Source organism: Stenotrophomonas sp. SMYL86 (genome assembly GCF_036320025.1).
GTDB lineage: Bacteria > Pseudomonadota > Gammaproteobacteria > Xanthomonadales > Xanthomonadaceae > Stenotrophomonas > Stenotrophomonas maltophilia_A.
In genome coordinates this window covers 62,290-103,112 of record NZ_JAWIRU010000018.1, presented here as the reverse complement: position 1 = coordinate 103,112, position 40,823 = coordinate 62,290, and the positions used below count along the sequence as shown (strand labels likewise).

The 40,823-nt window shown below is 67.0% G+C and carries 42 protein-coding genes and 4 tRNA genes; 26 read left to right on the top strand and 20 right to left on the bottom strand.

What is annotated here, in order from left to right; all coding sequences use genetic code 11:
* Positions 1-242: 242 nt before the first annotated feature.
* From V3B64_RS17675 to V3B64_RS17630, 10 genes are all read right to left on the bottom strand, one after another.
* A tRNA-Arg gene (locus V3B64_RS17675) sits at positions 243-319 on the bottom strand.
* A gap of 32 nt (positions 320-351) precedes the next feature.
* A tRNA-Arg gene (locus V3B64_RS17670) sits at positions 352-428 on the bottom strand.
* 69 nt (positions 429-497) lie between these two features.
* A tRNA-Arg gene (locus V3B64_RS17665) sits at positions 498-574 on the bottom strand.
* Positions 565-1,491, bottom strand: coding sequence for an alpha/beta fold hydrolase (locus V3B64_RS17660; RefSeq protein ID WP_329914605.1), 927 nt, complete (start codon positions 1,489-1,491; stop codon positions 565-567). Before V3B64_RS17660 ends, V3B64_RS17665 begins: the two co-directional genes overlap by 10 nt.
* Positions 1,488-2,297, bottom strand: coding sequence for a bifunctional hydroxymethylpyrimidine kinase/phosphomethylpyrimidine kinase (gene thiD / locus V3B64_RS17655; protein ID WP_032128843.1), 810 nt, complete (start codon positions 2,295-2,297; stop codon positions 1,488-1,490). Before thiD ends, V3B64_RS17660 begins: the two co-directional genes overlap by 4 nt.
* 64 nt (positions 2,298-2,361) lie before the next feature.
* Entirely contained in the window at positions 2,362-3,030 is a 669-nt protein-coding gene (locus V3B64_RS17650) for a YoaK family protein (RefSeq protein ID WP_049463692.1), read from the bottom strand.
* A 12-nt stretch (positions 3,031-3,042) separates the two neighbouring features.
* Entirely contained in the window at positions 3,043-3,549 is a 507-nt protein-coding gene (locus tag V3B64_RS17645) for a hypothetical protein (protein ID WP_049400934.1), read from the bottom strand.
* Positions 3,546-4,946, bottom strand: coding sequence for a PhoH family protein (locus V3B64_RS17640; protein ID WP_010484287.1), 1,401 nt, complete (start codon positions 4,944-4,946; stop codon positions 3,546-3,548). Before V3B64_RS17640 ends, V3B64_RS17645 begins: the two co-directional genes overlap by 4 nt.
* A gap of 84 nt (positions 4,947-5,030) precedes the next feature.
* Positions 5,031-5,510: a peroxiredoxin gene (locus V3B64_RS17635; protein ID WP_329914604.1), complete on the bottom strand. Its 480-nt coding sequence runs from the start codon at positions 5,508-5,510 to the stop codon at positions 5,031-5,033.
* 79 nt (positions 5,511-5,589) lie between these two features.
* Positions 5,590-6,150 carry a glycine cleavage system protein R gene (locus V3B64_RS17630; RefSeq protein WP_005409051.1) on the bottom strand — a complete coding sequence of 187 codons (561 nt, stop codon included), beginning with the start codon at positions 6,148-6,150 and terminating at the stop codon, positions 5,590-5,592.
* A gap of 164 nt (positions 6,151-6,314) precedes the next feature.
* Between V3B64_RS17630 and dapA the strand changes: the two genes are divergently transcribed.
* On the top strand, positions 6,315-7,208 hold the full coding sequence (gene dapA, locus V3B64_RS17625) for a 4-hydroxy-tetrahydrodipicolinate synthase (protein ID WP_049423505.1): 894 nt from the start codon (positions 6,315-6,317) through the stop codon (positions 7,206-7,208).
* A gap of 32 nt (positions 7,209-7,240) precedes the next feature.
* Entirely contained in the window at positions 7,241-7,756 is a 516-nt protein-coding gene (locus V3B64_RS17620) for a hypothetical protein (protein ID WP_121503731.1), read from the top strand.
* 220 nt (positions 7,757-7,976) lie between these two features.
* Here the strand turns inward: V3B64_RS17620 and fdxA are convergent, their stop codons facing one another.
* Entirely contained in the window at positions 7,977-8,300 is a 324-nt protein-coding gene (gene fdxA / locus V3B64_RS17615; protein ID WP_004153066.1) for a ferredoxin FdxA, read from the bottom strand.
* A 192-nt stretch (positions 8,301-8,492) separates the two neighbouring features.
* Between fdxA and V3B64_RS17610 the strand changes: the two genes are divergently transcribed.
* Positions 8,493-9,917 carry a sugar porter family MFS transporter gene (locus tag V3B64_RS17610; protein ID WP_329914603.1) on the top strand — a complete coding sequence of 475 codons (1,425 nt, stop codon included), beginning with the start codon at positions 8,493-8,495 and terminating at the stop codon, positions 9,915-9,917.
* 457 nt (positions 9,918-10,374) lie between these two features.
* On the opposite strand, the gene V3B64_RS17605 is transcribed toward V3B64_RS17610, so the two are convergent.
* Positions 10,375-10,449 (bottom strand) — tRNA-Glu (locus tag V3B64_RS17605).
* A gap of 52 nt (positions 10,450-10,501) precedes the next feature.
* Here V3B64_RS17605 and pcnB point away from each other — a divergent pair.
* The 9 genes from pcnB (at position 10,502) to V3B64_RS17560 (ending at position 20,099) form a co-directional block, all read left to right on the top strand.
* Positions 10,502-11,881: a polynucleotide adenylyltransferase PcnB gene (gene pcnB, locus V3B64_RS17600; RefSeq protein ID WP_032128849.1), complete on the top strand. Its 1,380-nt coding sequence runs from the start codon at positions 10,502-10,504 to the stop codon at positions 11,879-11,881.
* A gap of 3 nt (positions 11,882-11,884) precedes the next feature.
* Positions 11,885-12,370, top strand: coding sequence for a 2-amino-4-hydroxy-6-hydroxymethyldihydropteridine diphosphokinase (folK, locus tag V3B64_RS17595; RefSeq protein ID WP_329914602.1), 486 nt, complete (start codon positions 11,885-11,887; stop codon positions 12,368-12,370).
* Positions 12,371-12,404: 34 nt separating this feature from the next.
* Positions 12,405-13,220 (top strand): 3-methyl-2-oxobutanoate hydroxymethyltransferase, encoded by an 816-nt coding sequence (panB, locus tag V3B64_RS17590; protein WP_005416119.1) that lies wholly within the window; start codon positions 12,405-12,407, stop codon positions 13,218-13,220.
* Positions 13,217-14,056 (top strand): pantoate--beta-alanine ligase, encoded by an 840-nt coding sequence (gene panC, locus V3B64_RS17585; protein ID WP_125895697.1) that lies wholly within the window; start codon positions 13,217-13,219, stop codon positions 14,054-14,056. The genes panB and panC overlap by 4 nt, the downstream gene beginning before the upstream one ends.
* Before the next feature lie 66 nt (positions 14,057-14,122).
* Complete coding sequence (locus V3B64_RS17580) at positions 14,123-14,620, top strand: hypothetical protein (RefSeq protein ID WP_049400941.1); 498 nt, start codon at positions 14,123-14,125, stop codon at positions 14,618-14,620.
* Between the two features lie 87 nt (positions 14,621-14,707).
* Positions 14,708-15,088 (top strand): aspartate 1-decarboxylase, encoded by a 381-nt coding sequence (panD, locus tag V3B64_RS17575; RefSeq protein WP_329914601.1) that lies wholly within the window; start codon positions 14,708-14,710, stop codon positions 15,086-15,088.
* Positions 15,085-16,599 (top strand): glucose-6-phosphate isomerase, encoded by a 1,515-nt coding sequence (pgi, locus tag V3B64_RS17570; protein WP_071229272.1) that lies wholly within the window; start codon positions 15,085-15,087, stop codon positions 16,597-16,599. The genes panD and pgi overlap by 4 nt, the downstream gene beginning before the upstream one ends.
* 315 nt (positions 16,600-16,914) lie before the next feature.
* Positions 16,915-17,121, top strand: coding sequence for a DUF6229 family protein (locus V3B64_RS17565; RefSeq protein ID WP_049400943.1), 207 nt, complete (start codon positions 16,915-16,917; stop codon positions 17,119-17,121).
* A gap of 80 nt (positions 17,122-17,201) precedes the next feature.
* A complete protein-coding gene (locus V3B64_RS17560) occupies positions 17,202-20,099 on the top strand; it encodes a type 2 lanthipeptide synthetase LanM family protein (protein WP_329914600.1) in 2,898 nt (965 codons plus the stop codon).
* An 18-nt stretch (positions 20,100-20,117) separates the two neighbouring features.
* On the opposite strand, the gene V3B64_RS17555 is transcribed toward V3B64_RS17560, so the two are convergent.
* The gene (locus tag V3B64_RS17555; RefSeq protein ID WP_012510702.1) at positions 20,118-20,687 is read right to left on the bottom strand and encodes a response regulator transcription factor; all 570 of its coding nucleotides are present in this window, start codon (positions 20,685-20,687) and stop codon (positions 20,118-20,120) included.
* Positions 20,684-21,910: an ATP-binding protein gene (locus V3B64_RS17550; RefSeq protein WP_329914599.1), complete on the bottom strand. Its 1,227-nt coding sequence runs from the start codon at positions 21,908-21,910 to the stop codon at positions 20,684-20,686. The genes V3B64_RS17555 and V3B64_RS17550 overlap by 4 nt, the downstream gene beginning before the upstream one ends.
* A 114-nt stretch (positions 21,911-22,024) precedes the next feature.
* On the opposite strand from V3B64_RS17550, the gene ispG reads away from it, so the two are divergent.
* The 3 genes from ispG (at position 22,025) to V3B64_RS17535 (ending at position 24,872) form a co-directional block, all read left to right on the top strand.
* A complete protein-coding gene (gene ispG, locus V3B64_RS17545) occupies positions 22,025-23,290 on the top strand; it encodes a flavodoxin-dependent (E)-4-hydroxy-3-methylbut-2-enyl-diphosphate synthase (protein ID WP_032128857.1) in 1,266 nt (421 codons plus the stop codon).
* Complete coding sequence (locus V3B64_RS17540) at positions 23,271-24,023, top strand: phosphatase PAP2 family protein (protein ID WP_329914598.1); 753 nt, start codon at positions 23,271-23,273, stop codon at positions 24,021-24,023. Before ispG ends, V3B64_RS17540 begins: the two co-directional genes overlap by 20 nt.
* 201 nt (positions 24,024-24,224) lie before the next feature.
* A complete protein-coding gene (locus V3B64_RS17535; protein ID WP_004153112.1) occupies positions 24,225-24,872 on the top strand; it encodes a response regulator in 648 nt (215 codons plus the stop codon).
* A gap of 330 nt (positions 24,873-25,202) precedes the next feature.
* Here V3B64_RS17535 and V3B64_RS17530 read toward each other — a convergent pair whose 3' ends face one another.
* From V3B64_RS17530 to zwf, 5 genes are all read right to left on the bottom strand, one after another.
* Positions 25,203-25,862: a bifunctional 4-hydroxy-2-oxoglutarate aldolase/2-dehydro-3-deoxy-phosphogluconate aldolase gene (locus V3B64_RS17530; RefSeq protein WP_004153124.1), complete on the bottom strand. Its 660-nt coding sequence runs from the start codon at positions 25,860-25,862 to the stop codon at positions 25,203-25,205.
* A gap of 205 nt (positions 25,863-26,067) precedes the next feature.
* Positions 26,068-27,984 carry a phosphogluconate dehydratase gene (edd, locus tag V3B64_RS17525; protein ID WP_329914597.1) on the bottom strand — a complete coding sequence of 639 codons (1,917 nt, stop codon included), beginning with the start codon at positions 27,982-27,984 and terminating at the stop codon, positions 26,068-26,070.
* A 58-nt stretch (positions 27,985-28,042) separates the two neighbouring features.
* Positions 28,043-28,768: a 6-phosphogluconolactonase gene (gene pgl, locus V3B64_RS17520; protein ID WP_049423528.1), complete on the bottom strand. Its 726-nt coding sequence runs from the start codon at positions 28,766-28,768 to the stop codon at positions 28,043-28,045.
* Positions 28,765-29,772, bottom strand: a complete 1,008-nt coding sequence (glk, locus tag V3B64_RS17515) for a glucokinase (RefSeq protein WP_049400948.1) — start codon at positions 29,770-29,772, stop codon at positions 28,765-28,767. The genes pgl and glk overlap by 4 nt, the downstream gene beginning before the upstream one ends.
* Positions 29,769-31,205, bottom strand: coding sequence for a glucose-6-phosphate dehydrogenase (zwf, locus tag V3B64_RS17510; RefSeq protein ID WP_049400949.1), 1,437 nt, complete (start codon positions 31,203-31,205; stop codon positions 29,769-29,771). The genes glk and zwf overlap by 4 nt, the downstream gene beginning before the upstream one ends.
* 352 nt (positions 31,206-31,557) lie before the next feature.
* Between zwf and ugpC the strand changes: the two genes are divergently transcribed.
* Positions 31,558-32,640, top strand: a complete 1,083-nt coding sequence (gene ugpC / locus V3B64_RS17505; RefSeq protein ID WP_071229277.1) for a sn-glycerol-3-phosphate ABC transporter ATP-binding protein UgpC — start codon at positions 31,558-31,560, stop codon at positions 32,638-32,640.
* Positions 32,641-32,783: 143 nt separating this feature from the next.
* Here the strand turns inward: ugpC and V3B64_RS17500 are convergent, their stop codons facing one another.
* On the bottom strand, positions 32,784-33,659 hold the full coding sequence (locus V3B64_RS17500) for a folate-binding protein (RefSeq protein WP_329914596.1): 876 nt from the start codon (positions 33,657-33,659) through the stop codon (positions 32,784-32,786).
* 39 nt (positions 33,660-33,698) lie between these two features.
* Here V3B64_RS17500 and V3B64_RS17495 point away from each other — a divergent pair, with 39 nt between their 5' ends.
* The 10 genes from V3B64_RS17495 to V3B64_RS17450 all read left to right on the top strand — a co-directional run bounded on the left by V3B64_RS17495 (position 33,699) and on the right by V3B64_RS17450 (position 40,747).
* Entirely contained in the window at positions 33,699-33,869 is a 171-nt protein-coding gene (locus tag V3B64_RS17495) for a DUF1674 domain-containing protein (RefSeq protein ID WP_005409075.1), read from the top strand.
* Positions 33,870-33,925: 56 nt separating this feature from the next.
* Positions 33,926-34,318 (top strand): succinate dehydrogenase, cytochrome b556 subunit, encoded by a 393-nt coding sequence (sdhC, locus tag V3B64_RS17490; protein ID WP_024958620.1) that lies wholly within the window; start codon positions 33,926-33,928, stop codon positions 34,316-34,318.
* A complete protein-coding gene (sdhD, locus tag V3B64_RS17485) occupies positions 34,315-34,701 on the top strand; it encodes a succinate dehydrogenase, hydrophobic membrane anchor protein (RefSeq protein ID WP_032128865.1) in 387 nt (128 codons plus the stop codon). The genes sdhC and sdhD overlap by 4 nt, the downstream gene beginning before the upstream one ends.
* Before the next feature lie 31 nt (positions 34,702-34,732).
* A complete protein-coding gene (gene sdhA / locus V3B64_RS17480; protein WP_134951043.1) occupies positions 34,733-36,523 on the top strand; it encodes a succinate dehydrogenase flavoprotein subunit in 1,791 nt (596 codons plus the stop codon).
* Positions 36,524-36,589: 66 nt separating this feature from the next.
* Positions 36,590-37,375 (top strand): succinate dehydrogenase iron-sulfur subunit, encoded by a 786-nt coding sequence (locus V3B64_RS17475; RefSeq protein WP_005409079.1) that lies wholly within the window; start codon positions 36,590-36,592, stop codon positions 37,373-37,375.
* 98 nt (positions 37,376-37,473) lie between these two features.
* On the top strand, positions 37,474-37,722 hold the full coding sequence (locus V3B64_RS17470) for a succinate dehydrogenase assembly factor 2 (RefSeq protein WP_005409080.1): 249 nt from the start codon (positions 37,474-37,476) through the stop codon (positions 37,720-37,722).
* Positions 37,673-38,122, top strand: a complete 450-nt coding sequence (locus tag V3B64_RS17465) for a hypothetical protein (protein WP_329914595.1) — start codon at positions 37,673-37,675, stop codon at positions 38,120-38,122. The genes V3B64_RS17470 and V3B64_RS17465 overlap by 50 nt, the downstream gene beginning before the upstream one ends.
* Before the next feature lie 23 nt (positions 38,123-38,145).
* On the top strand, positions 38,146-39,387 hold the full coding sequence (locus tag V3B64_RS17460) for a lipoprotein-releasing ABC transporter permease subunit (protein WP_049460629.1): 1,242 nt from the start codon (positions 38,146-38,148) through the stop codon (positions 39,385-39,387).
* A complete protein-coding gene (gene lolD, locus V3B64_RS17455; protein ID WP_005409083.1) occupies positions 39,380-40,093 on the top strand; it encodes a lipoprotein-releasing ABC transporter ATP-binding protein LolD in 714 nt (237 codons plus the stop codon). Before V3B64_RS17460 ends, lolD begins: the two co-directional genes overlap by 8 nt.
* A gap of 204 nt (positions 40,094-40,297) precedes the next feature.
* Positions 40,298-40,747: a DUF6491 family protein gene (locus tag V3B64_RS17450; RefSeq protein ID WP_049460626.1), complete on the top strand. Its 450-nt coding sequence runs from the start codon at positions 40,298-40,300 to the stop codon at positions 40,745-40,747.
* Positions 40,748-40,823: the final 76 nt, after the last annotated feature.

Sequence of the window (40,823 nt, the reverse complement as noted above, 5' to 3'; positions counted from 1 at the left end):
TGTCGGAGTGCGGGGTGTCAGCCGCATGGATGCGGCTGCCAAGCCTACAGGGACGTACTTGCGGCGTCCCCGCACTCCGACACCGCCCCGCCAACCCACGGAATGCCAGCTTTTGCTTTTGCTTTTGCTTTTGCTGTTGAGGTTGCCGGCCAGCGGCCGGCACTACCAGGGGTGCAGGGCGCAGCCCTGCCGAAAAACACACATAAAAAAACAGCAGGCCGAGGCCTGCTGTTTCGGTGTAATGGTGCGCCCGGAGAGATTCGAACTCCCGACCGCCTGGTTCGTAGCCAGGTACTCTATCCAACTGAGCTACGGGCGCCAATTACATAAACTTGTTGTGCTGACTGTGTATGGTGCGCCCGGAGAGATTCGAACTCCCGACCGCCTGGTTCGTAGCCAGGTACTCTATCCAACTGAGCTACGGGCGCGCGGTACACAATCAACTTACTGCTAAATTTTACTGCATTTCCAGCGGCGGATGCTGAAAACCTGTCGAGTGGTGCGCCCGGAGAGATTCGAACTCCCGACCGCCTGGTTCGTAGCCAGGTACTCTATCCAACTGAGCTACGGGCGCCCTGCGACAGGAGCGGAATTATGCGGATGTCGGCGCGTACCGTCAACAGTTTTGTGAAAATTTTCATCCAACTGAATGAAAAAGCTGTCAGCTACGGCCTCCGGCGCCTTCAGCCACGCGAAATGATCGGAGCGCGTGCCCAGTTCCTGCGCGGACAGCACGCGCAGCTGCGCGGCCACATTCGGCAGCTTCGCCAGCAGCGTCTGCATCGATCCGGTCGGTGCCAACCAGTCGTGCTCCATCAATACGGCCTGTGCGCTGCCATGCACGCGCGCCATCTGCGCATCGAGGTCTTCGTTCATGCCGGCCGCGGCGTAGTGGTTGTTCAGGCCAACGCGTGCCCAGTCGGCAATCAGCCCGCGCGCTTCGGTGCCACCAAAGCCGAGGCGCCGCCCATGCAGCACGCCCTGGCGTTGCGCGATCCACGGCAGGAAACGATAGACCAGCGGCAGCAGCCAGCCGCGCGGTGGTGGGAAGCCGCGCCAGAACGGTGAGCCGCTGGCGGCCAGCCACAGCCGGTTGAAGTGCTGCGGGTTGCGGCCGGCATGCACGCAGGCCAGCTGCCCGCCCAGACTGTGTCCACCGATGATCCAGGGCAGGGCGTCGGTGGCGTCATCGGCTGCGGCCAGGACGGCCTGGCTGGCCGGCAGATCCTGTTCGAGTACCTCGCGATAGCCCCAGTCCTGCGTGCGCGACGGGCGCAGTGAGCTGCTGCCGTTGCCGCGCCACTCATGCAGGTAGACCGCCACGCCCTTCGCCGCCAGCGCCAATGCCAGTGGCAGGTAGTGACGCGCGGCCACGCCCAGCGCTGGCAGCCACAGCAGGCGCGCGATGGGCTGTGCGGGCACGCAGGCGATCACTTCGTAGCGATGGCCATCAGTGCACTGCACGGCAACGACGTCCGGTGCGAGACTCATGCGTGCGGTGCCGCGCCGAAGTGATCGAGTACCAGCACCTCGCTGCGGCCAGGCGCGTAGCCCTGCTGCAGGCCGCGCGCAACGTAGTCGATGCCGGCTTCGCAGGCATTGGCCAGGCTCAGGCCGTTGCACAGCTGCGCGGCGATGGCCGAGGCGAGCGTGCAGCCTGTGCCATGTGCGTCCAGCGGCAGGCGGGCGTGGATGAATTCTTCGCTGCTGACGCCGTCGAAGTAGCGATCGATCACGCGGTTGCCTTCCTGCAGGTGGCCGCCTTTCAGCAGCACCGCACCGGCACCGAGCTCGAGCAGGGCAGAGGCAGCCTGTTCGGCGTCATCGCCGTTGCCGATCTTCCGGCCGATCAGGAGTTCTGCTTCCGGGGTATTGGGTGTAACCAGCGTCGCCAACGGCAGCAGGCGTTCGCGCATGGCCTTGAGCGCACTTTCCTCCAGCAGGCGCGCGCCGCTGGTGGCGACCATCACCGGGTCCAGCACCACGTGCGGCGGGCGATGCTTTTCCAGTGCGTCGGCGACGGCATGGATCACCTCGGCGTTGGCCAGCATGCCGAGTTTCACGGCATGGATGTCGAAGTCATCGAAGCAGGCTTCGATCTGCGCCTGCAGGAATGCGATCGGTGGCACATGCACGGCGGTGACGCCACGGGTGTTCTGTGCAGTCAGCGCGGCGAACACGGCCAGGCCATGCACGCGGTGCGCGGCGAAGGCCTTGAGATCGGCAGGGACACCGGCGCCACCGCCGGAGTCGGAGCCGGCGATGGTGAGGGCGGAAACGGGAGTGGTCGGGCTCATCAGTTGATTGTGCCGTGGTCCCGCAGGGGAAGGTAGATCCACGCCATGCGTGGATGTCCTTGATTCAATGCCGCCAACGCGCCCACTGCTGGTACACCACATAACCCAGCCCGGTCAGGCCGGTCAGCAGGGCGGGGGCGAGGAGGGCGTCGTATTGCCAGCGCATGAACAACCAGGCGCCGAGGATGCCGCCGGCGAGGAAGCCGCTGATGATCAGGCCGCTGAGGGTCAGCCGCCGTACCTGCAGCGGCAGTCCGCGCAGCAGGTGGCCCAGGCCGATGCCGAGGTCGGTGAACATGCCGCTGAGGTGGGTGGTGCGCACCACCGCGCCACTGAAGGTGGTCGCCATCGCATTCTGCAGGCCGCAGGCCATGGCGGCGGCCAGTGCACCCCAGATCTGATGCTGTTCGAACAGCGGAATGGCCACCAGCAGCAGTGCCGATTCCAGCGCCAGCGCGACACCGTAGCGGCGGCCCAGCTGCAATGCGCTGTCCTGGATCAGCAGGCCGCTGAGCATCGCGCCCAGCGAAAACGCGATCAGCAATCCCCACAGGTGGCCGACCGCGCGCCAGTCACCCTGGGCCAGCGCCATGCCCAGCTGGCTGGTGCTGCCGGTCATGTGGCTGACCGCCTGGTGCTCGAAACCGAGGAAGCCGACCACGTTGACCATGCCGGCCACGCACGAGAGCGCGACCGCGCCGATCCAGACCCAGGTGGGCAGGCGTATTCCCATCGGCGGGGCGCCTCAGGGCCCGCCGAAGCCGCCGTTGAACTGCAGCTCGCTGAAGGTGTTGCTGGCCGGGTCGAATACCGCGCCCCAGAACTGCGTGCCGCCGTCACAGACGCGGATCGCTTCCCGTGCCGGGTTGATGCCGCTGTCGTCGGGCAGATGGAAGGCGTTGATGTAGATCAGCCGCTTGCCGGTGCTTTCGATGCCGACGTACTGGCGGTCGAAGTCCAGCACCTTCGGTACCTGTGACTCCAGCGACGACAGCTGCGCTTCCAGCTGGTCGATCTGCTGCCGGCTGGGTGCCCAGTAGCCGCTGACCCGCCCGGCCTCGCGGCCGGGACTGGGGCGCGAGCAGGTGTCGAGCACCTGCGCGGCGATGATCGGGCGGGTGACCACCCAGGATTGGCCGGTACGCTCGGCGGTCGGCACGCTGGCCGGGCCGCGCGTGGTGGTGCAGGCACCCAGGGCGGCTGCGAGGGCGATCGCAGCCGTGGGCAGCAGCAGGCGGGTGCAGCGGTTCACAACACCTCCGAAGCGTAATCGGCCAGGCGCGAGCGTTCGCCTCGGCGCAGGGTGATGTGCGCACTATGCGGCCAGTTCTTGAAGCGATCCACCGCGTAGGTCAGGCCCGAGGTGGTCTCGGTCAGGTACGGGGTGTCGATCTGCTCGACGTTGCCCAGGCAGACGATCTTGGTACCGGGGCCGGCACGGGTGATCAGCGTCTTCATCTGCTTGGGGGTGAGGTTCTGCGCCTCGTCCAGGATCAGGTAGCGCGACAGGAAGGTGCGGCCCCGCATGAAGTTCATCGAGCGGATCTTGATGCGGCTGGCGAGCAGGTCGTTGGTCGCCTGGCGCCCCCAGGTGCCGCCTTCCTGGTTGTGCGTGAGCACTTCCAGGTTGTCGGTCAGTGCACCCATCCACGGCGTCATCTTCTCTTCCTCGGTGCCGGGCAGGAAGCCGATGTCCTCGCCGACGCTGACCGTGGCGCGGGTCATGATGATCTCGCGGTAGCGCTGCTGGTCCATCGTCTGCGCCAGGCCGGCGGCCAGCGCCAGCAGGGTCTTGCCGGTGCCGGCGGTACCCAGCAGCGTGACGAAGTCGATCTCCGGATCCATCAGTGCGTTGAGCGCGAAGTTCTGTTCTCGGTTGCGTGCGCTGATGCCCCACACGGCGTGGCTGCCGTGGCGGAAATCATCGACCAGTGACAGCACCACCTTGCCGTCGCCGACCACGCGGCTGACGCGCAGCTCGACTTCATCTTCGCCAGGCAGGTAGACGTACTGGTTCGGGTACCACTCCTCGCCATCCTGCGCCAGGATTTCGTAATGCGTGCGGCCCTTGTCGCTCCAGCTGCGCAGGTCATCGCCGTGGCGCTTCCAGAAGTCTTCCGGCAGCTCGGTGGCGCCGGTGTAGAGCAGGCTGAAATCGTCCAGCGCGCGGTCGTTCTCGTAGTCCTCGGACACGATGCCGGCGATCGCGGCCTTGATCCGCAGGTTGATGTCCTTGGAGACGAACACCACCGGCAGGTCCGGGGTTTCTTCCTTCAGCGCCAGGATCGCGCCGAGGATGGCGTTGTCCGGGATGACCTTGCCGAAGCTCTTGCCGGCGTCGAAATGGCTGGTCTGGAAGCGCAGCTTGCCGGCGCTCTGCTTGCCGCGCAGCTGCAGGCCATTGGGTCGCTGCAGCGGAATGCCGTCGGCCAGGTTGTCCAGGCCGGATTCCTGCACCAGCTCGTTGAGGAAGCGGCTCACCTGGCGGGCGTTGCGGCTCGCTTCGGAGGTGCCCTTCTTGCCGTTGTCCAGCTCCTCGATCACCTGCATGGGCAGGTAGACGTCGTGCTCCTCGAATTTGAACAGCGCGGTGGGATCGTGCATCAGCACGTTGGTATCCAGCACGTAGATGCGCTTGCCTCGGGTCATCGTCGATTCCTGGTTACGGACAGGGAAAAACCACCACGGCCTGCTGCGGGGCAGGGTGATGGCAGACACAGTAGGCAGTGGGACTCACTTGGACTGGGAGGCCTTCAGTTCGGCGAGAACGGCATCGGCATGACCTGCAACCTTGACCTTGCGCCAGGACTGCACGATGCGGCTGTCGGGGGAAATCAGGAAGGTGCTGCGTTCGATGCCACGTACCTGCTTGCCGTACATGTTCTTCATCCTGATCACGTCGAAGGCGCTGCACAGCGCTTCGTCGCCATCGCTGACCAACGGGAAGTTGAAGCCCTGCTTGGCACAGAAGTTGTCGTGCGACTTCACCGAGTCGCGCGAGACACCGAGTACCACCGCGCCTGCCTTCTTGAATTTCGGCAGCAGTGCGTTGAAGTCGATGCCTTCGGTGGTGCAGCCGGGGGTGCTGTCCTTGGGATAGAAGTACAGCACCAGCCAGTGGCCGGCGTAGTCGCCGAGAGTGGCCTGTTCGCCACCGGACAGCGCCAGCGGCAGGGAGAGGGTGGAGCTGTCCAGGGTATCGCCGTTGTTCATGAGGTCCTTCTGTCGAGCCTGGGTTCTTTCTACGACAATTGCATGAAACGCCACGCGCCCGTGAGAGGCGCGCGAAGAATCAGAATTTCATCGGGTCCATGATCGCGTCCAGGTTCAGGTGGTCGCAGAATTCAAGGAAATCGTCGCGCAGCGCGGCGATGTGCATGTTGGCCGGCACGCCGATGGTGACCTGCGCGCTGAACATCTCCGCACCGGTCTGCATGGCGCGGTAGCGCGTGCTCTGCAGGTTCTCGATGGTGATGCCCTGGCGGTCGAAGAAATCGGCCAGCTGGAACAGGATGCCCGGCTTGTCGGCGGCGATCACTTCGACGATGTACGGCAGCAGGTTGGACTGCGCCTGTTTGGCGGCGGTGCGGTACCAGACCAGTTTCAGGCCCTCTTCGCGCTCCAGCCGGGTCAGCATCGCTTCCAGCTTGGCCACCGAGTCCCAGGAGCCGGTGGCCAGGGCGGTGACCGAGACATCGCGGCCGACCGTGGCCAGGCGTGCGTCCACCAGATTGCAGCCGCTGTCGGCAATGCGGCGGGTGACGGACAGCAGGGGGGACTCCGGATGCGTCGTGTAGGCGTTGATCAGGAGGTGGTTTTCGCTCGGCGCGGGGCGCGGGGTGGTGTCGGTCAAGGCGATTCCGGGTAATGCATGCGTTAGTCTGAATGCCCGCCAGAGGCGGGGATCCACCGGTGTCCAGCATACTTGCCCGTGCTTTCGCGCCGCAAGTAACATTCAGGTCGCCCCCGGCCTTTCGTGGCGGGCGTTTTCCCTTTCCAGCCAAGAGCAGCACGTCCTTGTCCCTTTCCGGCCTCATCACCGCGCTGGCGACCCCGTTCCGGGCCGACGGCGCCCTCGATCCCGACGGTTGGCAGCGCCTGCTGCACCTGCAACTGGAAGGTGGCGTCCATGGCGTTGTCGTAGCCGGCTCGACCGGTGAAGCAGCGACCCTCACCGATGCCGAGTACGACCTGCTGCTGGCCAGCGCGGTCGAGCGCATCGGCGGCCGCATCCCGGTCATGGCCGGTACCGGCCTGTCGGGCACCGCCAAGACCATCGAACAGACCCGCCGTGCCGCCGCGCTTGGCGCCAGCCACGCGCTGGTGGTCACCCCGCCGTACGTGCGGCCGACCCAGGCTGGCCTGATCGCCCACTACCGCGCGGTTGCCGACCAGGGCGGGCTGCCGGTCGTGCTGTACAACGTGCCCGGCCGTACCGGGTGCGACATGCAGCCGGAGACCGTGGCCGAACTGGCCAGCCATCCCAACATCGTCGGCATCAAGGAGGCGGTGGGTGACACCGGCCGGGTGCAGGCGCTGCTCGCCCTGCGCAGCCCGCAGTTTGCCGTGTTCAGTGGCGACGACGGTACGGCGGCGCGCTCGATCCAGGCCGGTATCGATGGCCTGATCTCGGTCGGCTCCAACGTGCTGCCCGGCGCCTACCGCCGGATGTGCGAGCTGGCTGCCGCCCACGACCACGAAGCCACCGGGTCCTGGGATGCGCGCCTGCAGCCGTTCCATGATTTCTGCGGCGTTGAGCCGAACCCGATTCCGGTCAAGGCGTTGCTGCGCCGTATCGGCATCGGTCACGACCTGCGCCTGCCGCTGCTGCCGCTGTCGGTGGCGCACCATCCGGCGGCCGATCATCTTGCCGGCGACATCGCCGCCCTCGAAGCCCTTTCCAGCCACTGACCTTCCGTCTTGGTCTGACCCAGGAGATTCACATGCGTCAATCCGTATCCACCGTCCGCGTGCTGTCCTACGCCCTGCTTGCGGTGGCCGTTGCCGCCGGCACCACCGGCTGCTTCAAGCGTGGCGTCAAGGGCGACTACGCCCTGGCCCCGGAGATGCGTCCGCTGGAAGTGCCGCCGGACCTGAACCTGCCCAACGCCACTAATGACAACAAGGTGCCGACCCTTGCCTCGGCGACCAAGCCGGCGGCCCCGGTGGCTGCGGCCCCGGCCGTGGGCAACACCGGTTTCACCATTGCCGGCGGCAAGGACGAGGCTTTCGCCAAGGTCGGCACCGCGCTGGAAGGCGTGGAAGGCGTGACCATCGCCAGCCGCGCGCAGCTGCTGGGCTCGTATGACGTGGCCTACGAAGGCAGCAACTTCCTGGTCCGCGTGGTCGCCGTCGATGCCGGCGCCTACATCTCCGCGGTCGACCCGCGTGGCCTGCCGGCCACTGCAGAAGCGCCGGTGAAGCTGATCGCCGCGCTCAAGGCAAAGCTGGCCCAGTAAGGGCCGGTCGGGTGGGTGCGGGCCCAGGTCCGCACGTGCCCGGGTAGAGGCCGACCTTGGTCGGCGCTTCTGTGCCAACCAAGGTTGGCACCTACCGGATCCTGCGGTTGGCAGCTACCGGATCTTGCGGTTGGCACCTATCGGATCGCGCGGATGCTATCTGCCGAGCAACGAAAAAGGGCGCCATAGGCGCCCTTTTCGTTGCCGCAAGAGGCGCTTCTCAGCGCTCCAGCAGCTTCAGCTTGTCCGGCTTGCCGTCCCATTCGCCGGCGTCGGCGGGCGGGTCCTTGCGCACGGTCAGTACCGGCCACTCCTTCGCCAGCTCGGCGTTGAGGGCGACGAAGCTCTCCTGGCCGGCAGGAACATCGTCCTCCGGGAAGATCGCGTTGACCGGGCATTCCGGTTCGCAGAGGGTGCAGTCGATGCACTCATCCGGGTCGATCACCAGGAAGTTCGGGCCTTCGTGGAAGCAATCCACGGGACATACTTCCACGCAATCGGTGTGTTTGCACTTGATGCAGTTTTCGGTGACGACAAAGGGCATGGGCTGGGGGTGGATCGATTCCTGAACCCGCCAATTCTAGAACAGGTTGGCCCCCGGTGTCGGCGCGGGGCGGAAATCGGGCGTCTGGCAGGCGCGGCCGTGGTGGTCGTTGGCGGCAGGGTGAGGCCTGTGCGAGGCTGCGGGTCAGCCGGCTGCGTTGGATGGCCGGACCCCTTCCCAGCAGGATCGTTCATGTCCCCAGCCCAGCCCAACATCGCCTCCCATGGTGGTGAGAACACTGCATTCATCGTCCTGATCAGCTGCGTGGCCACGCTGGGTGGATTCCTGTTCGGCTTCGACAGTGGTGTCATCAATGGCACGGTCGATGGCCTGCGCCAGGCCTTCAACTCCAGCGAGGCGGCGCTCGGTTTCGAAGTCGCCTCGATGCTGCTGGGCTGCGCGATCGGTGCCTTCCTGGCCGGCTGGCTGGGGGATCGCCTGGGCCGTCGTGGCGTGCTGATCGCCTCCGCACTGATGTTCCTGGTCTCGGCGCTGGGCGCCGGTGCCGCTCACGCTTCCTGGCTGTTCATCGCCGCACGCGTGCTCGGCGGCTTCGCGGTGGGCGCGGCCAGCGTGATGTCGCCGGCCTACATTGCCGAGGTGGCCTCGGCGCGCTATCGCGGGCGTTTGGCCACGGTGCAGCAGATGGCGATCATCTGCGGCCTGTTCGCCGCCTTCCTCAGCAATTACCTGCTGGCCCGAGCTGCTGGGGCGTCAACCGAGCCGCTATGGCTGGGCCATGAGGCCTGGCGCTGGATGTTCTGGATGCAGGCGCTGCCGTCCGGGCTGTTCCTGCTGTTGTTGCTGGTGATTCCGGAAAGCCCGCGCTTCCTGGTCCTGAAGGGGCGTCAGCAGCAGGCGAGGGCGGTACTGTCGCGGCTGTACGGCGAGGCGGCAGCGGCGACCAAGCAGGCCGAGATCGAAGCCAGCCTGGCCCAGGATCAGCACAAGCCGCGCTTCAGCGACCTGCGCGACACGGTCACCGGCAAGCTGCGCCCGATCCTCTGGGTAGGCATTGGCCTGGCCATGTTCCAGCAGCTGGTCGGCATCAACGTGGTGTTCTATTACGGCGCGGTGCTGTGGCAGGCGGTGGGCTTCTCGGAAAGCGACGCGCTGCTGATCAACGTGCTGTCCGGTGCGCTGAGCATCGGCGCCTGCCTGCTGACGGTGCTGTTGATCGACCGCATCGGGCGCAAGCCGCTGCTGTGGATCGGCTCGGTTGGGATGTCGGTGGCGCTGGTGCTGATGGTGGTCGCCTTCGCCAGTGGCAGCCTGGCCGATGGTCGCCTGCAGCTGTCCGACGGCATGGGCCGGCTGGCGCTGGTTGCGGCCAACGTCTACGTGGTGTTCTTCAACATGTCCTGGGGCCCGGTGATGTGGGTGATGCTGGGCGAAATGTTCCCGAACCAGATCCGCGGCCCGGCACTGGCGGTGGCCGGCGCGGCGCAATGGACCTCGAACTTCGCCATTACCGTGACCTTCCCGATGCTGCTGGCCGGCATCGGCCTGGCCGGTGCCTATGGCATCTATATGGTCGTGGCGATCCTTTCGATCTTCTTCGTGGTCCGCTACGTGCGCGAGACCAAGGGCAAGGAGCTGGAGCAGATGGAAGGCTGACGGCCGGCCTGTGTTTCAGCGCCTCCTTTCTCCGTGGGGAGGCTGCAGGCCAGCCGATCCAGGACACGCCGTAAACCCATCCATGGGGGCTCGATGGCGCCTTGCTCGCGTGCGCTGTCCTGCGCACTCGGCAAGACCAGGGTTGGGCTCCTTGCCCAACCCGTCGGGCGCATGCGCCCAACCCATGGCGCCAACGGTCCTGGATCGGCTGGCCTGCAGCCTCTCGACACATTGCGGGTGGCGGACGCAGGTCTGCGCGTCGGGATTGAATTGGCTGCGGAGGAGCGAGGCTGTTCGTGCCGCCGTCGCGGGAAATCGTCTGGAGGGGGTGGCCCGCCCCCTCCCGCGCAGGAACAGGAAGGCGCTACTGCGACCAGGCCGACCGATGCCAATGCAATCCCCGGAAAACAGAAAAGCCCGCACAAAGGCGGGCTTTTTCGGTTCCTGCTGCGGCGACTGGCGCTCCCTAGGGGACTCGAACCCCTGTTTTAGCCTTGAGAGGGCCACGTCCTAACCACTAGACGAAGGGAGCGTAACTGTGTCGCTGCCGAGGCAGGAGCGCTAGTATATGCACCTCGATGCCATTGGGCAATCCCGAAACTTCAACCGGAAGCGCCAACATCATTTCCTCTGCTACATCACCGTTCAGCCTGCGCGTCATCCCGCGCGACCAGCACACGATCTCCCGCAAGGACATCAGCCCGAACGCCCTGCGCGTGCTTTATCGCCTGCGCGATGCCGGCTTCGGCGCCTACCTTGTCGGCGGCGCGGTGCGCGATCTGCTGGTCAATGGCCAACCCAAGGATTTCGACGTGGCCACCGACGCCACGCCCGAACAGGTCAAGCAGCTGTTCCGCAACTGCCGCCTGATCGGTCGCCGGTTCCGCCTCGCCCACGTCGTGTTCGGCCGCGAGATCATCGAAGTCGCCACCTTCCGTGCCAACAGCGATGACGGCAGCGGCGACCGCGAGATGGAAAACGGCATGCTCGTGCGCGACAACGTGTACGGCACCATCGAAGACGACGCCATCCGCCGCGACTTCACCTGCAACGCCCTGTACTACGCCATCGAGGACTTCTCGGTGCGCGATTACACCGGCGGCTTCGAAGACGTCCAGGCGCGCCTGATGAAGCTGATCGGCGACCCCGAGCAGCGTTATCGCGAAGATCCGGTGCGCATGCTGCGTGCGGTGCGCCTGGCGGCCAAACTCGGCTTCCAGATCGAAGAGGGCACCGCCGCGCCGATCCCGCACCTGGCGGGCCTGCTCAACGAAGCCGCACCGGCGCGCCTGTTCGAAGAAGTGCTCAAGCTGTTCCTGTCCGGGCACGGCGTGGCCAGCTTCGAAGGCCTCGAACGTTACGGCCTGCTGGACGTGCTGTTCCCGGAGAGCGCCAAGGCGCTGAAGTCCAACCGCACCGGCGCGCTGCGCCGCATGCTGGTGGAGGGCCTGGCCAACACCGATGCCCGCGTGGCCAACGATGAACCAGTCTCGCCCGCGTTCCTGTTTGCGCTGCTGCTGTGGCCGGCGTTCTGCCGCGCCCAGGCAACCCTGCTCAAGCAGGGCGTGGCACCGGAAGAGGCGCAGCGCCGTGCCGCCGATCGCGTCACGGTGCAGCAGCTGAGCACCATCGCGCTGCCGCGCCGCTTCTCGCTGCCGATGCAGGAAATCTGGCTGCTGCAGTCGCGCTTCAGCTCGCGCCAGCGCAAGCGCGTGTTCCGTACCCTGACCCATCCGCGCTTCCGCGCTGCGTTCGACTTCCTCAGCCTGCGCCAGGTGGCCTCGGCCGAGCACGCCGCCGATGTCGAGTTCTGGCGTGAGGCGCAGGCGCAGTCCGGTCGCGAGCTGGAATCGTCGCTGGACGTGATGCACAGCGAAGAGGGGGATGACGAGAGCGGGGCACCGCGCAAGCGCCGCCGTCGCCGCCGTCGTCCGGGTGCCCCGGCCGGTGCGGCTGGCGAGTAAACGATGACCCTTGCCTGGATCGGCCTCGGCGCCAACCTTGGCGACGCGGCCGTCACCGTCGGCGCGGCGATTGCCGCGCTCGACGGCCTGCCCGATACCCGCCTGCGCCAAGCCTCAAGGCTGTACGCCACGCCGGCCTGGGGCAATGAAGACCAGCCGCCGTTCGTCAACGCGGTGGCTGCGGTCGAGACCACGCTGCCCGCCGATACGCTGCTGCAGGCGATACTGGCGCTGGAGCAGCGTTTTGGTCGCGTACGCGATCCGGCGGTGCACTGGGGCCCGCGCGCGCTGGACCTGGACCTGCTGCTGTATGGCGCGCAGGTGCTCGACCAGCCTGGTCTGCAGGTGCCGCATCCTTACCTGCACGAGCGTGCCTTCGTGTTGGTGCCGCTGGCCGAAATCGCGCCGGATCTGGCCATTCCCGGCCATGGCCGCGTGCGGGATGCAGTGATGCGGGTGGATGCCTGCGGGATTGCGCCGATAGGGTGATAATGCCCGGGTTATCTCCCCCGGTTATCAGCACATGAGCACCCACGCAGACAGCAAGCCCTGGACCGTTCCCGCCCTGGCCGAGGCCAAGCGCAATGGCCAGAAGCTGGTCATGTTGACCGCCTACGACGCCGGCTTCGCCCGCACTTTCGATGCCAACGGCGTCGACCTGATCCTGATCGGCGATTCTCTGGGCATGGTCGTGCAGGGCCATGATTCGACCTTGCCGGTGACCGTGGCCGACATGGTCTACCACACCCGCGCCGTGGCCCGCGTGCTGCAGCGTGCGTTGCTGGTGGCCGACCTGCCGTTCGGCGCCGATGCCACTCCGGAGCGCGCGCTGGATGCCTCGTTGCAGCTGCTGCAGGCCGGCGCCGAGATGGTCAAGATCGAAGGTGCCGGCTTCAAGGTCGACATCATCCGCTACCTGGTGGAGCGCGAGATTCCGGTCTGCGCGCATCTGGGCCTGACCCCGCAGTCGGTGCTGCGACTGGGCGGCTTCAAGATCCAGGGGCGTGGCGATGCCGCGCGCCAGCTGGTGGAAGATGCCAAGGCTGTGGCCGCTGCCGGCGCCAGCATCATGGTGCTCGAATGCGTGCCGACTCCGGTCGCCGCCGAAGTGACCGCTGCGGTGGATGTGCCGACCATCGGCATTGGCGCAGGCCCGCAGTGCGATGGCCAGGTGCTGGTGCTGCATGATTTCCTCGGCCTGGACAGTGGTCATCGCCGTCCCAAGTTCGTCAAGGATTTCCTTGCCGAAGGCGGTTCGGTGGCCGGTGCCACCCGCGCCTATGCCGACGCGGTGCGCGACGGCAGCTTCCCCGACGAACAGCACGCCTACGCCCAATGATCCAGACCTTCAACGAGCTCGGCGCACTGCGCGGGCAGATCGCCCAGTGGAAGCGCGAGGGCCTGCGCGTGGCGCTGGTGCCGACCATGGGCAACCTGCATGGAGGTCACCATTCGCTGGTGACCCTGGCCCGCCAGTACGCCGACAAGGTGGTGGCGAGCATCTTCGTCAACCCGACCCAGTTCGGGCCGAACGAGGATTTCAGCCGCTACCCGCGCACGCCAGAGGCCGATGTGGCGGGGCTGGAGCAGGCCGGCTGCGATGCGGTGTGGCTGCCCAGCGTCGAGGTGATGTACCCGCTGGGGGTGGACAAGACCACGCGCATGCACGCGCCGGGCGTGAGTGAAGTGCTGGAAGGCGCCAGCCGTCCGGGGCACTTCGATGGCGTCTGCACGGTGGTCGCGCGCCTGTTCCTGCAGGTGCAGCCGGACGTGGCCGTGTTTGGCCGCAAGGACTACCAGCAGCTGGCCGTCATCAAGCAGATGGTGGCCGAACTGTCGTTCCCGATCCAGATCGTCGGTGCGGACATCGTGCGCGACGAGGATGGCCTGGCCAAGAGTTCGCGCAACCAGTACCTGAGCGCCGAACAGCGCCCGGTCGCGACCAGCATCCACCGCACCCTGCTGGGCATGCGCGAGGGTTACGTGGCTGGCCAGTCGCGCGCGCAGATCGAGGCCGACGCAACGGCCGCGCTGCAGGCGGATGGTTTCCAGGTCGACTACGCCGTGTTGCGCACGCCGGAACTGGCCGAGCCGACCTTCGACGGCGGTGGCCGCGTGGCGCTGATCGCCGCACGCCTGGGCAGCACGCGCCTGATCGACAACCTGGAGTTCTGAGCCGCATGCGGCTCCGGGGCGCCCGCAACGGGCGCCTCTCGACTTCCCACGTACGGGAGACCGGAAATGAAGACCCCCAGCACTGATACCGGCCGTCTTGCCCAGGCCTCGATCCTGGCGGTGCTGGCCGCCGGCATGCTGCCGGCCCAGCTGTTTGGCGGCCTGTTGTTCGCGCTTGAATTCCGGCGCACGCCGATGCCTGCGCTCACCGGCGGTGGGCTGATGTTCGTGTTGGCCGTGTGCAATGCGATCGCGGTGTTGCTGCCGATGGCGCTGATCCTGCAGTCTCAACAGCGGCTGCGCCGGACTGGATTCGTGCTGGTCGGCTTCGGACTGGGCGCGCTGGCCATGGCCACCTGCACCTGGCCGGGCGCGGACAATGGTCCGCTGCTGCAGCGCCTGCGCTATGTCGACACCTTCGACGTGATCAGCTATGCATTGCAGGTGCTGGCCGCAGGTGGCTTCGGCCTGGTCGCCGGGCTGGCCTTCCATACGGTGTTCCGGCTGTCTCTGGAGGGCCGTTCCGGGCATGCCGCGCCGCCGCCGCCGGGGGAGGGGGCCTGAACAGCCCTCAGCGTCCTGCTGCGGCCCCCTGACGATGGCCAAGCGGGTGCTAGAATCCGCTCTTTCCTTTGCCGTTGCAGCGCCCCCATGCACCTGTCCCTGCTCAAGACCAAGATCCACCGCGCCACCGTCACCCATTCCGAGCTGAACTACGAAGGCTCGATCGCCATCGATGACAACCTGCTGGCTGCCACCGGCATCCGCGAGTTCGAGCAGGTGCACATCTGGGACGTGACCAACGGTGCGCGCTTCTCGACCTACGCCATCCGCGCCGAAGCCGGCAGCGGCGTCGTCTCGCTCAACGGTGGCGCTGCGCGTCACGTGCAGGTCGGTGACATCATCATCATCGCCGCGTTCGCCAGCATGACCGAGCAGGAAGCTGACAGCTTCAAGCCGAAGCTGGTGTACGTTGATGGCAAGAACAAGATCTCCCACACCAACGACACGATCCCGACCCAGGCCGCATGACAACGAACAACGGATTCGACTCGCTGCATTCCCACGCCCAGCGCCTGAAGGGCGCAAGCATTCCCAGCCTGCTCGCCGCCGAACCCGGCCGCGTGCAGGACCTGGCGCTGCGGGTCGGTCCGTTGTACGTCAACTTCGCGCGGCAGAAATACGATGCCGCGGCGTTGCAGGCCCTGCTCACGTTGGCCGCCGACCGTGATGTCGGTGGTGCCATCACCCGCTTGTTCCGTGGCGAGCAGGTCAACCTGACCGAAGGTCGCGCCGCGCTGCATACCGCGCTGCGCGGCGACGTGGTCGATGCGCCGGTGGCGGCCGAGGCCTATGCCACCGCGCGCGGGATCCGCCAGCGCATGGGCGTGCTGGTGCGTGCGCTGGAAGACAGCGGCGTCACTGACGTGGTCAGCGTCGGCATCGGTGGTTCCGATCTCGGTCCGCGCCTGGTCGCCGATGCGTTGCGCCCGGTCACCGGCGCGCGCCTGCGCGTGCATTTCGTATCGAACGTGGACGGCGCCGCCATGCAGCGCACGCTGGCCACGCTGGATCCGGCGAAGACCGCCGGCATCCTCATCTCCAAGACCTTCGGTACGCAGGAAACCCTGCTCAACGGCCAGATCCTGCACGACTGGCTGGGTGGCAGCGAGCGCCTGTATGCAGTCAGCGCCAATCCGGATCGCGCCGCCAAGGCCTTCGCGATCGCCGCCGATCGCGTACTGCCGATGTGGGACTGGGTCGGTGGCCGTTATTCGCTGTGGTCGGCCGTTGGTTTCCCGATCGCGCTGGCGATCGGTTTCGAGCGCTTCGAGCAGCTGCTGGAAGGCGCCGCGCAGATGGATGCGCACGCGCTGGATGCACCGCTGGAGCGCAACCTGCCGGTGCTGCACGGCCTGACCGACATCTGGAACCGCAACCTGCTGGGCCATGCCACGCACGCGGTGATGACTTACGACCAGCGCCTGGCGCTGCTGCCGGCCTACCTGCAGCAGCTGGTGATGGAAAGCCTGGGCAAGCGCGTGCAGCGTGACGGCCAGCCGGTCACCACCGACACCGTGCCGGTGTGGTGGGGCGGCGCGGGCACCGATGTGCAGCACAGCTTCTTCCAGGCACTGCATCAGGGCACCAGCATCGTTCCGGCCGACTTCATCGGCTGCGTACACAACGACGATCCCTACACGATCAATCATCAGGCCCTGCTGGCCAATCTGCTGGCGCAGACCGAAGCACTGGCCAATGGCCAGAGCAGCGACGACCCGCACCGTGATTACCCGGGCGGCCGCCCGAGCACGCTGATCCTGCTCGACGCGCTGACCCCGCAGGCGCTGGGTGCGCTGATCGCCATGTACGAACACGCCGTGTACGTGCAGTCGGTGATCTGGAACATCAATGCCTTCGACCAGTTCGGTGTCGAGCTTGGCAAGCAGCTGGCCAGTGGTCTGCTGCCGGCGCTGCAGGGTGAGGATGTGGCGATTGCCGATCCGATGACCCGCGAGATCCTGGCGCAGCTGAAGGGCTGACCCGGCCTGCGGATGTGCCGGCGCCGGCCGGCCATCCGATGCCTCTCCGGTTGCCTTCGATCCGGTCGCGCAGGAATGGCGGCGCGGCCACTCATTCCACGTCACTTCCGTACTGCACGTGCAGCGCATCCGCGTGCCTGCCGCAGCGCAGCTTGACGCACTTCACACGCGGATGCAGTGTGCACGGGCGGCTGTACCTGTCATCCAGTATCGCTCGCAGCATGATGTTGATGCCAGGGACTGGCCGTATCCGAAGGGACGTGGAATCGATCCATGTCCTCAACGCCTCATGTTGTGAATGACAGGAGATTGCGAATGGATCTGAACGACGATGTTGTGTCCGGCTGGCTCAATGGCTCGGACGATGTGGATGGATGCGCCAACCCTGCGGGTTCGCTGTTCATCTATGGCGCTGGGGCCACCGAGTCCGCGCTCACGTCGGCCTCCGACACCCTGATCACCGGTGGCGGTACCGAGTGCACCACCACGATGTCGGTGGTCAATCACTGCCTGTGCTGTTGATGTAGCCCGAGCCGGCACGCAGCGGCTTGCGCTGCGTGCCGGCGACTGGAACAGACTCTGGACACTTTGCAGGGGGCGTAATGACCGCTTCTCCGGCTGCGGCCGCGTTTGCGCGCATCACCGAACATTTTCTTGTCGACGCGCGCACAGCGTTGGCGGCTGGCCTGCATGACCCCGCCATCGATCTGCGGCCAGACGAGCGCGCACTCCTGCATGAGCAGGGCGATGCGGCGCTTCGTGAACATGCCCAGCTCAAGCTCAACCGCGTACTGCTGCTGGAACTGCATGCGGCCGCGCGCGGTGGTGACATCGGCCCGCTTGAGGGCGCCGGTGCGCTGGACGAATTCGTGGCCCTCGCCACCGGCGAGGGCTTCCATGAGCATCTGCAGCGACGCTACCCGGTGCTGCTGCCGCGACTGTCGCGCATGCTCGAAGGACAATGTGCGGCTGTGGTGGAGCTGGCCGCGCGCATCGGCCGTGATCGTGCGCTGCTGACGGACCTGCTCGGCAGTCCGGCAGGATCGCTGCGTGCGGTGTCGCTGGGGCGCGGTGACCTGCACGGTGGCGGCCGGACCGTGGCGCGGTTGCAGTTCGACGGCGGTACGCTGATGTACAAGCCGCGCTCGCTGCGCATCGATGCCACGCTTGATGGCCTGCTTGAAGCCGTCTTCGGCGAGGACCCTGGCCGGGTACGCGTGCCGCGCGTGGTGGATCGTGGCAGCCACGGCTGGGCTGCATTTGCCGAGCACCGTTATTGTTCCGGTGACGAAGAGCTGCGCGCCTACTACCGCGGTCTCGGTCACTGGCTGGCCATCCTGCGCCTGGTGGGCGGGACCGACATCCATCTGGAGAACCTGATCGCGGTCGGGCCGGTGCCGGTGGTGGTCGACGCCGAAAGCGTGTTCTCGCAGGTCATCGACGTCGAACCATCCGGTCTGGGCGATGCCTATGACACGGCAGTCAAGCTGATGCGCAATTCGGTGCTGCGCACCGGTATCGTGCCGTTCCGCACCACCGGCCTCGGCATGGAAGGCGTGGACCTGTCCGCCGCCGGCGCACTGCCGGGCGAGCAGCCGCGCGTGCAGGTGCCGGTGATCATCGAAGACGGGACGGCGCCGGCGCGGCTGGGCCTGGTCGAGGCAGAGGTCGCCATCGCACAGAACCATCCGAGCCCCCAGCCCGATGTGTCGTTGTACTGGGATCACATCAGCGAGGGTTTCGTCGATGCCAGCGGGCGCCTGCGTGCGCTGGATGCCAGGGGCGAACTGATGCCGTTGCTGGCCGGTTTCGAAGGCTGCCAGGTGCGCGATGTGCGGCGGCCGACCATGGCCTACGCCGAGCTCGGGCGGATGCTCTGGCATCCGGCATCGCTGCACAAGGAAGCCCAGGCGGTTGAACGCGCGATCGATCTGCTGGTGCGCAATGCAGCGGTGTCACCGGCTGCGCCATCGGACCTGGAAACCGTACGTGGAGAAGTGGACGACCTGCGCCACGGTGACATTCCGATCTTCACTTCACAGCTGGACGCGACCCGCATCCGCTCCATCGCCGACAACTGGCGTGCGATGCGCATCGACCTCGAAGACGTGACCATCCGCAGCACGCTGGTAGCCACCGACCTGAATCAGCATGCGCTGGCCCGCGCCGAGGCTAGATCCGGCCACAGCTATGCAGCACAGCATCCGCGTGCGGACGACCTGGATGCACGCCGTCGCACGCTGGCCGCGCGCGCGGTGGAGAGCCTGCTGCGGCTGGCGGTGCACGGCGAAGACGGTTCGATGACCTGGATCACGCCCGAGGTGACCCGTACCGGATGGACCGTCCAGCCGGTGCAGCCCGACCTGTATTTCGGGCTGGGAGGTATTGCGTTCGCACTGGCGGCCTACCGCCGGGAAGTGGAGCAGGGGCGTGCCGACCCGGTAGTGGGGCTGGCCCCGGCCATCGATGGCGCCCTCGCGGTGTTCCAGACCATGTGTGAGCGGCATCCCGCCGGGATCGATGGTGGATTCGTCGGAACCGGTTCGCAGATCTGGACATTGCTGACATTGAACGACCTGTTGCAGCGACCGGCACTGCTGGCGCTGGCGGAGCGCTGCGCAGAAGCCGCAGAGCGTCGCGGATTCCAGGGGCCGGTGAAATTCGAACTGATTGATGGCGTGTCCGGCATGATCCTGCCGTTGCTGGCGCTGGCCGAGGCCACCGGCAGATCGCGCTGGCTGGAGTTGGCGGCTGCAGCCGGGCGCCGCATGCAGGAAGCAGCGATCGTCGATGCCGACGGCGCACGCTGGCCGACGCCACAGTTCCGCGAGCCGATCGGTGGCTTTGGCCACGGCGCGATGGGCATGGGCTGGGCGCTGGCACGGCTGGCGCGTTCGGATGCCGGCAGCGTGCCTGAGCGGGCCGCCTGGCGGCAGCTGGCCGAAGGAGCCTTTGCGTTCCAGGCGGCGCTGTTCGAGACGCATACCGGGCGCTGGCGCGATATCCACCTGGAGGACGGGCAGAAGAATTTCCCGACCTGGTGCCATGGCAGTGTTGGCATCGGTCTGGCGGCGGCGGATCTGTACGCCCGCACCGGCGATCCCGCGCAGTTGCGTGACATGCGGCGGGCTGTGGCCGACGCGCGCGGCAAATGGGGGTTCAGCCACACCCTGTGCCATGGCGATGTGTCCACCCGGGAGCTGCTGGTGCTGGCGGCTGCGCTGGATCCGGAGGGATGTCCCTATCCGCAGGACGAGGCCGCCATCGAGATCGTTTCTTCGATCGAGGAGCACCAGGGCATGGTCGGCGGACTGACCCGCGCGGCCTTTACTCCGGGCCTGATGATCGGCCTGGCAGGTGCGATCTATGGCTTCCTGCGCATGCATCCGGCCTGCGCGCTGCCGTCGCCGTTGCTGCAGGAGACGGCGGCGGCGCGCGTCGATGCCCCGGCATCGCGTTCCAGTGCCGCGCAGGACCGACCGGCGCTGGCCGAGGTCTGAGCCGGACGGGTTCGGCAATCAACGGCTGGGATCGCGTTCCGGGCTTGGCCGCTTTGCCAGCTTGCGCTGCAGCGAACGACGGTGCATGCCGAGCAGGCGCGCTGCCGCGGACACGTTGCCGCCGGTCTCGTGCATCGCCTGCTGGATGTGTTCCCACTGCAGGCGGCTGATCGGCGTCATCGCGTCCGGCACTTCCATTTCGCCATCGTCGGCCGGGCCATCGTCTTCCTCGCCGAGGGCGCGTAGGATCATCGGCACCGTGGCCGGCTTCGGCAGGTAGTCGTCGGCACCAAGCTTGATCGCCTCCACGGCGGTGGCGATGCTCGCGTAGCCGGTCACCAGCAGGATGCGCATGTCCGCGCGCAGGGCACGCAGCGGCTGGATCAGTGCCAGGCCGGAATCGCTGCCCAGCTTCAGGTCGATCAGCGCGAACGCCGGCGGATGCTGGCGGGCCAGCGCCAGCGCACTGGCGGCATCCTGTGCGGTCTGCGTTTCAAGCCCCTTGCGGGCCAGGCTGCGCTGCAGGGTACGCAGGTACAGCTCGTCGTCGTCGACCAGCAGGCCCAGGGTGGAGTGATGAAGGCTCATGGGGTGTCCTCGCGTGGGGCCAGCGGCAGGCGGAAGCCGACACGGCTGCCGGCCCCCAGGGCCGGGCGCATCCACATCTCGCCGTCGAGGCGTTCGATGGTGGCATGGGACAGGGCCAGGCCGACGCCCATGCCCTCGCTTTTGCTGCTGCCGAACAGCTTGCCCGGCAGCACCGCGGCACGGGCGTCGAAGCCGTGGCCGTAGTCGCGGACTTCGCCGATCAGGTCGTCGCCTTCGATGCGCAGGTCCAGGTCCACGCGCGGCCGGCCGGCCTGCTCGCCGGCATCGGCGGCATTGTTGAGCAGGACCATCAGCAGATGGCCCACGCCCGGGTCGAGTGGCAGCCGCAGCGGCGCATCGTCATTGCGATGCAGGTCGATGGTCGGCCGCACCAGGCGCCACTGTTCCAGTACCTGCTGGGCGCTGGAGTGGCTGCGACCCGGTGCATCGGCCGAGGCCGGTGCGGCCAGCGCCAGCACGCGCTCGCGGCACTGCACCAGCAGCTCGCGCAGGGTTTCCATGTCTTCGCGTACTTCGGGCTCTTCGCTGCGCTCGGCGACGTCATCGGCGAGCAGGGTCATGGTCGCCAGCGGCGTGTTCAGTTCATGCGCCACCGAGGCGGCATGGGTGGCCAGGGCGACGATGCCCTCGTTGCGGGCGAAGCGTTCGCGCAGGGCCGACAGTTCCATTTCGCGCTGGCGCAGCGCCAGTGCCAGGCGGGTGGAAAAGGTCAGCACGACCGCTGCGGAAATCAGGAAATTGGCGACCACGCCCCAGCGGTTGAGGTCCTGGGCGCGGAAATAGCCATCCGGCAGCGACTGGCCGAAGATGCCGCTGGCGGCGTAGCCGAGCAGGCAGGCCAGCGCCACCGCCAGTGCCCAGCGCAGGGGCAGGGCGAACGCGGCGAGCGCGATCAGGATCAGGAACAGCGAACTGAACGGGTTGGCCATGCCGCCACTCCAGCCCACCATCCAGGTCAGGATGATCACGTCCACCAGGATGTGGCCGAATGCGGTCAGTGGCGCGGTGTCGGCCGCCTCCGGGCGCAGCTGGGTGTAGATGTTGAACAGGGTCAGCACGGCCACGCCCGCCCACAATGGCAGCTGCGGCAACGGCAGGCCCAGCACCCAGGTGGCAACCAGGATGGTGGCGGCCTGGCCGCCTACGGCAAGCCAGCGCAGGCTGCACAGGGTTCGGAGAAACGGGGCGTCGGGACCGGTCATTCACGCTCATCGTATGCGTTCACGCGTGCACATGCCTGCGACAATCGGCCGCAGCCGTGCCGCCGGCTGAATGCGAGTCACCCGGAATGCGGAGGCGGGCGGTAGAATGCGCCCATGCACGACGCCGTTACCCGCCCGACGCCCCCTTCCGATGCCACTGCCTGGCCCCGCCGCCAGACCCATGCCGTCCAGATCGGCGGGGTCACCGTAGGCGGAGGCAAGCCGGTCGTGGTGCAGTCGATGACCAATACCGATACCTCCGACGTGGCCTCCAGCGTGAAGCAGGTGGCCGAGTTGTGGCGTGCGGGTTCGGAAATGGTGCGGCTGACCGTCAATACCGTGGAAGCCGCTGCGGCGATCCCGCGCATTGTCGACAAGCTGGCGATGATGGGCATCGACGTGCCGCTGATCGGTGACTTCCATTACAACGGCCATCAGCTGCTGACCGCCGAACCGGCCTGTGCCGAAGCGCTGGCCAAGTACCGCATCAACCCGGGCAATGTCGGCTTCGGCAAGAAGAAGGACCTGCAGTTCGCCCAGCTGATCGAGTTCGCGATCCGCTACAACAAGCCGGTGCGCATCGGTGCCAACTGGGGCTCGCTGGACCAGGCCCTGGCGGCAAAGCTGATGGACGAGAACAACCTGCGTGAGCAGCCCTGGGACGCCGGCCGCGTGCTGCGCGAGGCGCTGATCCGCTCGGCGCTGGATTCGGCAGAGCAGGCGGTGGAGCTCGGCCTGCCGCGCGACCGCATCGTGCTGTCGGCCAAGGTCAGTGGCGTGCAGGAGCTGATCGCGGTGTACCGCGACCTGGCCCAGCGCTCGGATTTCGCCCTGCACCTGGGCCTGACCGAGGCCGGAATTGGCAGCAAGGGCATCGTCGCCTCGTCCGCGGCGCTGAGCGTGCTGCTGCAGGAGGGCATCGGTGACACCATCCGCATCTCGCTGACCCCGGAACCGGGCCAGTCGCGTACGCAGGAAGTGATCGTCGCCCAGGAGCTGCTGCAGACCACCGGCCAGCGCGCCTTCACGCCGCTGGTCACGGCCTGCCCGGGCTGCGGCCGCACCACCTCCGAGTTCTTCCAGGAGCTGGCCAAGGTGGTACAGAACCACGTGCGCGAGAAGATGCCGCTGTGGAAGATCCACCACCCGGGTGCGGAGAACATGACCCTGGCGGTGATGGGCTGCATCGTCAACGGACCGGGTGAGTCGCGCCATGCCAATATCGGCATCTCGCTGCCCGGCACGGGTGAAACGCCTGCAGCGCCGGTGTTCGTCGATGGCGAAAAGAAGGTGACCCTGCGTGGCGAGAACATCGCCCAGGAATTCGTCGCCCTGATCGACGATTACGTCGAACACAAGTATGTCCGAAGCGCCGGATAAGCCTGCGATCCTCCTCGCTGCACCGGAGTCCGCCTCCGGCTTCCGCCACTGGATGGCGCGCAATGCCTGGCGCCTGGTCCTGTTGTTCGGTGGCGTGCTGCTGCCGCTGGCCGGCTTCGTCGCTCTGGCTGACGAGGTGCACGAGTTTGAATCGTTCCATTTCGATGCGCCGCTGCTGTGGCAGATGCATGGCCTGCATTCGCCGCTGCTGGACCGCTTCTTCGTGCTCATTTCCAGACTGGGCTACGAATGGTTCCTGATCCCGGCCGACGTGCTGATCATCGGCGTGCTGCTGGGCTACCGGCGTTGGCGCGAGGCGACCTTCGTGGCGGTCAGCTTCGTCGGCTCGGCGCTGCTGAACATGGGCAGCAAGCACTTCTTCCAGCGCCAGCGCCCCAGCCTGTGGGAATCGATCGCGCCGGAATCGACGTTCAGCTTCCCCAGCGGCCATGCGATGGGCTCGATGACCCTGGCAGTGACCCTGGTACTGCTGGCCTGGAACACCCGCTGGCGCTGGCCGGTGCTGCTGCTGGCACCGGCATTCAGCCTGCTGGTCAGCGTGTCCCGGGTCTACCTGGGGGTGCATTACCCCTCCGATATCCTGGCCGGATGGTGTGCCGCGCTGGTTTGGGTGGTAGGGTGCTATCTGGTCATGTTCAGTCGCCGGCACCCATGGCGACGTCACGGCTCGCCGCCAGCGAAGGCCAGCGAAGCATCATCACAGGGGGATTGACGTGGATGGCCCTTGAGGGACGTCTACGTGATAGATCAGTTGTTTCGTTGCAGCAGGTTCTGCAAGACAGGGGGCAAGCACAACGCGCGGTAGTGTGATGCGCAAGGCAGATTGCCGGGGTCGCATTCCGAACGCGCTTGCAGGGGTATCGGCACCCTGCCTAGCTTGACCTGCAATGGCCGCATTCGAAGAGGTACGTGAATGACGATTCGAGTCTACCTGGTGGATGACCACGCGCTGGTCCGCACCGGGATGAAGATGATTCTGTCGGGGGAAACCGACATCGAGGTGGTGGGCGAAGCCGAGACCGGCGAAGACGCGCTGCGTGAAGTCCGCCAGCTGCTGCCCGATGTGGTGCTGTGTGACCTGCACCTGCCGGGTGTGAGCGGCATGGAAGTGACCGAGCGCATCGTGCGCAGCCACCGCAATACCCGCGTGGTGATCGTGTCGGTGCTGGAAGATGGCCCGCTGCCGAAGCGGCTGCTCGAGGCTGGCGCCGCCGGTTACATCGGCAAGGGCTGCGATGCGCAGGAGCTGTTGCGCGCGGTGCGTGACGTGGCCGGTGGCCGCCGTTACCTGGGCACCAGCATCGCGCAGAACCTGGCGCTGTCGACGGTGGAAGGCAACGGTTCGCCGTTCGACAGCCTGTCCCCGCGCGAGCTGGAAGTGGCACTGCTGCTGACCCAGGGCCTGCGCCAGGAAGACATCGCGCGGCGGTTGAGCCTGAGCGCGAAGACGGTGAACACGCACAAGGCGCGGTTGTTCGAGAAGATGGGGATTCACGACAACATCGCGTTGGCGCGGATGGCCAGCCAGTACGGGCTGGTGGATCCGGCACGGCCGCTGTAAGGGTTTCGGCCAACGGCTGAGCCCCTCGCGGTGTGCGGCAGGATTCGTGGGGTTGGCCCTGCGGAGGGATTGCGTAGGGGACGCCGTGAATCCATCCCTGGAGGCTCGGGCGCGCCATCCATGGCGCTTACGCCCCTGCGCAATCCCTCCGCAGGGCCACGGACAGGTTCCGTGCGCGTCCACCGCGGAATGAAGAAGGAAGAGCAGGAGCGGGTCGCGCGCTGTGCGCGCTCGTCGCCCGGGGGCGGATCCCTTTCCCGGTGGGAAAGGGCTCTGACCCTTGATGATGCCGGAGCCGAGCGTGGGCGCGGCTCTACACCTTTGTCGGGCTCAGTGGCCGCGCACGCGCTTGATGATCTTCGCGGCGTCGGCGGCGCTGGCGCGCACCTTGTCCCATTCGCCGTTGGCGATCCAGTTGCCCGGCACCATCCACGAACCGCCGATGCAGACCACGTTCTTCTGCTCGAGGTACTCGGCGGCGGTGTTTTCGGTGATGCCGCCGGTCGGGCACAGCTTGAGGTCGGCAACCGGGCCGGCCAGGCCCTTGATCATCGCCAGCCCGCCCACGGCAGTGGCCGGGAACAGCTTGCACACGCGGAAGCCGCGCGCATACAGCGACAGCAGCTCGGTTGGCGTTGCCGCACCCGGCACCACCGGCAGCGGCGCAGCGGCCAGTGCATCAGCCAGCGCCGGCGGCGTACCCGGGGTCACCAGGAAATCCGCACCCGCATCGATGGACTGCTGCATCTGCTCCACGGTCAGCACCGTACCGGCACCCACCACCACGTCCGGCAGCTCGCGCTTGAGCATCGCCAGCGCTTCCATCGCCACCGGCGTGCGCAGGGTCAGCTCGATCGCCGGCAAACCACCTTCCAGCAGCGCCGCGCTGACCGCACGCGCCTGGTCCAGCGTATGAATCGTCACCACCGGCAGGATGCCCGCCGCACGCAACAGCTCCGCCGCCTTCACCTGATGTTGTTCGATACCCATGCTTTTGCCCTTGCCTTTGCTCTTCTTGATTCAGTGGCCGCAGCGCAAATGACGCGCCGGGAATTGTCCAAGGGCAGTAGAGCGCCCTGGCCGGGACCGTGAGCGGCATGGATGCCGCGATCGAGCCCCCATGGATGGGTTTACGGCGTGTCCCGGCCAGGGCGCTCTACTGCCCAAGCCGGGAAGCCTGCCGCGGCTTTTCGCTTCAGGCGTCTTTCGCCTCATGCGGCGCCGCCGCCGCCGCGGCATCGTGCCCCAGCTCATACTCCGCGTCGTACTCCCATGGCCCACCATCAGCCGCCGCCGGCCCGCACGAAATCGAAATCGCACCCTGGTCGGCCGGACCCACCACACGACGGTTGATGGCGAACAGGTTGCGGCCCAGATCATGCGCGGCAGGCGCGGTGTTCGGCGCCAGCGGACGTGCAGCCCATTCGGCCGCGTCCACCAGCACTTCCAGCGTGCCGGCCTCGCCATCGAGGCGGATCATGTCGCCCTCGCGAACCTTGGCCAGCGGACCACCCCGCGCCGCTTCCGGTGTCACATGGATCGCCGCCGGGATCTTGCCCGAGGCGCCGGACAGGCGGCCGTCGGTGACCAGCGCTACGCGCCGGCCCTGGTTCTGCAGCAGGCCCAACAGCGGCGCCAGCGAATGCAGTTCCGGCATGCCGTTCGCACGCGGGCCCTGGTAACGCACCACCGCCACGAAATGCTCCGGCAGCATGCCAGCGGCGTGCAGCTTGTTCAGCACCTGCGGCGCATCGACCACCACCGCCGGTGCTTCGATCGTGCGGTACTGCGGCTTCACCGCCGACAGCTTGATCAGCGATTTGCCCAGGTTGCCGCGCAGCAGGCGCAGGCCACCCTGGTGCTCGAACGGATTGTCGACGCCACGCACCACTTCGTCATCGGCGCTGCGTTCCAGGCCCGGCAGGTAGACCAGCTTGCCGTCGCGCAGCTGCGGTTCGCGTGCGTAGTCGGCCATGCCGCCACGCGCCACGCTGACCAGGTCGCCGTGCATCAGGCCGGCCTTGATCAGTTCGCCGAACACGAAGGCCGGGCCACCGGCAGCTGCAAAGCGGTTCACGTCGGCGTCGCCGTTCGGATAGACGCGGGCCAGCAGCGGGATCAGCTGCGACAGTTCGTCGAAGTCGTCCCAGGTCAGCACGATGCCGGCCGCACGCGCCACCGCGATCCAGTGGATGGTGTGGTTGGTCGAACCGCCGGTCGCCATCAGCGCAATGACCGCGTTGATGATCGCGCGCTCGTCGATGATCCGGCCCAACGGGCGGAAGTCGTCGCCGAGTGCCGTGATGTCGAGCGCGCGCTCGGTGGCTTCACGGGTCAGGGCGTCGCGCAACGGCGTGCCTGGATTGACGAACGATGCGCCCGGCAGCTGCACGCCCATCGCTTCCAGCAGCACCTGGTTGGAGTTGGCGGTGCCGTAGAAGGTGCAGGTGCCGGCGCCGTGGTACGACGCGGACTCCGCTTCCAGCAGTTCTTCGCGGGTGGCTTCGCCGGCAGCATAGCGCTCGCGCACTTCGGCCTTCTGCTTGTTCGGGATGCCCGGGGTCATCGGGCCGGCCGGCACGAACACCGCCGGCAGATGGCCGAAGGCCAGCGCACCGATCAGCAGGCCCGGCACGATCTTGTCGCACACACCGAGGTAGACGGTGGTGTCGAACATATCGTGGCTGAGCCCGATCGCGGTGGCCTGCGCGATCACATCGCGCGAGAACAGTGACAGTTCCATGCCGCCGCGGCCCTGGGTGACGCCGTCGCACATCGCCGGCACGCCGCCGGCCACCTGTGCGGTGGCGCCCAGCTCGCGGGCGATCTCGCGGATCTGCTCGGGATAGGTCTCGAACGGCTGGTGCGCCGACAGCATGTCGTTGTAGGCGGTGATGATGCCGAGGTTCGGCGTCACGCCGCCGCGCAGGCGGCTCTTGTCGGTGCCGCCGCAGGCGGCGAACCCGTGGGCGAGGTTGCCGCAGCTCAGGCGGCTGCGGAACGGGCCTTCACGCAGGGAGGCGTCGATCGCGGCCAGGTAGGCGGCGCGCGAGGCGGCGCTGCGGCGGATGACACGCTCAGTGATGGCTTGCAGTTGCGGATGGAGGCTCATTGGCTACCGGCGTTCGTGGTGGCGAGAGGCAAGCGGCGGCACGGCGCCGCCGCCAACATCAATCAGCCCAGTGGACGCGCAGGCGCGCGCCGTCCAGGTTGATCGCATTGAGGATGGGGTACTGCTGGGCGTCATTGCTGTCCAGCGCCTGGCGCAGTACCTGCAGCTTCTGCTTGCCGCGCAGCAGCAGCAGGCGCTGGCGGCACTGGCGCAGGCCATGCGGGGTCAGGGTGATGCGCAGCGGCCACTGGTTGGCACCCGGGCAGCCGGTGGCGTCCAGCGCGGCATAGGGCAGGGTGCTTTCCAGTGCGCGGGCCAGGTCCTTCGAGCCGGGGAACAGCGAGGCGGTGTGGCCGTCGTTGCCCATGCCCAGTGCCACCAGGCTCGGCGGCTGGCTGTGCTGCGCCTGCAGGTTGGCGGTGTACACGCATTCCGGCAGCGGCTTGCCGATCCGCACCAGCGGATCGAAGTGGGCACCCTCGGCGCGCTTGAGCAGATTCTCGCGCACCAGCCAGGCATTGCTGTCGCGATCCTGCGGCGACAACCAGCGCTCATCGGCCAGGCTCACTTCCACCCGGTCCCAGTGCACGTCCAGTTCGGCCAGCGCCTGGTACACCGGTGCCGGCGTGGTGCCGCCAGACAACAGGATGCGGGCGCGGCCCACTTCGTTGATGTCGTGGTTGAGGGTCTGCGCCATCTCGGCGGCCACCGCCTCGATCCAGCCATCGGCATCGCCGTGCTGGATGAACTCGATGCGGTCGTCGTGGAAGGTGGTGGGGCTCATGCGGCAACTCCAGGTGCGTCACGTTCGGCGTCGGCGGCATAGGCGGCGGCGCCCAGTAGTCCGGCGTGGGGGTGCATCACGGCCAACGAGGGCACCCGCGCCATGATCGAGGAGAAGCGGCCCTTGTGTTCGAAGCGCTGGCGGAACCCGGAGTGCTGCAGCGAATCGAGCATCTTCGGGGTCAGCCCGCCGGTCAGGAACACGCCGTCCCACGCGCCCTGGGTCAGCACCAGGTCGCCTGCGATGGCGCCGAACACGGCGCAGAACACATCGACGGTGCGCATCGCCTGCGGGTCACCATGCAGGGCGCGGGCGGTCACGTCCACCGGCTGCAGTTGGCCCGGATCGATGCCGGCCATCTCGCATACGGCGCGATGGATGTTGACCAGGCCAGGGCCGCAGATCAGGCGCTCGTTGGAGACGCGGCCGAACTGTTCGGACAGGATCTCCAGGATGCGGATCTCCTCCGGCGTTCCCGGCGGGAAGCTGACATGGCCGCCTTCGGTTTCCAGCGGGTAGCAGCGGCCGTGGCGCAGGATCAGGCCACCGACACCCAGGCCCGTACCCGGCCCGATCACCGCGTAGTTGCGCGGCTGGCCGGGTTTGCCCGGCACCCAGGCGGCACCGCCGACCTGGACCACGTCATCGGGCTGCAGCAGCGAAATCGCCATCGCCTGTGCGGCGAAGTCGTTGATCAGGTGCAGCTCGTTGAAGCCGAGCATGGCGGCGGTGCGGCTGCGCGAGATCACCCACGGGTGGTTGGTGATGCGCGCTTCGTCACCGTCGACGCGACCGGCCACCGCGAACACGCCGCGGCTGGCCGTGGCGCCGATCTGTTCCAGATGGTGGCGCGCGGCATCACCCAGCGACGGGAACTCCGCCACCGCGTACTCGCGGATGCTGTCCTTCTGCAGCGGTGCGTCCTGCGAGGTGTCGGCCAGGGCGAAGCGGGCGTTGGTACCGCCGATGTCGGCGACCAGCACCGGCTGCGAGCTGGCACTCATGCCGACGCTCCGCTGTCCGGCGCGTCCACGCCCTGCGGCAGGAACTCGCCCGCGTTGGCCGGGCCCCACTGGCCGGCGGGGTAGGGTTCCAGCGGCAGCTTGGCATCCTTCCAGGCGTCGGCGACGCTGTCGATCCACGCCCAGGCGGCGCGCACTTCGTCATCGCGCACGAACAGCGTGTGGTTGCCGTTGAAGGCATCCAGGAACAGGCGTTCGTAGGCGATGCGGCGGTGCAGGCCAGTCGGCACCGACAGTTCCAGTTCCAGCGGATGCAGCTCCAGCGCGCCCCATTCCGGGCCGGCCAGGCTGCTCATCAGGCCCAGTTCGATGTTTTCCTGCGGCTGCAGCTGGAACACCAGGCGGTTCGGTGCGGCCTGCGCGCGCTGCGGGCGCTCGAACAGCCAGTGGGTGACCGGCTTCAGCGTGACCACCACGCGGGTGGTGCGTTCGGGCAGGCGCTTGCCGGTGACCAGGTGGAACGGCACGCCGCTCCAGCGCCAGTTGTCGATATGCGCGGTGACCCCGGCGAAGGTCTCCACGTCGCTGCCTTCGGGCGGCTGGTAGGCCTGGGCCGGCTGGCCGTTGATGGTACCGGCGGTGTAGCGGCCACGGATGCTGTCACGCGCGGCGTGCTTGGCATCGAGCGGGCGCAGGGCGCGCAGCACCTTGACCTTCTCGTCGCGGATGCGGTCGGCTTCCAGCGAGGCCGGCGGCTCCATCGCCACCATGCACAGCAGCTGCAGGATGTGGCTCTGCACCATGTCGCGCAGCGCGCCGGAGCGGGCGTAGTAGGCGTCGCGGCCATCCACGCCTTCGCTCTCGGCCACAAGGATGTGCACCGATTCGATGTAGTTGCGGTTCCACACCGCTTCCAGCAGCGTGTTGCCGAAGCGCAGCGCGATCAGGTTCTGCACTGCGGCCTTGCCCAGGTAGTGGTCGAGGCGGAACACGCGGTCCTCGTCGATCCACTGGCCGATGGTGCTGATGATTTCCTCGGCGCTCTCGCTGTCGCTGCCGATCGGCTTCTCCAGCATCAGACGTGCCGGTGCGGCGAGGGCGCCACCCTTGGCCAGGCCTTCGCAGGTGGAGATGTACAGGCCCGGCGGAATGGCCAGGTAGCTGACGCACTTGCGGTGCACCAGGTCGGAGACCGCGGCGGCAACCGAGTCGACGTCGCGCAGGTCCACCGAACGATAGTCGATGCGGCGCAGCAGGGCGCTGATGTCGTCCTGCGTGGCCATCGGCATGGCCTGCTGCAGGCGCGGCCGCAGGATGTCATGGAAGGCTTCGGTGTCATGCCCGGACAGGGCCAGCGCACGGATGCGGAAGTCCTCCGGCAGCAGGCCGTCGCCAAGCAGGCGAAGCAGCGAAGGGAACAGGTAGCGCTGGGCCAGATCACCTGTGGCACCGAACAGGAAGAGGGTGTCGTGCATCGCTCGAGTTTCAGATCCGGGTGACATCGTTGTCAATCGCTTCATGGCTGGGTTCGGGGGACATCCGCGCAACTGCCTGTCCGAGGTTCGTCGGGGGCGGTTTCCGGGGTACTGGAAGACCGTTCCATTCGAAACCACTGCCTCGGCGGAACCTTCGTTCAACCGCCGACGCAGATCGGTGCGCACCGATCATCGGATAGTGCCACGTGAAAACGTTTACATGGCAGAATGGGCAACTGTATTCGATTGCAGTGCTCGCCGTCATGCGGCAGGCGCGCAATCATCACTGCCATCGGGAGGGCCGAGGCAGTCCCAAAAGACAGCCCGGCTTCGGGCGGACCGGATAGGTGATATGGCAAAAGTGCAGTTGCAGGGTGTGCGCAAGGTCTATGACAACGGCCAGGTCGCGGTGAAGGACGCCAGCTTCGAGGTCGCCGATGGCGAGCTGATGGTGCTGGTCGGTCCGTCCGGCTGTGGCAAGTCGACCCTGCTGCGGATGGTGGCTGGCCTGGAGGAGATCAGCGGCGGCACGCTGACCATCGGTGATCGCGTGGTCAACGACGTGGCGCCGAAGGACCGCGACATCGCCATGGTGTTCCAGAGCTACGCGCTGTACCCGCACATGACCGTGGCCGAGAACCTGGCCTTCGGCCTGAAGCTGCGCGGGCATGACAAGGCGACCATCGACAAGCGCATCGCCGAAGCAGCGCAGACCCTGGGCCTGACCGAGATGATGGACAAGCTGCCCAAGGCGATGTCCGGTGGCCAGCGCCAGCGTGTTGCGCTGGGCCGTGCACTGGTGCGCGAGCCGGCGGTGTTCCTGCTGGACGAGCCGCTGTCCAACCTCGACGCCAAGCTGCGCCACAGCGTGCGTACCGAGATCGCGCAGCTGCATCGCAAGCTGGGCACCACCATGATCTACGTGACGCACGACCAGGTCGAAGCAATGACCCTGGGCCAGCGCATCGTGGTGCTGAAGGACGGCATCATCCAGCAGATCGATACGCCGATGGCGCTGTACGACCGCCCGGCCAATCTGTTCGTGGCCGGTTTCCTCGGCAGCCCGGCGATGAACGTGCTGCGTGGCACACTGCAGGGCGATGCCGGTGGCGTGACCGTGGTCGACGGCGAATGGCGGGCACCGCTGGGCCAGGCCACGATCGATCCGGCGTGGCTGCAGAAGCCGATCGCGGTGGGCGTGCGCCCGGAACACCTGCAGCCGGCCAGTGCCGATGATGCGCATGCATTTGCCGCACGCATTGAAGGCATCGAACCGGTCGGCAACGAGATCTTCGTCAACCTGAGCAGTGGCCAGCACGCGCTGACCATGCGCGTGGCGCCGCAGTCGCTGCCGGCGGTGGGCGAGCAGATCCGCGTGGCGATCCACCCGCAGGGCCTGCACTTCTTCAACCCGGAATCCGGCGAGCGGCTGTAACGGGTAGTGCCGGGGGGGGGGGGGGCCCCGGGCACACCGAAAGGTTGCGTGTCGGTGGGGGCGCGCGCCCGGCGCCCCCACATCTCCCCCCCGGGGGGCCCCCCCCCCCCCCCCCGCCACTACCATTCCTTCATCCACCGGGCTCAGCGCGCCAGGCCATCCAGCAACGGCATGCGCTGCGCGATCGCATCACCCACCTGCAGATCAGCGTCGCTGGCTTCCAGTGGCAGCACCGCCAGTGCCAGGTCGCCGGCCACGCAGGCAATCGTGCCCAGCGCTGCGCCATCCTGCTGCACGCCATCGCCGGCCTGCGCCGGTGCCGCGGTATGCAGCAGCTGCACCGCGCGCTTGGCTTTGCCGAGGAAGTGGGTGCGGGCGACGATTTCCTGGCCGGGATAGCAGCCCTTCTTCACGCTGTAACCGTTCAGGCGGTCCAACCCCAGCTGCTGCGGGGTCCACACTTCGCGCTGGCTTTCTTGCAGCCGGGGCAGGCCGTAGCGCAGGTCGGCCTGGCGCCAGGCCAGTGCGAAAGCGGCCTCATCGGCTTCACTTTCGGCGGCGAAGGCATCGGCGCTGCCAATGCGCAGGGTCCGCGGCAGGGCGTCGCTGCCCAGGTCCAGCTCCCAGCCGTCACCTGCGGTCTGCGCAATCGCAGCGCCGCTGGCGGCTTCGGGCGCAGTGAACGCACCGGCCACGGCCAGATCGCTGCGCACCTGCACCTTCACCTTGCGGCGGAACACGAAGCGCTGCAGTTGCGACGCAATCGCATCGGCATCACCGTCGGCCAGCACCAGCATCACATGGTCTTCGGCCAGCCGAAGCAGCTGGAACACCGCCAGGGTGCGGCCCTTGGCGCTCAGCCAGGCGCTCCACTGCCAGTGCAGCAGGGGCAGGGCAGTGACATCGCTGCTGAACTGGGCGTGGGCAAAGACAGCCGCATCCGGGCCTTGCAGGCTCAGCAGCTGGTGGCCGGGCAGGCGCGGATATCCGACGAAAGCAGGGGGCAGGTTGTCAGGCACGTGAACGAGGTCTAAAATTTGTGCGTTGCGAGACCGAACATGATAGGCCAAACAACCCCCACTCCCGACGACGAATCTGAAGCCCCGCTGGTCCCCGCGGCACCCGTGCCCGTGGAACAGGAAAAAGCAGAGGAATTCGGCGGCCGCGGCGGACTTGATCCGGTGCGGTACGGCGATTGGGAGAAAAACGGACGCTGCATCGATTTCTGATCAGCATTGAGCCAACGCGGCCGTGTGCCGCCCAGCCGAGACAACGAGCCCAGCGAATGGCGACCAGACAACGCCCACTTTCCCCGCACCTTCAGGTGTATCGCTGGCAGATTCAGATGGCCACCTCGATCCTGCATCGAGCCACTGGCGTCTTTCTGTCTGTTGGTGCCCTCATCATCGCCGCCGGCCTGCTGGCCCTGATGATGGGGCCCGAGTCCTGGAACTGCTTCACCGGCCACGCCGGGGCCTGGTATGGCCGCGTGTTCCTGTTCGCGTGGACATGGTCGTTCGCCTATCACCTGTGCAATGGCATCCGCCATGTGGTGCAGGACTTCGCCATCGGCTTCAGCATCCCCGCCTTCATCCGCAGCAGCTGGCTGTCGGTCATCGGCAGCCTGGTGATCACCCTGCTGGTGTGGGCCTATGTGATGTTCGGAGGTGCCGCGTGAGCAAGTTCCGTACCCCGTTGAAGAGCGTGCGCGGCCTCGGTTCGGCCAAGACCGGCACCGAGCACTTCGTGCACCAGCGCCTGACCGCCGCCGCCCTGGTGGCGCTGGGCATCTGGTTCCTGGTCTTCGTGCTGGGCCTGCTGGGCTCGGACTACGCGACCGCCGCCGCCGCCGTGGCCAAGCCGTGGAACGCCGTGCCGCTGATCGGCCTGCTGATCGCCATGTTCTGGCACGCGCAGCTCGGCATGCAGGTCGTGCTGGAAGACTACATCCACGAATCGCTGCTGGCCCTGGTGCTGCAGACCGCGGTGAAGTTCGTCGCCGTGCTCGGCATGATCGTCAGTGTGTTTGCGGTGGGCCGCATCGCCCTCGGCGTTGCCTGAGCCCAGGCACCTACACAGGAATCCAGATTAGATGTCCGCTTACAAGATCACCGAACACAAGTACGACATGGTCGTGGTGGGCGCCGGCGGCGCCGGCCTGCGCGCCACGTTCGGCCTGGCCGCCAAGGGCCTGCAGACCGTGTGCCTGACCAAGGTCTTCCCGACCCGTTCGCACACCGTTGCCGCCCAGGGCGGTATCTCGGCCGCACTCGCCAACATGGGCGAGGACGACTGGCGTTACCACTTCTTCGACACCATCAAGGGTTCGGACTGGCTGGGCGACCAGGACGCCATCGAGTACATGTGCCGTGAGGCCATCCCGGCCATCATCGAGCTCGAACACTACGGCGTGCCGTTCTCGCGCACCGCCGAAGGCAAGATCTACCAGCGTCCGTTCGGTGGCATGACCACCAAGTACGGCGAAGGCCCGGCGGCGCAGCGTACCTGCGCGGCGGCCGACCGTACCGGCCACGCGATGCTGCACACCCTGTACCAGCAGTCGCTGAAGCACGATGCGCGCTTCATGATCGAGTACTTCGCGCTCGACCTGATCTTCGACGACGAAGGTGCCTGCCGCGGCGTGCTGGCTCTGGACATGTCCGACGGCACCCTGCACCTGTTCCGCGCCCAGGGCGTGGTACTGGCCACCGGCGGCTACGGCCGTGCCTACTTCAGCGCCACTTCGGCGCACACCTGCACCGGCGACGGTGGCGGCCTGGCCATGCGTGCCGGCATCGCCATGCAGGACATGGAGTTCGTGCAGTTCCACCCGACCGGCATCTACGGCGCCGGCTGCCTGATCACCGAGGGTGTCCGCGGTGAAGGCGGCATCCTGCGCAACAGCAGCGGCGAGCGCTTCATGGAGCGTTACGCACCGCACTACAAGGATCTGGCCTCGCGCGACGTGGTCAGCCGTTCGATGACCATCGAGATCCGCGAAGGCCGCGGCGTCGGCGAGCACAAGGACCACATCCTGCTCGACCTGACCCACCTTGGCCCGGGCGTGATCGACGAGAAGCTGCCGGGCATTGCCGAGAGCGCCCGCATCTTCGCCGGCGTCGACGTGCACAAGCAGCCGATCCCGGTGATCCCGACCGTGCACTACAACATGGGCGGCATTCCGACCAATTACCACGGCGAAGTGGTGCGCAAGGATGGCGACAACCCCGATGCGGTGATCCCGGGCCTGTACGCGATCGGCGAAGCCGCCTGCGTGTCGGTGCACGGTGCCAACCGCCTCGGCTCGAACTCGCTGCTGGACCTGGTGGTGTTCGGTCGTGCAGTGGCCAACCGCTGCGCCGAGACCATCAAGCCGGGCGCGTCGCACAAGCCGCTGCCGGCCGATGCCTGCGACAAGGCGCTGGGCCTGCTGGACAAGCTGCGCCACGCCAACGGCGATACCCCGACCTCGGTCATCCGCGATCGCATGCAGCGCACCATGCAGGCCGACGCGGCGGTCTTCCGCACCAGCCAGACGCTGAAGGAAGGCTGCGAGAAGATGGACAAGATCTTCGACTCGTTCCAGGACGTGAAGGTCTCCGACCGTTCGCTGGTCTGGAACTCGGACCTGATCGAGACCTACGAGCTGAACAACCTGCTGCTCAACGCGGTGGCGACGATCAACTCGGCCGAACAGCGCAAGGAAAGCCGCGGCGCGCATGCGCACGAGGACTATCCGGACCGCGACGACGTCAACTGGCAGAAGCACACCCTGGTCAGCGTCGACGAGAAGGGCAAGTGCAGCTTCGACTACCGTCCGGTGCACATGTACACGTTGACCGACGACGTGTCCGTGGTGCCGCCGAAGCCGCGCGTGTACTGATCCGACCCCGCCTACCATGCAATCCGCGCCCACGGGCGCGGGCCGCCTGAGCCAACGAGAGCAGCCATGGCCGAGTTTTCACTCCCCAAGAATTCCAAGATCACGAAGGGCAAGCACTTCCCCGTCAAGAACGGCGGCAAGAACGTGCGCACCTTCAAGATCTACCGCTGGAGTCCGGACGACGACAGCAACCCGCGCACCGATACCTATGAAGTCGATCTGGACGCCTGTGGCCCGATGGTCCTGGACGCCCTGATCAAGATCAAGAACGAGATCGACCCGACCCTGACCTTCCGCCGCTCCTGCCGCGAAGGTATCTGTGGTTCGTGCGCGATGAACATCGACGGCACCAACACCCTGGCCTGCACCCGAGCCATCTCGGACTGCGGCAAGAAGGAAGTGCCGATCTACCCGCTGCCGCACATGAACGTGGTCAAGGATCTGGTTCCGGACCTGACCCACTTCTACGCGCAGTACGCCTCGATCAAGCCGTGGATCCGCACCCAGACTCCGGCACCGCCGGATCGTGAGCGCCTGCAGTCGCCGGAAGACCGCAAGAAGCTGGACGGCCTGTACGAGTGCATCCTGTGCGCCTGCTGCTCGACCAGCTGCCCGAGCTACTGGTGGAACGGCGAGCGTTACCTGGGCCCGGCGATCCTGCTGCAGGCCTACCGCTGGATCATCGACTCGCGCGATGAGGACACCGGTGCACGCCTGGACGATCTGGAAGATCCGTTCAAGCTGTACCGCTGCCACACCATCATGAACTGCGCCCGGACCTGCCCGAAGGGCCTGAACCCGGCGCTGGCGATCGCCGAGATCAAGAAGCTGATGATGGAACGCCGCGCCTGATCAGGCCTGGCTGTACCCGGTAGAGCCACGCCACGCGTGGCTGTGCCACCCCAGTAGAGCCACGCCATGCGTGGCTTTGCTGTATCTGGAGAAACATGATGGAAGAAGACGTTCTGCTGAAGAAGCTGCGCTGGCGCTGCCGCCGCGGCATGCGTGAGCTGGATCAGCTGTTCGGCCGTTACCTGGACCACGAGTGGAGCACTGCGCCGACCGAAGAGCGCGAGGTTTTCCTCTTCCTGCTCGACTGCGAGGACGATAAGTTGTGGCGCTGGTTCATGGGCTACGAGGCCTGCCCGCATGCGCACGCGATCCCCCTCATGCAGAAGATCCTCGCCCTCAAGCCTTGAGTGGCGCCCCTCGCGGCTGCAGGCCGCCGCCCAACTGGCGGTGCTGCTGGCCGCACCCTGGCTGCTGCGCGCATCGGATCTGCCTTCACGGTTGCTGATGCCCGCGGTGGTGCTGGCCTGGGTCATCGGGTTGGCCGAACTGGCCTGGCGCCAGCGCAGGCCACGCGTGCAGGTGCTTCTGCCGATGCCGCCCGAGCCGCTGCAGGTGGCTGGGCAGGACGTCGATGCACCACAGCTGGTCGTGCGTGGCCCATGGCTGTTGTTGCTCTGGCGTGAGGATCGGCGCCGCCGGCGCCTGCTGTTCTGGCCGGATGTGCTCGATTCCGGGCAGCGACGTGAACTGCGACTGGCCGTGGCCGCACGTGGCGTTTCCCGTAGGCCCCGGTCGATGGCACCATAAGCTGAATTGACCGGCGTGCCTGCATGTTCAAACCCATTCCCGTGGCCATTGGCCTGCGCTACCTGCGCGCCAAGCGCCGCAACGGCTTCATCTCCTTCATCTCGATGGCATCGATCCTGGGCATCGCGCTCGGCGTCACGGTGCTGATCACCACCTTGGCCGTGATGAGCGGTTTCCAGAAGGAAATCCGCAGCCGCCTGCTGCAGATGACCGCGCACACCACCATCAGCCGCGACGGCGAGCCGATGCCGGACTGGATGCGCGTAGTCGACGTGGCCAGCAAGGACCCGCGCGTGGCCGGTGCTGCGCCGTACATCGAGATCCAGTCGATGATCAGCGGCCCGCGCGTGCAGGGCGCGATCATCCAGGGCATCGATCCGGCGCTGGAGCCGAAGGTATCGGTGATCGACAAGAAGGTCACCAAGGGCAGCTATGGCAGCCTCACGCCGGGCAGCTTCAACCTGCTTCTGGGCAAGGAACTGGCGATCTGGCTGGGCGTTGATGTCGGCGACCAGGTGCTGGTGACCTTCGCCGAAGTGCAGGGCACGCCTGCCGGTGCGGTGCCACGGATGAAACGCTTCACCGTCAGCGGCATCTTCGAGGCCGGCTACAACGAGGTCGACCGCGGCGTCGGCTTCGCCAACATGCAGGACCTGGAGCGCGTGCTGCGCAGCGACGGTGCCACCGGCGTGCGGCTGAAACTGCACGACATGGACCGATCGCTGGAAGTGGGTGTGGACCTGGCGCAGAACCTCGGTGGTGCGTACCGCGTGAGTGACTGGACCCAGCAGAACGCCAACCTCTACCACTCGCTGCGCATGGAGAAGGTGGTGATGGGCATCCTGCTGTCGCTGATCATCGCCATGGGCGCGTTCAACCTGGTGTCCTCGCAGGTGATGCTGGTCACTGACAAGCAGGCCGACATCGCCATCCTGCGCACGCTCGGCCTGACCCCGGGCGGGGTGATGCAGGTATTCATGGTGCAGGGTTCGCTGATCGGCATCTTCGGCACGCTGGCCGGCCTGATCGGTGGCATCACCCTCACACTCAACCTGGAGCGCATCCTCGGTGCCATCGAGAGCGTGTTCAACGTCAAGCTGATGCCGGAGGATGTGTACTACATCACCGGCCTGCCGACCGACATGCAGACCGGCGACGTGGTGGCGATCACCGTGGTCGCGCTGCTGATGAGCTTCCTGGCCACCCTGTATCCCGCCTGGCGGGCAGCACGCACCCAGCCGGCGGAGGCCCTGCGTTATGAATAAGGTCTTCAACCGCGGCGATGAAGTGATCCGCGCCGAAGCACTGGGCAAGACCTACGCCGAAGGGCGCATGCAGACCCCGGTGTTCGATGGCCTGGACCTGACCGTGACCGCCGGCGAAACGGTCGCGATCATCGGTGCCTCCGGCGCCGGCAAGAGCACGCTGCTGCACCTGCTGGGTGGCCTGGACATTCCGACCGCCGGCGAGGTCTATGTGACCGGCCAGCGCATGTCAGCGCTGTCCGATACCGCGCGCGGCCTGCTGCGCAACCAGGCGCTGGGCTTCGTCTACCAGTTCCACCACCTGCTGCCTGAGTTCACCGCGCTGGAAAACGTGATGATGCCGGTGCTGCTGGCCGGTACTGCAGTGGCCGAGGCGAGCAGCCGGGCCACCACGCTGCTGGAAGCGGTCGGCCTTGGCCATCGCCTGGACCACAAGCCCGGCGAACTGTCCGGTGGCGAACGCCAGCGTGCGGCCGTGGCGCGTGCGCTGGTCAACCATCCGGCCTGCGTGCTCGGCGACGAGCCGACCGGCAACCTGGATGACCGCACGGCTGCAACGGTGTTCGAGCTGATGCTGGAACTGAATCGTGCGCGGCATACCAGCCTGGTGCTGGTGACCCACGACCGCAGCCTGGCACGGCGCCTGGACCGGGTGCTGGAGCTGCGCGAGGGGCGCCTGCACGCGCTGGCCCACGCCGACGTCTGAGGCGCTGGGCCCGCTTTGGTGGAAGCCGACCTTGGTCGGCTGCTCTTGCAGGGCAAGCACCAACCAAGGTTGGCGACTACCGGAATCCGGAGCCTTGGGCCTGCTTGGAACGACCGCCGACCGGCTGCTGAATGGGGTACTGGCTTTCGCGTCGGCGTTGTCTGCGCAGGCGCATGATGGCGACAGTTCCCCGAGGAGATCGCCATGAAGACCCCGATCCTGATGGCCGGACTCTGCCTGGCGCTGGCCGCCTGCGCGACCACCGGCCGGCTCAGCTCTGCCGAGAAACTTGACCTGTACCGTGCCCATGCCGGCGCGCCGCAGAACGACATGCAGTTCTTCGGCAGCCTCAACGGCTGGACCGAACTGGGTGACAGCGCGTTGGCGGTGTGGACGCGTCCCAGCGAGGCCTATCTGCTGGAATTGAGGGGTCCCTGCCAGGACCTGCCGTATGCCACCGCCATCGGCCTGACCAGCCAGATGAACCGTGTTTCGGCGCGCTTCGACAAGGTGCTGGTGCGCGACCCTGCCGGTGGCCCGCGCATGCCGTGCTTCATCGACAGCATCCGCAAGCTGGACGTGAAGGCGCTGCGCGCCTCCGAGCAGGAGCTGCGCCAGGCGCAGGTGCAGGAGCGCGAGGAAAGCACGAAATAGCGTGGTAGTGGGGGGGGGGGGGGGGGGGGGGCGCCGGGGCGGGGGGGGGGGGGGCCGGGCGGCCGCCCCGCGGGGG

Excerpts from the sequence above, each read along its gene's own strand:
- V3B64_RS17660 (WP_329914605.1), bottom strand. The coding sequence starts at position 1,491 with ATGAGTCTCGCACCGGACGTCGTTGCCGTGCAGTGCACTGATGGCCAT.
- thiD (WP_032128843.1), bottom strand. The coding sequence starts at position 2,297 with ATGAGCCCGACCACTCCCGTTTCCGCCCTCACCATCGCCGGCTCCGAC.
- V3B64_RS17650 (WP_049463692.1), bottom strand. The coding sequence starts at position 3,030 with ATGGGAATACGCCTGCCCACCTGGGTCTGGATCGGCGCGGTCGCGCTC.
- V3B64_RS17640 (WP_010484287.1), bottom strand. The coding sequence starts at position 4,946 with ATGACCCGAGGCAAGCGCATCTACGTGCTGGATACCAACGTGCTGATG.
- V3B64_RS17635 (WP_329914604.1), bottom strand. The coding sequence starts at position 5,510 with ATGAACAACGGCGATACCCTGGACAGCTCCACCCTCTCCCTGCCGCTG.
- V3B64_RS17620 (WP_121503731.1), top strand. The coding sequence starts at position 7,241 with ATGCGTCAATCCGTATCCACCGTCCGCGTGCTGTCCTACGCCCTGCTT.
- fdxA (WP_004153066.1), bottom strand. The coding sequence starts at position 8,300 with ATGCCCTTTGTCGTCACCGAAAACTGCATCAAGTGCAAACACACCGAT.
- V3B64_RS17610 (WP_329914603.1), top strand. The coding sequence starts at position 8,493 with ATGTCCCCAGCCCAGCCCAACATCGCCTCCCATGGTGGTGAGAACACT.
- folK (WP_329914602.1), top strand. The coding sequence starts at position 11,885 with ATGACCCTTGCCTGGATCGGCCTCGGCGCCAACCTTGGCGACGCGGCC.
- panB (WP_005416119.1), top strand. The coding sequence starts at position 12,405 with ATGAGCACCCACGCAGACAGCAAGCCCTGGACCGTTCCCGCCCTGGCC.
- panC (WP_125895697.1), top strand. The coding sequence starts at position 13,217 with ATGATCCAGACCTTCAACGAGCTCGGCGCACTGCGCGGGCAGATCGCC.
- V3B64_RS17580 (WP_049400941.1), top strand. The coding sequence starts at position 14,123 with ATGAAGACCCCCAGCACTGATACCGGCCGTCTTGCCCAGGCCTCGATC.
- panD (WP_329914601.1), top strand. The coding sequence starts at position 14,708 with ATGCACCTGTCCCTGCTCAAGACCAAGATCCACCGCGCCACCGTCACC.
- pgi (WP_071229272.1), top strand. The coding sequence starts at position 15,085 with ATGACAACGAACAACGGATTCGACTCGCTGCATTCCCACGCCCAGCGC.
- V3B64_RS17565 (WP_049400943.1), top strand. The coding sequence starts at position 16,915 with ATGGATCTGAACGACGATGTTGTGTCCGGCTGGCTCAATGGCTCGGAC.
- V3B64_RS17560 (WP_329914600.1), top strand. The coding sequence starts at position 17,202 with ATGACCGCTTCTCCGGCTGCGGCCGCGTTTGCGCGCATCACCGAACAT.
- V3B64_RS17555 (WP_012510702.1), bottom strand. The coding sequence starts at position 20,687 with ATGAGCCTTCATCACTCCACCCTGGGCCTGCTGGTCGACGACGACGAG.
- V3B64_RS17550 (WP_329914599.1), bottom strand. The coding sequence starts at position 21,910 with ATGACCGGTCCCGACGCCCCGTTTCTCCGAACCCTGTGCAGCCTGCGC.
- ispG (WP_032128857.1), top strand. The coding sequence starts at position 22,025 with ATGCACGACGCCGTTACCCGCCCGACGCCCCCTTCCGATGCCACTGCC.
- V3B64_RS17540 (WP_329914598.1), top strand. The coding sequence starts at position 23,271 with ATGTCCGAAGCGCCGGATAAGCCTGCGATCCTCCTCGCTGCACCGGAG.
- V3B64_RS17535 (WP_004153112.1), top strand. The coding sequence starts at position 24,225 with ATGACGATTCGAGTCTACCTGGTGGATGACCACGCGCTGGTCCGCACC.
- V3B64_RS17530 (WP_004153124.1), bottom strand. The coding sequence starts at position 25,862 with ATGGGTATCGAACAACATCAGGTGAAGGCGGCGGAGCTGTTGCGTGCG.
- edd (WP_329914597.1), bottom strand. The coding sequence starts at position 27,984 with ATGAGCCTCCATCCGCAACTGCAAGCCATCACTGAGCGTGTCATCCGC.
- pgl (WP_049423528.1), bottom strand. The coding sequence starts at position 28,768 with ATGAGCCCCACCACCTTCCACGACGACCGCATCGAGTTCATCCAGCAC.
- glk (WP_049400948.1), bottom strand. The coding sequence starts at position 29,772 with ATGAGTGCCAGCTCGCAGCCGGTGCTGGTCGCCGACATCGGCGGTACC.
- zwf (WP_049400949.1), bottom strand. The coding sequence starts at position 31,205 with ATGCACGACACCCTCTTCCTGTTCGGTGCCACAGGTGATCTGGCCCAG.
- ugpC (WP_071229277.1), top strand. The coding sequence starts at position 31,558 with ATGGCAAAAGTGCAGTTGCAGGGTGTGCGCAAGGTCTATGACAACGGC.
- V3B64_RS17495 (WP_005409075.1), top strand. The coding sequence starts at position 33,699 with ATGATAGGCCAAACAACCCCCACTCCCGACGACGAATCTGAAGCCCCG.
- sdhC (WP_024958620.1), top strand. The coding sequence starts at position 33,926 with ATGGCGACCAGACAACGCCCACTTTCCCCGCACCTTCAGGTGTATCGC.
- sdhA (WP_134951043.1), top strand. The coding sequence starts at position 34,733 with ATGTCCGCTTACAAGATCACCGAACACAAGTACGACATGGTCGTGGTG.
- V3B64_RS17475 (WP_005409079.1), top strand. The coding sequence starts at position 36,590 with ATGGCCGAGTTTTCACTCCCCAAGAATTCCAAGATCACGAAGGGCAAG.
- V3B64_RS17470 (WP_005409080.1), top strand. The coding sequence starts at position 37,474 with ATGGAAGAAGACGTTCTGCTGAAGAAGCTGCGCTGGCGCTGCCGCCGC.
- V3B64_RS17465 (WP_329914595.1), top strand. The coding sequence starts at position 37,673 with ATGCGCACGCGATCCCCCTCATGCAGAAGATCCTCGCCCTCAAGCCTT.
- V3B64_RS17460 (WP_049460629.1), top strand. The coding sequence starts at position 38,146 with ATGTTCAAACCCATTCCCGTGGCCATTGGCCTGCGCTACCTGCGCGCC.
- lolD (WP_005409083.1), top strand. The coding sequence starts at position 39,380 with ATGAATAAGGTCTTCAACCGCGGCGATGAAGTGATCCGCGCCGAAGCA.
- V3B64_RS17450 (WP_049460626.1), top strand. The coding sequence starts at position 40,298 with ATGAAGACCCCGATCCTGATGGCCGGACTCTGCCTGGCGCTGGCCGCC.